Below are 42,181 nucleotides of genomic sequence, written 5' to 3'. Positions count from 1 at the left end.
GCCATGTCGGTAGAAGTCTAATTCGGGACATAGGTTATACGCCTTAAGCTATCGCTAGTTTACTTCTACAGACTGGTTAACCACTACTAAAATACAAAATCAGTAACAGTAACCTTGGCTATGCAAACCTAAGGGAAAGCTTTCGGGACGGCACCCCTCCTTGAAATAAGGCGGGGAAACCGTTATTTTTTATTGAGTTTAAATCTGAACCGTATATCAAATTTCTCCTCCTTTGTTTAAGGAGGAGTACCCTCGAAACGAGGGGGAGGTGGTTATTTTCAAATTCATAATTACTAATTCACAATTCCTAATTATAAAGGACACCCCCACAATCCCCCTGAAGGGGGAAGTTTAGCTTATGAAGCTAAACGTTCTCAGATCTATTTTCAAAGCGTGATTCGTTCCAGATATAGATCGGGATCACAACTCGTCATTAACTAATCACAACTTAAGCAGCCCAGCGACCCGATGCATATAGCCTAGATGCAATCCACGCACCAATTACTAACTCGGCCCACGCAATTGGGAATATGATAAAAGCAGTGCTCCATTCGCCCAATCCTGTATTTACGGTAGCAATCCAAAAAATGCCAAGTGTAGCGAAACTAGTAACAGTTCCTGAAATTAAAATGGCTTTTAAGTTATTACCAAATGCTTTGGCACATAACCAAAACATAAATACCAATACGGCTGTTAAAAGTGTATCCCAAGCAACCCAAATTAAAGCATGACTAGCTTGTGCTTGTTCCAAGCCTATAACTTGAAGCTTGCCTTCAAAAAAAGCAGCAATTCTAGGAAATGCTACTAATGCAGCTCTGGATGTTTCACCTATATGTATCCAAGCACTGGTGATTAATGTGATAATAATAAATTGTTTAAACTTGAAATTGTTTTCCATTTCGATCTTGTTTATAGTTTATCAATGTCTTGTTTATGTATTAGACAAAACCGAGATGCCAAGTGTGACAGTTTTTGATGAAAAATTCAAAAAAACTTAGTTTGGTCTCCCCCACAGTACTCGTAACACATTATAAATCAAAAATAAGCTTGCGTTAAAACATAGCTTTTGAGTATAGGACGATTAACTTATATTTAAGATTTGCCTTATTTCTTTCAAAATAGCCTCTGGAGCAGAGAAATTTGGTGCTTCTCGGTATATGGCTACCGTTCTTTGTATATCGCTAAGTTTATCACTTAAATCAAGCTTTCGATTTGAAATACTTCCATAAGCTAAATTCTTAGGATCCATTCCCTTATTTTCAATTAGAAAATCGATATTCCTCTTGCATCGACAAGGATTATTCGGATTAACTACACCACACTTATGACTTAAAAAGTTTTGAATCTTAGTTTTCGAGCGAGACAGTTTCTTTCTGAAATTTTCAGGCGTCATACCCAACATTTCGGAAGCCTCCACACTATTGAATTCAAGAATCATTCCCAAAATATAAACCAACCTGTCTGATTCATTCAAACACAATAAGAGCCCTTGCGTACAACCAATTCTAATATCTTCCTCTAAAAGAGCTAGTTCTCCCTCATTTTGAGTGTACTTGACCTCATCAGATTGACCCGTATCAATCACATCTGCATATTCGTCGAACGAGATTGCATATGCTTTCGAATTTTTACCCTTCTTGGTCAATAAATAATTTGTGGCAACTCTGTATACCCAGGTTTTAAACTGACTATTGCCTTTAAATGTGCTTAAGTGCGTAATCACTTTTATCAAGATTTCTTGAGTGGCATCACTGGCATCCTCATGAAATAACAACATTTTAAACGAAAGGTTATAGATCAAATCTTGAATTTCAACAACCACTTTTTCGAGAGCTTTCTTGTCTCCCGAATTCGCTTTTTTTACCAATAGCTCTATATTTTCACTCATAATTCCCTTCGGCTGGATATATTTAAAACACACCTTCTATAAAATTAGACAAGGCCAAGATAGCAAGTGTGACATATTTTGTGAAATAAATTTATTCTATTTTTTTATTTAACTGATACGATAAACATCTACAGGACTCATTTAGCACACAATTCCAGTTGAGTGTAGAAACTATTTCAACAATGCTATTGAGTATTCGTTGTAAGTCTTGAGAAATTCCGCTGCCTCAATTGCCAATAAAGTAAACACAGCAACCAATACAAAAAGTAGTTAACAAAGCACTAAAAGTCAAAGCTAAATATTAAGATAAAGAAATAATCAATTGGTAACACAAGCTAACACCCTTATTTCACATAGAAAAACATTAGCAAAGTAACATATATACACAAGTATACTAATTAATAGGTATTAATATAAAACAACTGGATATCATACGGAACGTAATAATACAACATAGGCGTTAACTAAAATACAAGCCCTTTAATTTAGATGTGGATAAGTTGTTAAAAGAAAGAATCATAATTACTGAAAATTTGATTGTATAATGTTTAATTTAGAGATCGAAAAAACAAATACACAACAAAAACAAAAATATAATGAACGAACAAGTACAAAAGAGTTTCAAAGATTTTAATGACAAAATCAGAATCACAGATTTAGATTACGAAGAGGAAAGTAATAAAATACTCCGTGAAAAAAGAGATATTTTATTAAAAGATATTAAATCTTACTTTGATAAAAAAAATGAAGATTTAGATCCTAAAGATCATCTAAAATATAAATGGTTCAATCAGGGGAGTTACGCAATGTATACAGGTGTAAAACCTCTTGAAGATAGTGATTTTGATATTGATGTTGCAATAGTTTTAAATATCAACAAAGACGATTATGAAAACCCAACAATTGTAAAAAAATGGATTTTTGAAGCATTAGACACCAAAGTCAACAGAACTGTCAAATGGAAAAAGCCATGTATTACAGTGCAGTATACAAAAGCAGGTGAAGAAAGATACCACGTCGATTTTGCAATTTATGCAGGCGTAAATGATGATGATAAATATTACTTAGCAAGAGGAAAAGAAACATCAAATACTTCAGAAAAAAGATGGGATGAATCTTCACCCAAAGAATTAAAAAATAAAATAAATAACAAGTTTGATGATGCTGAAGAAAGAAAACAATTCAAAAGAGTTATAAAGTATCTAAAAAGATGGAAAGAGGAAAAATTTAAAGGTGAAAATAGCGGAACTGGAAAACCAACAGGAATTGCTTTAACAGCATTGGCGTATAGTCATTTTAACCCACGCATAAAAGATGTTTTCACTAATGAAATTGAGATAGATGATTTAGATGCTTTATTGTATACAGTAACGCAGATTCTTAACTCAAGTATATGGTCAGAAATTGAAGTTTATTTACCTGTATCTCCTTATAATAACCTTTTCTCAGAAATGACACTTAAGCAAATGGAAAAGTTTAAGGAGAAGCTAACTACTTTGAAAACTAAATTAGAAGAAGCACAGGGAAATATTGATCCTCATGAGGCTACCAAATTAATTAACAAAGTCTTAGGAAGTGATTTTATAGTAATTGAGAAAGAAGCAATTTCTGAGAGATCCTCAAGACCTGCAATAACAAGCTCAGGAGAATCCGCATAAATGAAAACACGTGAAATAGTTGAATGTTTGAACTCAATAGAATCCATTTCATCTGTTGGGAAAATTGACACCTCTATAAAACCCAATAGAAGTGTCAGTTCTCTTTTCAAGTTTGAGATGGTTTTTAAAGATAAAAAAGAGTCATTCTATATTGGATTTAAAGATAATTTTCCACTTGATAAACCAATCATATTTCTTGAAACATACAATCAATTTGGTTTTATACCACATATCGATCCTGATGGGTACGTTTGTTATGCTCATGATGAAGGATTAGTACTTGATTTTAAAAACCCAAAAGGAATTATTGAGGACAGTATTGAATTAGCTACATCAACTTTAATGGATGGAATTTCAGGGAAAAATACAGATGATTTTTTCAATGAATTTGATAATTACTTACTTTCCAACAAATATACAAAACGAGGTTTATCATCATTTGTCGAGATATCCGAAGATGTAAAGATGATAGGTGTTTTTGAGTTAAAAGGCAAAACACTTTTATGTGAGAGTATGAGCAAGCTCAAACGATATAATCTAAAAGGGTTATTAGATTATAATAATGAAACAATCAATAAATTAACTCCCTTTATATTTGCTCATATTGACACACCAATAAAACCACATGAATTTGATAAGAAGTGGTATAGAAATGAGATCATAGATATCATTAATTCAAGTCTATCAATAAAAAATCAGTCAAAATTGAATCAGTTAATGCTCCGTTCTAATACTACAAATATACTGTTGCATTTTCAAGCTCCTAATTTAAGTAGCTGTTTGGTTGGATTCAAAATTAAGATTAAAGGTCTTAGGAAAAGTTCAGAAGCCGTTGCAATAGATGCTTATTATATATCTAGAATTGACTCAAGTTATGTTAGTTTACGCGGTGGTGGATTTGAGAATGTCAATAATAAGAAAGTTCTTTTAATAGGTTGTGGTTCAGTAGGTGGTTTTGTCGCACATAAATTAGTTAAATCTGGGGTCGTTAATATCACTTTAGTTGATGATGATAAGTTTAGTTTGGATAATATTAATAGGCATGTTTTAGGTTTAAATTCAATAGATAAGATAAAAACTGAAGCCTTAAAAACTTTTCTCGAAAATTCTGCTACTAAAACTAAGATTACTGCTATAAATAGTAAAGTTGAAAAAGCAATCGAGGACAAGAAAATTAAAGTTAAAGATTACGATTTAATAATATCAGCAACTGGTAATCCAACCATTAACTTGTGGCTAAATGATTTAATAGTTAATACTTGCAACACACCTCTCATTACTACTTGGGTTGAGCCTTATGGTATTGGTGGTCATAGTATTTTAATAAATAATCAAAAAAAGGATGGCTGTTATCGCTGCTTAATGGATCAAAAAACAAATCATAACACTGCGGCATTTTATGCTGCCAATCAATCATTTATTAAAAGCTTAACGAGTTGTTCAAGTGTATTTACCCCATATGGAGTATTGGATGCAGAGCAGTCTGCTATCGGTTGTGTCAAACTTGCATTATCATATCTATTGGGAAAAGAGAATGACAACCCTATTATATCTTGGAAAGGAGATAGCGAAGCATTTATAAATAATAATTATAATTTATCCAAAAGATATAATTTGAGTAATGAAGAATTGTATAAAGTAAGATATTCTTACAAAAATAAAAGATGTGAAACATGTGCAAAGCTTTGAGGTTTAAATTACCTAACAATAGCATACTCCAAATTAATGGAGACGTAATTAAGGAACTCACAACATTCAAGCAAATAGAACCAAAAAGCACTGAAGCAGGAGGCGTTATATTAGGAAGGATATTAAAGATAACAAATCATTTAATCATCGATGAAATAACAATTCCATTTCAGAGTGACATACGAAAAAGGTTTTATTTTAAAAGAAATAAAAGTTCACACCAAAAAATAGTAGACAAAAGATGGTCCGAATCTGATAAAACTGAAAATTATTTTGGGGAATGGCATACACATGCAGAAGACAATCCTACCCCCTCTGTTGTCGATAAAAATGATTGGAAAAGGCGCATGAAAAATGATAAATTATTTCTGCCCTTTTTAGTTTCGATTATTGTTGGAAGAAAAAGTATTGTTGTTTGGATAACAGATAAAAACGAAAAAATAATTAAACTAAAAAAGATAAATGTTTGAATTAAAATATAAACAATTCGAGTTTAAGTGGCTAAGTGTAAATCTCTACAATAAATTTTGCATAGGCACATTCACACTTGGATCAACTTTAATAGCAGATAGCTTTACATTAAATTGGTGGAATCTATTTGTTTTTAATGTTAATGCAAGCAGTATAGAACTGGCATATAATCAAGTGGATGATTTTAATACCGTAGAATTAGTTTTTGGTCTAACATTCATAGTGCTTTCAATTGTATTCTTTTTGTTAAAGAAAAAGTATGAATTATGGTATAAAACAAAGTATCCACGTAATTTAATAGCTATAAAGCAACAGGGATTACAGGCAACAAGTTTTCCAGATTTCAATAAAAAAACGGCTGGCAAAGATTTTCGTAGTTTTTGTGTTCATCCCATTCTGGTTGATGAGATTGATTTTGATAAAAATAAAAAATACAAAGAAGCACTTGATAATCAAGATCGCATTATTACGAATATTACAAATCTAAAAAATTCTCATATAAATAATGAACTAGCATATTGGGGGATCACAAGAATTCCTTTAGCATTTAGTCTAGGAGTAAAATTAAGTGATACTCAATCCATAAATGTATTTGATTATAATAGAAATAAGCAAGTATGGAATCAATTATCTTATTCATGGCTCAGGAATAAAATTATAAGATCAAAAAAATTCACGATTAAAAAATCAAATATTTATAGAGCTTCCTCTCAGGATTTAATAATATCTGTAAGCACTACATTTAATGTTTCCAAAAGTGAATGCTTAAAAATTGTCCCTGACTATTATAAATTTTATGATCTAAGTTTATCTAATATAGGTAATGGGAAAAGGGATCGTTTCAAAACGATTAGTGAAATAAATATACTTACAGAGCAATTCAGGCAATTGATGGATGAAGTAGCAACAGATCCGCGCATTAAAATAGTTCATTTATTTTATGCAGGACCTAATTCTCTTGCATTTAAATTCGGTACAGTTTACTCTGAATCTATTCATCGAAACGTAATCGTATATAATTATAATGGCAATGATACTCCATGCTTCTCATGGGCATATAATGTAGCTAAAAATAAAATACTCTGTTAACGCAAGCTTGCAGCTCGTGTTCTGAGGATGCAAAAATTAAAAAAAACAAAACCTATGACAAAAAAAGACTTCTTCGTTTTAATCATCAAGTTGTTCGGGCTGTATATGCTTGTTAACTCACTATTTAATTGGATCACTTTCAACTTTTCATTTGCTATAAGAGATCTAGATCTATTCTCAATTGTTTGGATGTTGATCGCAACTCTTATAATGGTGGGGCTATTTGTCTTACTCATATTCAAGTCGAGCAATGTCGTGAATCTCTTAAAATTGGATAAACACTTCGACGACGATCGAATTGATTTGGGCAAGTTCGATCCTAGCAGCATCATAAAACTGGCTCTTATTGTTATTGGTGGCTTGTTGATTATAGATAATATTCCCAATTGTTTAAGTCAAATCTTATTTGCTTTTAAAGTAAACGTACATGGCTTTGGTGCTGAGTCGGGAGATAAGTTCAATTTGATTGTTAGCGGTATTAAGCTCGTGTTTGGTTTCTTAATAATGACCAATTATAGTGGCATAACAAAGCTTCTAAAGCTTAAGGGAAAGACTAATTAACAAACACGATTTTAAGGCTGCGAATCATATATTGGCAGCCTATACCAAACAACGAGCATGAAAAAACAATTTTACAATCAGGAAGGATTCCTTAGCACGCTATTCACTGTCGTTTTAATTTTTGCAATCGCTATAGCGACTGAGTATTTTGATTCCCTTTTTGTTCATGATACAGGTCATATTAAAATTTTTGGAGGTATAGGTGTGGTATTAGCTATTGCCCTATTGTTTAGGCTTAAGTTTGTAAGGTACATACTAAGTATTATCACCCTACTAGCCATTGTTGCAACACTATTTATGCTTTACGGGTCAGGTGGAGAGTTTGTTTATGCTCACTCAGTTCTTCTTGTTTCCTTAAGTTTAATTGCCTACTTCCTTGTCTTCTCAAATTCGGTTCAAAACTATGTGGGAAGAAAATAGCTTACTATTATTTAGCACACACTAACAGAAACTTTAAAACAATGAAGAAACTTTTATTATTTATTGGGACAATAGCCTTACTTGCATCGTCATGCACTAAGAAAGAACAAAGTAATCATACCATTATTAAAGGTAAAATTGACTATGCATGTAATGAGATAAAATTCGAATGGTTTAAGGTTCACTCTGCCGAAATGAACCCCAAAACTTATTTTGCAGCAGTTGACAGTTTAGGAAACTTTGAAGTAAATATTCCAATTCAACAGCTTAGCAAAGGCGTTATGAATATAAATAATCAAAGACAAGATTTGGTTCTAATTCCCAATGATCAATTAGTCATATCTATTTCAAGAGACTCAATTACCTTTTCGGGAAAAGGATCTGCAAAAAACGAATTTCTATTTAATTTATCGAAACATAAAACGAGTTCGAAACTTGACATTATGATGTCGTGGTATACAAAAAAACTTGAATTCAATGATTTCTTTACAATGATAGAAGCGTATGCCAATACACGAGAAATAGAAATTAAAAAATTTAATGCTACTCACAGCTTAGAAAAAGAGTTTGTCGAATATTTTAATATTGAAACCTACCTTGAGTCTGTTGATTTATACGAAAAATCAGCAATTGCTTATTCAAGAAAAAATCACACACCAATAGATTCATTGAAAATACCTTTAGAATTTAAAAAGCAGTATAGCATAAAAGGTCTAATAAATGATAAATATTTAGTTAGTAGCAACTACTTGGATATTATAGGTGATTTGGTGAGAACTGAAGTCAAAAAAATGATGGACAATAATAATTCCCTTAATAAAGATTCCGTATTACTATCAGTCGTTATGGATTCTTTATCAGGAAAGACAAGGGAGCACCTTCTCGTTCAAAAGATATATTACGATTTATCCATTGAAAACAAATATGATTCCCTATTAGTTTCAGCTTTTAATACGATAAAGTCAGACAAAAACTGCATTAATATTGTAGATACAGAATTGACTAATTTCAATCAGAAAAAAGCGATGATTGGAGCTCCTTTGCATGCTGAATTTCTTGAAACTGCGCTAGCAGATACTTCAAATATAAAAACAACCTTGGCTGAAGTTTTAGCCAAAAATAAGGGTAAAGTCATTTATATAGATACATGGAGTTTAAATTGTGGCCCTTGTAGAATGGCTATGCCATTTTCAAAAAAACTGGAAGAAAAATTAAAAGATTACCCAATTTCATTTATTTATTTAACAGTCGATGATTATTCCGACAAATTATGGGATAAAGTTTTTGAAGTTTCCTTAACAAAGAATAATCATTATCGTTTTGAAAAAGGCTTTAGCTCAAAACTGCATAGATTATTTAATATAATTTTAGTACCAACATATATTTTAATTGATAAAGAAGGCAATTTGGTTTCATATAAAGCTGAAAGACCATTTAATAATAAGTGGCAAGAAAATTCTGAGCTAGAAAAGAAACTGATAGATTTAGCATCGTAAAATGGTTACAAAACCGAAGAACAACAATTAATCACACCTGATAAATACAAGAAAGGCTGCCTCTCCTCGATTGGCAGCCTTTCTTGTATTCCTCCCACATCTATCTTAATTACAGCACATTATTTTATTTTAATTGGAATAAAAGGGTTAAATTAAGACTTGGGAATTAGTTTTTCCTAGTTAACTGAACAAGAAAAAATGTATCGCAATATACTTGAAGTCGAGATTATATATGTGGAGACCAGAAACCACCAAAAATAACGGGGCGGCACCGAAAAGCCTGACGAGTAGGAAAATCTAAAAAGCAAAACTATGAATTGGTATTTAGCAGTATTGAAAAAGTATGCCGAATTTAATGGAAGAGCCAGAAGACAAGAATTTTGGATGTTCTTTTTATTTAATCTGATATTTGGATTTGTAGCAGGAATTGTTGACTCTATTCTTGGAACATATCTTGTTGTTTATACAATCTACACATTAGCTGTACTTATACCTTTTATCGCTGTTGGAGTAAGAAGGCTTCACGATACAGGAAAAAGTGGATGGTTGTATTTAATCGTGCTTATTCCTGTTATTGGAGCTATTGCGTTATTAGTTCTATTCGTAATTGATAGTACACCCGGAGAAAATGAATATGGCAAAAACCCCAAAGAACTTATTGCTGAATAATTAAAATACTACCCCCAAATAAAGGGCCAAATTTACAATAATTTTAAAGGCTGCCTCTCCTCGATTGGCAGCCTTTCTTATAATCTGGTTAACTTCCATCATAAACCAAACAAGTAACATACTAGCAAGAACATAATTGAAATAAGAAATTATTTACTATTTTAGTATTTGTTTAAATCTAAAAAAATCGAAATTATGATATTAGGAGTTGCCGAATGGCTAAGTGGAAAACTAGGATGGGATGTAAAACTCATCAGAATAGCATTTGTGGTATCAGCATTATTTTTTGGAACAGGAATAGGACTTTACCTCATTTTATGGGTGGTCAAATTGTTATCAAAATAAGATCTCATAAACTAGAAACTGTAATTTTACAATACAAATAAAAGCTACCTCTCCCCGATTGGTAGCTTTTCTTGTTTCCACGTACGAGGTAATCCAACGAAACTCATAATAGAAACAAGTATCTGCTTTCCAGTAAAAAAATGACTTAGAAGTTAAACTTATAAACGAGAGCTATAACTTGTTAATTAGGCAATAAAAGAATTAATTTCTAAATTAGACTTAGATTAAAGTTTTATAGCTTGAAATACGAATCTAACCCAAAATCAATACCTAAGAAATATGAAAAGACGCCATCCCCTAAAACACATAATTGTGTTTATTGCCCTACTCGCTATAAACATGCCGCTTGTTTTGGGTCAATCATCAGAATTAAATAAAACAAGTAAAGCAAAGCCTATTTTCAAGAATGGAGAAGCTCAAATAGTTAAAGCTTTTAGCGCGCCAGAAAAATGGATAAGGCACGATTTATGGGTTCAAACCGATTTTGATTCCGATATGGATGGCAAAAATGATCGCATGCATGTGGATGTAACGAGACCTTATCAAACCGAAACAGAAGGTCTTAAATTGCCGATTATATATGTATCAAGTCCCTACTTTGCCGGCACAGCGCCAGGTGGTAAAGAGTTTATGTGGGATGTAAAACAAGAACTAGGTGCTACACCTGCAAAACACGCTCATCCTGTTGTTACGCGCACAGGTAAACGACCTATCATTTCGAATTCACATATTGATACTTGGGTGCCTAGAGGCTATATTGTTGTTCACTCCTCATCGCCGGGCACTGGCTTGTCGCAGGGCTCACCAACTGTAGGTGGAAAAAATGAATCCTTAGCTCCCAAGGCAGTTATAGACTGGTTGTGCGGACGCGTTAAAGGCTACACAACACCTTATGGTAACGAAACTGTTGAAGCATATTGGTCTACAGGCAAAGTAGGCATGACAGGTACATCGTATAACGGAACAATCCCTCTGGCAGCTGCAACAACGGGTGTCGATGGCTTGGAGGCTATTATACCTGTTTCGCCAAACACATCCTATTATCACTATTACAGATCGAATGGCTTAGTTAGAAGTCCTGGAGGTTACTTGGGCGAAGATATTGATGTTTTGTACGATGTAATTCACTCTGGTGATGAAGCCAAACGTGCTGCTAATAACGCTCGAGTTAGAGATACGGAAATGTCCAATGGTATGGATCGTATAACGGGCGACTATAACGACTTTTGGGCAGGTAGAGATTACTTAAACCAGATGGGACCTATGAAGGCCGCACTACTTATGTCGCACGGTTTTAACGATTGGAACGTCATGCCTGAGCATAGTTATAGAATATACAAAGCGGCTAAGGAGAAAGGCATTCCCGCACAAATATACTATCATCAGTACGGACATGGTGGACCACCGCCAATGAAGATGATGAACAGGTGGTTTACACACTATTTACATGGCGTTGAGAATGGTGTTGAGAACGATGCTCGTGCATGGATTGTTCGTGAAAATGACAAGGTAGATCAGCCTACTGCTTATGCAGATTATCCTAATCCTGAAGCATCACCAGTTGACTTATACCTAACAGCTGGTAGTCCTGAAAGAGGAAGTCTAAGCATAGAACCTAGCAGCAAGCAAGGCACTGAAACTTTAGTCGATAATTATTCATTTTTGGGTAGTGCCTTAGCTCAGGCAGAAATAACCAATCATCGTTTAATTTATCTTAGTCCTAAACTTACTAAAGATGTTCATATTTCGGGTTTAGCTCGAATTAAAATCAAGCTAGCTTCTAGCAAACCAGCAGCTAATCTATCGGTATGGTTGGTTTCTTTACCATGGAACGAAGGTCGCCGAGTAAAAATCACCGATAATATTATTACTCGTGGTTGGGCCGATCCTCAAAATTACAAATCGCTACGCAAGAGTAAACCCCTAAACCCTGGTAAGTTTTACGAGCTAGAATTCGATCTTCAACCCGATGATCAAATCATTCCTAAAGGTCAACAAATTGCTTTAATGATATTCTCGAGCGATCGTGAATTTACGCTTTGGCCTAAACCAGGAACCGAATTAAGTATCGATTTAGATGCCACAAGCTTATCTCTACCCATTGTAGGAGGAACAGAAGCATTTAAAGAAGCTACCAAATAAAATGTAAAGGCTGCCAATCTCAGATTAGCAGCCTTCTTTATTTTTAAAATTTATCATCAACCTAAGTGAACTAGTTTGTTTTAAGCCAGCCCGTAATACTCATTCGTTGCCGATTACAGGTTAAAACTTCGTGTTCTAGATCTGAGCTTTTAAAAAAAACACAAGAGCCGTTTAGTGGGTTTATAATTTGTTTACCCTTCTCATGAAATATGCACAAATTGCCACCATCCTCTTCCTTCCAATCTGCATTTAAATACATAATCATGGTAAAGGCCCTACTTTTATTATCATGAAATTGATCGAGATGTTTCTTATAAAACGTTCCCTTTTCGTATAGAGCGTAATGAAACTCGTACCCCGTAATTCCGGAATAACAACTTCTATTTAGATAGCTAATAAACTCATCGATCTGATCTAAAAATTGGTTTTCAAATTCATTATTATGACTACGATCTAACCAATAAATTTTATCACCTCTGTTCGATAAATCGGTAGTTAATTTGTTCAAATTTCCAATGCCAGCCTCGGCAAGTTTTTTACTTGTATTTAATAATTTCAGATTATCTCTAAGGTGTGAGGACAAAATATGACTTAAAAACTGCTGACTTAAACCGACATTATTATCAATAAAACTACTGACAATATCTTCGTGCGCTTTTTGCATTCTCGTGGAATAAAACTACGCTTAAAATAAAGGTAGCACTAGCAATGTAGTCTTTATAAAACTATGAATTACACATTATTAGATTTATAAAAATGTATTGACCACAAAAAAAAAGAGTAAATAGGCTGTGAGCTTCTCTATTTTCTTTATTATTCCTAAATTGAGCTAACTAAAAGAAAACGACCAATAAATAAGCTCATATGTATCCTTACCACAACAAAATAAAACAACGCATAAAAAATAACGAATTGGAATCGTACGAGTATGTAGATAGTTATAAAAAGATTAGTCCCTGTTTACTCTTACATTTTAGTACCGAACCCAAAATAAGACCCATTCGGGAACATCGTTTTGAGGAATATGAAAAACTATTTAATGAATTGACCAAGAAATAAATTGTTACATAAAACAGAAAGGCTGCTAATCTGAAATTAGCAGCCTTTCTTTATATTTTAATCTTAACAGCTTGTTTAACAAGCAAAGTCGTTCGTGTAGCAATCTTAAATAAGTGCTATCTCCACTGAGTAAGCGAAAGACCTATACCAAAGGTTGTTTGTTTGTGATTATAGTCAATCAAGCTTTCGCCATAACCATGAAATAATTGAGCATTCAGTTTCAAATTATCCCATATTTGGAAAGCATAATCAACCTGTAAACTTCCCCTATTATTCTCACCCAAACGCATGGAGTGTCGAACGATTAAACTAAGATCGTGCCGACCTTTACCATAGGCAGCCATTAACTCTCCCCGTCCCATATAATTTTCAATACCCGGATTATTATCATCCTCAGCAGACTCGTGTATGCGAAACCAGGGTTTTAATATGAGGCTTAGATTCTCACTTTCCCAGGCTATTTGTGCAACCACCCTATTCCAACTACGAGATGTTGGATCAGAACGTCCGTTACTCTGATGATTAAAACCAATACCTGCAAAAAGACCCTTTAATCCACAGATTTTATAGGGTGTCGGCATAATATACATGATTTCAGGCTCGTAGTTTGTCTCTCTAAATGGACGAGATAATTTATCGTTATACACCTGCCATCGGGATGTTTGTGTATAAGCCATCCAAATATCACCACCCAATTTCGGACCCAGCATATTATTAAAGACCTTTGTCTTGAAACTAAGTTGAAATTTAAGTTCAACCTGATCAAGTGCTATGGCTTCGGTTACCGAATTATTAGGATTCTCACTTTGAGGTTTTTCATTGATATCGTTGGTATAGTTACCCATTAAGATATAAACTGGCCGGTATTGCTTTATCTGAAATAAACCTTTCTGATTTTTTACTGTATCCACAAGCTCCCATTGTTCGAGCAAAGAGATTTGCTGTTTCTTAAATAAATTTTGTGCTACAGAACTTGATACAAAAGCAAAGCTAATAATAAGTAAAAAGTAGATTTTGAGTTTCATCAACGGTATTTTTTAAAGGAAGTCCCATTTTTGTAATAGGTAAGCTTATGCTGAAATAAAAAGCTGCCAATCACCGATTAGCAGCCTTTATCTATATTCTATAACAAAATAATATTACTTTACAGCAATTGTTTCAATTTCGACCAAAGCACCCATAGGTAAATCTTTTACTGCAAAAGCAGCACGTGCAGGGCAATCTTCTTTATAGCAATTTCCATATACTTCGTTCATTACAGCAAAACTAGACATATCACTTAACAAACAGGTTGATTTAACCACATCTTTAAACGTATAACCTGCTTCTTCAAGAATATAACCAATGTTTTTCATTACCTGCTCAGTTTGCTCTCTCACACCACCTTCAACAAATTTACCTGTTGCTACGTCAACTGGAATTTGGCCTGATATATATAATGTTCCATTAGCTTCTACAGCTTGTGAATAGGGTCCAATCGCTTTGGGTGCTTTCTCTGAGTTTATAAAACGTTTCATCTTATCTATTTTTATGTAATTGTTAATCGTTGAAAATTCCAGTAGATATCAATAGCCAAATATACTTAGCCGATAACTTTAAACCTTCACACACAAAAATATAAAAAATAGATTTCATTCTTCACAATAAACTAATTTATGATGCTGATGCATTATTTTTTATTAATCATCTGTCGCTCCTCTGGAGCTTTAAAATACACACACAATTATTCGGCTACCATTCCTACCATAATATCGTTCCTAACGGAACGGAAAAAAAGTTAAGCTCCTACAGATGTGTCATCTACGGATACAGAGTTAAGGATTTTCAATCCCTTATTTTAAAGAAAAGCTCAGAGAGCTGACAGTATGGTAGAACCAAAATATGATCCAAATTAAAATCCTGTAGGGATGACACATAAACTAATAAAAAGACACACAATCTATTGATTATTAGTGATTTTAAAAACACATTCCCAATTCTTCTGATACCTTACTGATATTCATACAGAACTCAAGAAGATAAAAAAACAGAAGTCCATATTCGAAAAAGTTCGTAGAGCTGACAGTATGGTAACAATATTATAATACCCAAAAAAACAAAGTCCTGGAGGGACGACAGATATATTATTACAAAACACACAATCTACTCATTACTAATACTTTTTTTAATACAATCCATAAACTTTATCATTCTAACAGAACTATTAGCTATAAAACTTTTGTAAATTGTAGAATAGAAGAAAAACTCAAAACAAATATCATGGCAAATACCTACACCCAAATTAATATTCATGCCATTTTTTCGGTAAAAGGCAGGGGAAATATTATTACTAAGCACTTTGCCGACAGATTGTATCAATATATCGCAGGAATAATAAATAGTACAAATAATTATTCTTTAGCAGTAAATGGTCACAAGGATCATATTCATGTTTTTTTCGAACTAAACCCAGCTAACTCATTATCAGATATTATTCGTGATATTAAAGCAAATTCATCAAAATGGATCAACGAAAATAAATTGGTATTAGGTCATTTTAACTGGCAAGAAGGTTATGGCGCTTTTTCTTATTCCCGTTCACAAAGAGATACTGTAATTAAATATATTAGGAATCAAGAAAAGCACCATGCAACGAAAGCTTTTAAAGAAGAGTATTTGGAATTATTAAAGAAATTTGAAATTCCATTTGACGATCATTATATTTTTGAATTTTATGATTGAGTATCGCTCCTATGGAGCTTTTAAAAAATATAAAATAAACGTATCTACCATACTGGCGTTCCTACGGAACTAAAATCTCATAACAGTTTCTAGCTTAACAATATGACTAGGAAACTAAACAATCAAAAACCAAAACACATATAAAAAAAAGCTCAGAGAGCTGGCAGTATGGTAGAACTACCATATAATACAAATTATAAATCCCGAAGGGATGACAGACACATTAATATAGTATGCAATATTTTATCTTTCAAATCAGATTTAAAGAAAAAAAGCTAAAAAAATGGAACACTATTTAAACCATCTCATCGAAGATTTACATCAAATAACAAACAATATAAATAATTCGGACAGAACTGAAGATGAATCAATAAACGACGACGAATCATTTTACAAACATATTGAAGCTGTTGAAAACTATTTACATGGTGATCAAATTTCCATTTCTGAAATCACTGGAATTTTGCCGGAACAATTACCTCCTCCAGAAAGACTTTCAGAAAGACAAAAGACACAACTTGCTGCAGAATTAGAAGATTTTCTAGAATATTTCCATTTTGCCTTGGATTTTCCCCAAAACTATCCAAATCATTTGCGCTATCAATTCATAAAAAAATTTTGGATGGAAAAACATCCCGACATACAATTTGGCACTACTCACATTGAATTTTGTAATTACGAAAAAGAAAACTGCCCTTTTCCTGGCTATTGTACTTCTTGCGATGAAATTGATGATGAAAACGAGGACATGGGATCATTTAAAGATTAGATGCAGATGAATTACCATTTTAAAAATGTTTAATTTAAACACTTATCACGCAAAAATATATAACCATCAAATATTAAAAAAAATTGTAATTTCATTTGTCGATCATTATATTTTTGATTGAGTGTCGCTCCTCTGGAGCTTTAAAATATATACACAATTTTTCTGCTACCATACTATCGTTCCTACGGAACTAAGAGAAATGGAAATAGAAACAATTATTTGGGAAAACCCGAAGAGCTGACAGTATGATAAATTTACAATCGCCTCAATTCTCAATAAGGGATTAAAAATCCCAAACTCAAAACCTGCAGATTATAAATCCGCAGGAGCAAATTATCATTCTTACTTAAATTCGCCCATTTCAGGACACCTCTCTCCCAACCGAAATATAATCTAGAAGTAGACTTAACTCGCTACCACACGATTGTATCGTGTGGTTAATAATACCAAGTCATCCAATTATTGTCCAACCCTATAAACCTAAAAAGAAAGGCTGTAGGATAAAAGTACATCTCCAAACACAGCATTTGTTTCATTCTCATAACCCAATCGGAAGCCTAAATTTAAAGGAATTGGCAAACGCAAAACATGCATATCGGCTGTAAATTCAAGTCCTATTGAAGTAATTCTATTGTCAAAATTGTAAAGGTTTTCTTCAAAAGTATACTCACCTTTTTCCATACCATAGTCGATAAAAGCACCCATCTTAACTCGCTTAATGTAGGCTAAACCACCCAAATTCCAATCAGGGTAAGCCAAAGGCATGCGGTAATCTAAACTTGTAGTCGCACAATCTAAACCCAAGAGATTAGAAACTCCTCTTGGTGATTTTATGGCATTTCCAAAACTAGTATTCAATTTGGAACGATTCTGATAACCCGCATAAACACTTATACCATGATGCTTTGCAAAACCAGGTAAATTGAATTGACCAATTCCAGACCACACCTCACCTACCGTATTATTTTTTGTAGGACTATAACGATAATCAAATTGTAGATATTGTGCCCATCTCGATTGCAAATCTCGTTGTGAACTCTTTATTGAATGACTGAAATACACCTGATATTCTAACTCTTTAAACGTTCTATCAGTAAAACCAAGTTTACTTGCACTCAAAGTCTGAGTAGAACTAGAAATATTAGCGTGATAACCTGTCCATTTATAAATATTATAAGAGAATTTTGGTTTCAATACGGTTGCATGTTTACCCGATGAAAGATTAAAAGGCAATGATATTGAATTCTTCCATTCCAACTGATTCCATTCTAAATCATTCAAAACTCCAATGACTGTATCATCTTCTCTACTTCTAATTTGGGAATTAAAGTTTCTAGAATTCTTACCATACTCCAACTTTGAATTAAAAATGGGAAAGAAACGCTCGTAGGATAAATTTAAATAAAATTGGCCCTTATCATAACCCTCCTCTTTTTTATACCCAACTGTAGTAAAAAATGTATTCAAAAGATTCTGGCTTGATGCTGATATTCCAATATCAATATTCTCTTCGTCAGGAGACACAAAAAGTGGTGCCCAAGAATGAAATTGAAAGGTATGTGCCAATCGTGAGTAAGGCTTAACTTGCCATTGATCCAACTTACTTGTATCTGCCTGCATCTTCTCTCCCAGTTGATTAGATAATTGCTCAGCCAATTTGAACTCAGCTTGTTCTCCATCTTGTCTTTTCCATAAACCAGAAGCTAAATCAAGATTAATTGGTACATAGCCATCAGCTGAATAATCTGAATAATATAGCGTATTCTTAGATTGATAATAGAAAGGATCTTTAGCGCCAAATCGAGAAGAAGTTAGCTGAGAAATTTGACCATTCTCCCACTCATAGGCAAAGATATTATTGATTCCGGTATGCGATGAAGTAAAAAACACATAATCATCACTCACATATGGCTGAGAAATATTTGTTTTATCAGCAGCATATAAAAGCGTTCTACTTTCTGTTTCTAGGTCTAGTTCAAGCAAGCTTTTTTCTCCATTGGCCTGACTAATCACAACAATAGATTTATCATTTTTAGCCCATTGCGGTGTCATAAAAAACTCACCTTTTTTCGCTGCAATTCGTTTTATAATCGAAGCCGTTTCTGTATCCAAAATTAGGAGTGTACTTTCCCCATCAGAGTCAACTTCAACACTTAAAATCTGTTTCCCATCTTCAGAAAAAACGGGTGCAAAACAGTTATGCGCTAACTTATACTTTCTTTTTGTTTGAGTCTGCATATCGTAAGTAACAATAATAGCCTTATCGCCATGTTCCCAACGTAAGTCAGCTTGATATTCTGACCACAACAGCTTATTATTCTTATAATCGAACCCTGTTCCGTAATCGTATCCTGGAACAAAAATCTCTTTTTCAACACCATTCTCATCAAGCTCAACAAAACTCATGGCATCAGCCAACCCCTCCTTCATCAACAATAAGCCCTTATTAGCAATATGCGGATAATTATAATTTGTATAAATAGCTTTCTCTTTAACTAAAGACTTAGCCTGCGTCCTCTTATTATTAGTATCTTGATTCTTCCAATCCCACTTTAACTCCGACATCACATCAGCGTAAAACGTTAATTTTCCATTTCTATGCTTGTTTAACTTTTCTACTTCATTCCAATCAACTCGCTCAATTCTATAGTTCGTATTTAAGTATGCATTTTGCTTTTCCTTCAGCTCATTAAAAAGAACACTTCTTTTGTCCTTCATCCCATTTTTTAAACCCGTTGACATGCAATTTATATTCAAAGGAGAGCCACCAATCTTATTCAATGTATTATCCCAAAACTTATCACCGTAGTGAACGCGTGATTTCCCAACTAAATAATAACCAAGCGTATATTTATTGGGTACAAAGTCTTTATATGAACCCATAGCAGCTTTATCGTACGAATAAGCACCCTTTTGAAGCAGCTGAGCCTTTAATTCTTGTTCAAACTCAGCACTTCGCCCTCTACCCGATTCACCTAAAGCCGTTTCGGTACAAACAGCATCACCTTCCATAAACCATGATGGTAAATATAAACCTGCAATCAATGCTGTTGCCTGCTGACCTAAAATCACATTTAATATTCGAGTTAAACCACGCTCTAGCTTATCCATTTGCAAAACATGTCGATACTCATGACTAACCAAATGATCTAACCAAGCTTGTGTATCGTCGTCCTGAGGAGGCGTAGCATACAATTCGATTCGCTTAGGAGCCCAAGCCACCATCCCATTTGATGTAGCCGATTGGGTATGCAAAATCACCGAAAATTTCTTTGGGGAATGATTTAAATCCTTACCTCCTTTTTCCTTCAAATCATGAAATAAAGCTGCCACATACCTTGCCTTAGCTTCATAAGTAGCGGGGAATACAATTCGAAAATCAGCTGTATTAATCTGCTTCCACTTTATATTTGAAGGATCTTGACCAGTACTATAATATTGAGAATAAGAAACTGACGATAAGATCATCAGGCATATAAAAGAGAGAACGCTTTTCATCTGTAAATCAATAATTTTATTAGGATGTGTAAGATACTTGCTTTTATTTAAACTACAATGCATTCACACATCAGTCATTGCATTTGTAATGCTCAAAATTAACATTTCATTAAGATAAAATTTAAAAACAATACTATAAGTTTGTATCATTAACAATAAGACTATAAATTACTAACAATATAAATTTTTAATTGCATATTACTGTTTCCTTTAAGTTTACTTACAACTAAACCGAAATCAATATGCTAAAAGCCATCCTGCAAAGGGTGGCTTTATTTTTTTTACCTATTATCTCTCCTTAAAATAAGTTGACGCAAGTATTAATTAGTTATGCGTGCAATTTGGCATCAAAATTGCTTATCATTTTACCTCTTTCAATATTAAATAATATATAAAAAGATGTTAACTTGATGGATGCATCAAAAAATAAGGATAAACTAAAATACACAAACATGAAAAAATTAATACTTATAGGATTTGCTACATTTTTGGCACTATCCTCTTTTGCTCAAAATGGAACAAAGAATTTTATCGATCAAAACTATATTGAACTCACTGGCACATCGGAAATAGAAATTGTTCCTGATGAAATCTATTTAAATATCAACTTACGTGAAAAGGATACCAAGAATAAAGAAAGTATCTCACAACTCGAAAATAAAATGTTTAAAGCCTTAAAAAAGATAGGTATTGATCTTGAGAAGCAGGTGAAAGTTCTTGATTTTACCAGTAACTTTCAAAGCTATTGGTTAAAGAAAAAAGATGTGATGAAATCTAAGTCATTCCAAGTTCTTGTACACGACACGAAGACACTTTCGAATCTATTTTCAACATTAGAAAAGGTGGATATCTCAAATATCAATATTGTAAAGGTGGATCATTCAAAAATGGAAGAATTCAAAAAAGAAGTAAAAATTAAAGCCATCAAAAACGCAAAAGAAAATGCAGAAATACTTGCCGAAGCTATTGGTCAGGAAGCTGGAAGAGCCATTTATATCGGTCAAGGCTATTCAAATAATTATGATACCCGACCAAGAGCTAAAAATATGATGATAAGAGGTACAGTAAGCATGGCTATGGAAGAAGAAGCACCAGATCTAGAATTTCAAAAAATCAAATTAGAGCACAAAATCATGGTTCGATTCGAATTGAAATAAAAAATATAGTTAAATAAACATATTTCTTTATAATTATATAAGAATATTTAAAAAACGATAGTTGGTATTCAACTATCGTTTTTTATTTTTGTGGCACCATAAGGCTTATCAATACGACACATGAAGAAGATCATATCCTATATAACAACACCAATATTTTATTTTCTATTTTTATTGACACTAGTCATTTTTCACCCTATCCAGGTCATTTGTAAAACACTCTTTGGTTATCAAGCTCATAAGGTATCAGTCGATATTCTAAATTACATATTAATGCACTTAGTATGGGTTATTGGATTTAGAACTAAATTCACTAACAAAGCTAAATTGCCTACTAATCGTCCAATTATTGTCGTTTCCAATCATCAAGGAGCATACGACATCCCTCCTATTGCTTGGTTGTTCAGAAAACACCATCCTAAATTTATATCTAAAATTGAGTTGGCTAAAAACATACCAAGTGTTTCTTATAATCTTCGTCATTCTGGCGCTGCCTTAATTATGAGAAAAAATAGAACTCAAGCTTTCGGCGAAATTCGTAAATTAGGAAAGCTTATTGCTGAGAAGAACTATTGTGCTTGTGTTTTCGCAGAAGGGACTCGCAGCAAAACAGGAAAACTAAGAAAATTCAAATCTGGTGGTTTAGCAACCTTATTAGAAGAAGCTCCAAATTCTCTTGTCGTTCCTTTCGTAATTGATGGAAATTATAAAATTGAGAGCAAAGGCCTCTTTCCTCTTTCATTTGGAGAAAAAGGACGTTATTCCATATTAGAAGCTATAGAACCTAAGGGTTACACAGCTGAAGAATTATGCTTAAAGATCGAAAATTTAATACAAAAAGAGCTTAATCAAAATAAATAGATGTCAGGTAAAACAGCGTTAGTTATTGAAGGTGGTGCCATGCGTGGCATATTCTCTGCTGGAATTACGGATCAATTCCTTGAAGAAGATTTCAATCCATTTGACATGGTCATTGGTGTTTCTGCAGGTTCGATAAATGCTGCAGCTTGGCTTGCCGAATACAAGGGAAGAAATCTAGAAGTCTACACAAATTACTCGCTTCAACCAGGATATATTAGTTTCAAAAACTTCCTAAAAGGTCATCATTTTATCGATCTCGATTGGCTTTGGAAAGTAACCGAGAAAGAACTTCCTATTAATACGGATATTCTATTTAAAAAGAATATTGATTTTGAAATTGGGTTCACTAGCAATGCCAATGGTGAAGCATTCTTTCTGAATCCTAATGCAGAGAATATAAGCCATTACTTAAAAGCATCGTGCACAATTCCATTCTTCTATCGTAATTATCTAGAAATTGAAGGACAAGTTGTTTCCGATGGTGGTGTAGCCGCTCCAATTCCTGTTGAAAGAGCTTACGAAAAAGGTGCAGATAAAATTATGGTACTTCGATCTCGTCCAGAATCGTATAGGATGAGTCATAATTTAGGTTTTAAAATTGCCAAGCTTGTTTTCTCTAAACACAAGGGATTAGCAAAAGCAATAGAAAATCGGCACGAAGTTTATAATAAGTCAATCGATTTTATTCACAATCCTCCCCAAGGCGTTAAAGTTATAGAGGTATGTCCTCCAGAACATTTCAAAACGGGTCGATTTACCCAAGATTATAAAACACTTATTGATGATTATAAAATTGGGAAAGAGATGGGTAAACTTGCTATCGAAAAATTCAAAAAGACTTGTCTGATAAAATAAAACCACATGGCATAAAAAAAGCCTTCCAAATGGAAGGCTTTTTTCAATATTCTTAAAAGCTGATTAAAATCTTTTTTCTTTGATTCTAGCTTTTTTACCAGTAAGTTCACGTAAATAGTAAATTCTAGCTCTACGAACACGACCTCTTTTGTTTACTTCGATTTTGTCGATAAGAGGAGAATATAAAGGAATAATTCTTTCTACTCCAACATTACCAGACATTTTACGGATAGTAAAAGTTTTAGTTGTGCCAGTACCTTTAACTTGGATAACAACCCCTTTAAAAATCTGAATTCTTTCTTTGTTTCCCTCTTTAATTTTGTAAGAAACACTAATTGTGTCTCCTGCTCCAAAAGCAGGAATTTCTACGCCTGTAGCAAATGCTTGCTCAGCAACTTTAATTAAATCCATCGTAATGATTTTTTTTAAGATTCACGAACGCAATATAAACATATAACTGTCTTGATGCCAGAGATTACGCACGAATTCGTCGCAAATGTAAGGATTATTTTCTAATCTACAAGGAGAATCTTAAAGCAAAAACATAAAAAAAGTCCGAATATGTATTCGGACTTAAATATGATTAAAAAGAAACGCTATTGTAAAACTTCTTTCTTAGTATTTGAAAAGTATTTCATAAACTGAGCTCTTTCATAAATTGCCGAATCAGCAAGCTGTCCATAGTTCAATTTTCCTCTAAACTCATCAACGGTTTTGTATTCTTTTTTCGCCATCCATTTTGTGATATCTGCTAACACATCACTAACTCTATCAAATCCATTTTCGTAAATTGTAGAACAAAGTTGAACCGTTTTAGCACCAGCTAGTAATTGTTTAATAGCCGCTTCACCATCGTGAATACCTGTAGATGCAGCAATGTCTATACCTTTAATTTTATCGCTAAGTATTCCTACAAATCTCAATGACTTACGAATATCTGAAGGAGAACTTAATACCTCTGCTGAAGTCATTTCCATCTTCTCGATATCGATATCTGGCTCATAAAAACGATTAAACAGAACTAAAGCATCCGCTCCATCAGCATTTAAACGATTAGCCACTGCCATTAGATTAGTGAAATAAATTCCCAATTTCATTGCAACAGGAATATTAACTTCCTTTTTCACAGCCTTAAGAACATCGAAATAAAGTTGTTCATATACTTCAGACGATTTATTTTTATCGTTAGGTACGATAAAAACATTTAGCTCAATTGCATCAGCACCAGCTTGCTCTATTTCTTTAGCAAATGAAGTCCAATCTTTAGATGAGACACAGTTTATACTCGCAATAATTGGAATAGAAACCGATTTTTTAACTTCACGAATTAGTTCAAGATATTTCGAAACTGTATTTCCTTTAACGTAATTCACAATATAATCTTCAGCTTCAGGATAACCTGAATTCTTAGGATCAGATGAAATTAAATGAGACGCTTCATTTGTAATTTGTTCCTCGAAAAGAGATTTCAAAACGACAGCGCCAGCACCTTTCTCTTCTAATATTTTAATTTTGCGAACTGAGTTGGTTAAACCAGAACTGCTAACAACAACGGGGTTTTTTAGAGTCAACCCCATATATTTGGTCTCAAGATTTATCATGCTAGTATTATTTTTTTTTGATTGAAACAAATATAATTAATTCAAGTAATCAATTAACATTTTTACAGATTTATTACTTCTTTATAGACAAATAAATTCCTATTATTTAGAAAACAGCTTTACTTTTGAACATATTGTCTTTCGCCAAAAATAGAACTACCTACTCGAATTATAGTACTACCCTCTTCAATAGCTATCTGATAATCACCAGACATACCCATAGAAAGCTCAGTAAAATCAGCTTTATTTTTAAAACATTCTGCTTTCAACCTATCAAAATTAGCCTTAAGCTGCTTAAATTCTGAACGAACTTGATTGTGATCGTCAGTAAATGTTGCCATCCCCATTACCCCAACAATATTAACTCCTTCAAGATGTTTAAACTCATCAGAACGCAGCATTTCCATTGCTTCGGCTAAGTCATAACCAAACTTACTTTCTTCTTTAGCAATATGAAATTGCAATAAACAATTAATAACGCGATTGTGTTTTTTGGCTTGCTTGCTGATTTCTGTTAATAGTTTAATACTATCAACAGCATGGATAAGATGAACAAACTCGGCAATATACTTGACTTTGTTGGTTTGAAGATGTCCTATAAAATGCCATTCGATATCTTTAGCTAATGTTTCAGACTTTTCTTTTAGCTCTTGAGGCTTGTTCTCTCCAAAAATTCTATAACCACCATCATAAGCTTCAATAATAGCTTCTTTGGGTTTGGTCTTAGAAACCGCTACAAGCTTAACGTTTTCAGGAATACTTTTTAATATTTGATCTATATTTTGTAAAATACTCATCTTTTATATTTTAAAATCTTCCTCAAAATTACAATTTTAGATAGAATATCGAAATTTCGTAATCAATTATTAAAATATCATTTACTTATAAATGGATAAAATCAGGAAATTACTTCGTTCCATCTGATAAAATGAAACCAACACCATGAACATTCTCAATTTTAATTGAAGGATCTGGTTTAAGATGTTTACGGAGTTTTGTGATAAAGACATCAAGACTACGCCCCATAAAGTAATCATTTTCGCCCCATACTTTTACTAATATCTCTTCTCGTTTTACCAGCGAATTTCGACTATTACATAGTAATATTAAAACATCAGCCTCTTTCTTGGTAATACGAGAAACAACACCTTCCATGGAAAGTTCAAGATTAGAATGATCAAATTTAAATTTACCAAGTTCACATTGGCAATCTGCGGCTTCTGGAGCTTTATAAGAGCGTTTTAACACAGCATTAATTCTGCGTATAAACTCATCTTCATCAAAGGGTTTGGTTATATAATCATCACCTCCTAGGTCAAAGCCATTTAGTTTATCTTCCTTAAGCGATTTTGCCGTTAAAAAAATAATAGGCACTTCATTATTCTTCTTTCTAATCTTTTTAGCCAAAGTAAAACCATCCATCAATGGCATCATCACATCTAAAATACATAAATCAAAACGACCAGACACATATGTAGAAAAACCTTCAATACCATCCTTTGCTAGGACAACATCAAAATTTTCCATTCCAAGGAAATCTTTTATTAACATACCCAAACTAGGGTCATCTTCTACAAGGAGAATTTTAGGTGATTTTTCGAGACTCATATTTTTAACTTAAAGGTAACAATACCGTAAATGTACTACCAATATTCTTTTTACTCCTAACTTTTATGCTTCCTTTATGTGCATCAATAATCAATTTACAGTAAGATAAACCAATTCCAAAGCCTTTTACATTATGAATATCACCTGTGTGAGCTCTATAATAACGATCAAAAATATGATTTTGTTCATCCCTTGTCATGCCAATACCTTGATCACTAATAGAAATACATAATTCTTTATTTTTCGTTTGTGTCTCAATCTTAATTTTAGGACTATCTATAGAATATTTAATAGCGTTATCAATCAAGTTATTAAAAACATGTTGTATCAACTCATCGTCAAGCTTAACTGTATCCTCAATGGCATCAAGTTTAAATTCAATACTACCCTTTTTCTCTTTCAGTTGAATATCTAAACTATTGGCACAATCTGACAATAAAGTATGAAGCGAAACTTCATTAGCATTCAATTTTAATTCTCCCCGTTCAATGCAAGCTAACTTTAACAATTGATCAACCTGCTTTCTCAATCTGTTATTTTCATTGAGAATGATATCGGAATAATGACTCACGTTTTTAGGATTAGACAATACTTTTTCTCTTTTAAGCATGCCGCAAGCAAGTGAAATACTTGCCATTGGGGTCTTAAATTCATGAGCAATATTGTTCACTAAATCGGTTGTTCTACCTAATATTTTTTTATCTCTTAAGAGAGACAAGACCGTAATTCCAAACAATGAAAATAAAATAATAATAGCAACCAAAGAAGCAAGGAACATGATTCCCATACTATCTAATAAGTTTTTCTCACGATTGTCGAAATAAACATTCAACATGGCTTTATCATCACTCAAAGCCTTTTGCATACTATAATAAAAACATTGGCACTTGGCTTGTTTATCAGCACGTGATAAAACTTCTATTGTATATTTTGAATCAATTTGGTGCTGTTTAAACTTATCATCAATAATTAAGTTTAAACGCTTAATCTCAGATTTCATTCTAGCACTATCTGTTTTTGATTTGAGTTTTTTCATAGATTCACTCAATTCATAGCAGGATCGTTGATCCTTCATAAATTCACTTACCGATTCATGTAATGCAATACCCACCAAATGTCTAAACTGTTGTTCGTTTAATTTGCGTGCTTGATTAATCCACTGAACTTGAATCATTAAAAGAACGACTAAGACAAAAATGGATACGCCAATAAATATTTGTGATTTATACCGAGACATATATATAATAAAAGTTTTATTAAAACTGATTAACAATATAAAAAAGAAGATAAACAGTCGTTAATTTTAAGGACTCGTAAAACACTCCCATTCAACTAAATTAGTAACCAAAAGTAAGGTTTTTTTGTTAGAAGCTTAGGCCATTAACATTTCATTAACAGAAGACTAAAACGTCTTTTATTACATTTGAGCAAAGAATTTAATTAGAAACATATTTTTTAAAAACCTTAATTCTATAATTATGAAAAAATTAGTATTCGGACTTCTGTTTGTTTTCTCAATGAGTTTAGTGAGTGTTGCAGCAAATAACATAATCAATGCTGGCACTGATATCACTTTAAGTCAGGAACAAGATCAGAAAAAAGCTGATAAAAAAGCATGTGACAAGGCAGATAAAAAAGACTGTAAAAAAGATTGTAAAAAAGCCTGTTGTTCAAAAGCTGATAAAAAGGCATGTGACAAAGCAGACAAGAAAGCTTGTTGCTCAAAAACTGCAAAAAAATCATGTGACAAAGCTGACAAGAAAGCTTGTTGTTCAAAAACAGATAAAAAAGATTGCAGTAAAGCAGACAAAAAAGCTTGTTCAAAAGACTGTAAAAAAGAATGTTGTAAAAAATAGATTTACACACAACGACATACTTTAAAAGTGCTTTTCAATTAGATTAGCACTTTTTTTATATGACAAAACGTAATAGAATTACAAAAACAAGTAATATGTTTCTATCTATTCTCTTAATAATTGACTTAAGAGTACTTTTTCTTCAAATTATTACGTGAAAATCTAAATCAGCTTTAAAGATTTTATTTTACTTTTATTCTCTAAAATAGAGAATATCTTAAGAATAATTTCAAATAAGAATTAATACGATTCTTTTACAATTTCATTATTCTAAAAAGATAATAGCTATGAGATTTAATTTATTAATAATTGGATTACTCCTATCAGGAATAGTTCACGCAAATCAATCAAAAAAAATGAATCAGAAAAATAAAGAACTTGCAACACTAGGTACAGGTTGCTTTTGGTGTACCGAAGCTATATTTCAAGAATTAGAAGGTGTAGCAAAAGTTGAATCTGGTTACATGGGTGGCCAAACAGAAAATCCAACCTACAAAGATATTTGTACTGGATTAACAGGACACGCTGAAGTATGTCAAATTACGTTTGATCCCGAAGTCATTAGTTTTGCTAGTCTACTTGAAGTCTTTTGGCAAGTACATAATCCTACAACCCTAAATAAACAGGGAGCCGATGTTGGAACTCAATATCGTTCTGTTATATTTTATAATAACGAAGAACAAAAGAAAATTGCCAACGAATTATTAATCAAACTTGATAAATCTGAAGCCTACAGCGATCCGATTGTTACCGAAATAAGTGAAGCTGAAAAATTCTACAAGGCTGAAAATTACCATCAGGATTATTATGATCTAAACAAAAGTCAACCTTATTGTAATTTAGTCATCAAACCTAAACAAGACAAATTCAAAAAGGTTTTTAAGGATAGATTAAAGAAATAAGTAAATAAAATTGTAATTTACAGTATGCGTTACGTTTCGGTTGTTTAAAGTAAAATATATCACCATTTTGCTACTTATAGGGTTTGAAGTTAAGTATATAACACTCAAATGAATATTAAAATGAACAAATTTATCACAATAATTGGTCTACTCTTATTCTTTTCCTTATCAATAAATGGACAAAATGTAGAACGATATAAAGAACATCACGATAAGGGACGTTTATTAATTCTAGAAGGAAAATATAAGGAAGCGATTAGCCAGTTAGATACTGCCATTAACAACATGCCTTATTATGCCCGAATATTTCAAGATCGAGGTTATGCTTACATGCAAATCAAAAAGTACCAGCAAGCTATCCTCGATTTTGATCACGTTCTAGAAAAACAACCTTACTTAAACGAGGTAAAATTACAAAGAGCTATGGCTTTATTTCATCTTAATTATTTAGATGATGCCGAAAAAGACCTTATTACAATTATAAAATCGAGACCTGAGGGAAATGATGAAGCTGAATATTACCTTGAAAACATTAACAAAGAAAAGGAACTAATACGCTTTAAAGAACAAGAGAAAATTAATGATTTAAAATACCGTGTAGAAACACGCAGACTAGAGAGAGCAAGACACAGAGAAGATGTTATTTGGAATACGGTTGTTCCTTTGGCTTTTTGGACTTCTGTATTTTTAACTTGGTAAGCTAAAAACACAGCTAAATACAAAATGTATATCTAATCTTAAGTATTAATAATACTTAAGATTTTCTTAAATATAACGTCCCTCAACACAATTATGCTTTTACTTAATAAGGCAATTCCCTCCTATTTTATTTTTTGAACGTCAAATAAACAATTAATATAAACACGAACTATATCTCACTAATAATTAACATATAACAAAATAATAATGTTATAAAACAAGCCCTAAATCATTAATTGAACATAGGAAAAACAGCTCATATTGGTTTTATTGTAAGCATCTACTTTTTTACATTGCCGCGTAAAAAAATTAAAACCATGAATAAACTTTCTTATGAGCAGGGATGCTCAGAACATCCTTTATTAGGAGAAACAATAATAGAAAACTTAAAAAGAACGGTTAAATTATTTGGTAATAATGATGCCTTAATCGTTCCTTACCAAAATTATAAAGCAAATTATTATGAATTTTGGCAACAGATTGAAGAAGTAGCTAAAGGGTTATTAGCTTATGGTATAAATAAAGGAGATCGTGTTGGTATCTGGTCACCTAATCGTTACGAATGGGTTATTACACAATTTGCAACAGCACGAATAGGTGCTATTCTTGTAAATGTTAACCCTGCGTACAAAGCAACTGAATTAAAATTTGCTCTCCAACAATCAGAAATTAGTTTGTTGATTATGTCAGAGTTCTTCCGTAAAACCAACTATCTAGAAATTATAGCAGAAGTTAAAGATTCTTGTATTCATCTTAAAGATATAGTCGTAATAGATAGAGATTGGTTAAATCTAATTGAGGCAGGAAAGAAAATTACGACAGAACAACTTGAAACAATTGAAAACAGTTTACAGATCCATGATCCGATAAACATCCAGTACACTTCAGGCACCACAGGTTTTCCCAAAGGTGCAACTCTTACCCATAACAACATTCTTAACAACGGCTATTTTATTGGTGAACGTTTAAAATACACCGAAAATGATAGAGTTTGTATTCCAGTACCTTTTTACCACTGTTTTGGTATGGTGTTAGGTAATTTAGCCTGTATTACTCATGGTTCTGCTATGATTATTCCAGGGGAAGCTTTCGATGCAGAAACGGTATTACAAACTGTTCAAAATGAAAAATGCACTTCTCTTTACGGCGTTCCTTTAATGTTTATTGCAGAATTAGAACATCCAAATTTTCATAAATATGATATGTCTAGTTTAAGAACTGGTATTATGGCAGGTGCATCGTGTCCAGAAAAAGCAATGCTAGAGGTTCAACATAAAATGAATATGACTCAGGTTGCCATCTGTTATGGTATGACTGAAACGGCACCCGTATCAACACAAACTTTTGTAAACGACGAACTCGATAAAAGAGTGAAAACGGTAGGTCGAGTTCATCCTCACCTTGAAATTAAAATTATAAATCCAGAAACGGGCGAAATTGTACAACGAGGCGAAACTGGAGAGTTTTGTACCCGTGGATACTCTGTTATGCTTAAATATTGGAACAATCCAGAAGCTACAAAAGTCGTTATTGATGAAACAGGATGGATGCATTCTGGTGATTTGGGGACTATGGATGCAGATGGATATGTTAGTATAACTGGACGTATAAAAGACATGATTATTAGAGGCGGGGAAAATATATCTCCGTTCGAAATAGAAGAATTTCTAAACACTCACAAAAGCATTAGTGATGTTTCGGTTATTGGTGTACCCGATTATAAATATGGAGAAGTCGTTATGGCTTGGGTTAAATTGAAGGATACTAACACGACTGAAGAAGAACTCCGTGAGTATTGCAAAGGAAAGATTGCAAGTTATAAAATTCCTAAATACTTTAAATTTACCAACGACTTTCCGAGTACTGTAACTGGCAAGATTCGAAAAGTGGAGATGAGAGAAATTTCAACTAAAGAATTAGAATTAGTCAACTAATAAACAAAACACCTTATTCTATTTTTATATAGAAGCAAAAAAAGCTCCACTATTAAGTGGAGCTTTTAATATATAAACTAGATATTACTCTGGAATTCTCAATGTTCTTTTGGGTTTCTCACGAGTAAGTGTATCCATCGTTTTTTGATCTAACTTAGATACCTTTGGTTCTGGTTGTTTAATGTCTAAACTTTCTTGTTCAGACAACCACTCTATATTGTACAACGCTTTAAGAATTCTTTCTTCTTTCTGTTCAACAGACATACTATCAAAGGCAGCACGACGTTCTGCCGCTTCTTTTTGCTTTTGTTCTTCAATTTCTGCTTGCTCATTATAGAAAGCTTCAGCTTTAGCATTTTTAAGATAAGGCAAAGCTACAGTTGGAAATAATTCCAACAATAACATTTCCTTTTCATTCTGAGCTAGCTTAACACCACCAAATTCTTCTAGAACTGGATTTTCTGGCGCTTTGTATTTAGATACATCATAACCGGTAGCCTCAGTCTGTCCACAAATCTTTTGACGGAATTTTGGATCAATATCAATTGGTGTTTCACCATATTCACCTTTCACAAGATTGGCAAACTGATTATTAACATTGGTATATGGTGCTTTACCACTATTTACATCCAAAACGTAATTCACAGCCTGTACACCAATAATTTGTGATGATGGTGTCACCAATGGAGGACAACCAGCAGCCAAACGAACCTCTGGTACTTTTTTAAGAACAGTTGGCAATAGATCTTCAAGACCCAAACCTTTTAACTGAGCTAACATATTAGTATACATACCACCTGGAATCTCAGCTGCTTTTACTTGCTCATTTGCTGCAGGGAAATTGAACCATACATCAATTGCATTACAAACCTCTAATAGTTCTGCTTCCTTATCAGCCTTGGCCAATACAATTGCCTTGTCGAAAAGAGCATCAATTTCTGCTGGTAGATAATCCGCTGTGATATCAAATTCACGTGGGAACATCTTGTACGAATCAAATTCTGCAATTCTTTCGCGAATACCCTTTAATTCAGCATTAATTTTCACTACTGATTCTAAATCAACACCTGTATCTAAACCTAATTTATCTGCAAAGATTTGAATCAGTTCAAATGCAGGAGCAGCAGGACCACCAGCAAAGTTAAGCATATTGGTATCAACAATATCAGCACCACTAATAATGGCCATTAATACAGCTCCTAAACCATAACCTGGCGTACAATGTGTATGAAAATCAATAGGTACTTTAACCTCATTCTTTAAACGCGTAATAATTTTACCTGAAAGTGATGGAGGAATTAAACCTGCCATATCTTTTACAGTAATCATATCGGCACCTAAAGATTCCATTTTCTTAGCCTTATTTAAGAAATAATCGACATCGAAAATCTTTTTAGGTACTTTCTTACCAGAGAATAAAGCCTTAATACGCTGCTTACGAGTGAATTTTGGATCCACAGTATAACATACTGCACAATCAGCGATTCCGCCAGCTTCCTTAATATATTTAATGGTGGTTTTCATGTTATTCACGTCATTAAGACAGTCGAAAATACGCATGATACCTAAACCACTTTTTACGGCATTTTTATTGAATCCTTCGATTACCGTTTCTGGATATGGGCTATAACCAAATAGGTTACGTCCACGAGAAAGAGCTGTTAAATATGAAACATCACCAATCTCTTTTTTTATAGACTCTAAACGATACCAAGGATCTTCGTTAAGATAACGCATCACAGAATCAGGAATGGCTCCACCCCAAACTTCCATTGCATAGAAATTTGCTGTTTTATAGAAAGGTAATACTTTCTCAATTTCTGCCTGAGGAACACGAGTTGCAAATAAAGACTGCTGACCATCACGAAGCGTTAAGTCACGAATCTTTAATTTACCAGTACGTTTAATTTTAGCTCTATCAGCTGCAATAGCTTTTTTATTTGTATTACGCTTAGCTTCAAATTCAGATTTACGTTTACCTTCTAAGTAACCTTTAGCAACAAGAGGGAAAAGTTCAAGCAACATATATTCCTTATCGTCCTTAGCTAACTTAACATCACCAAACTGCGATAAAGCTGGATTTTCAGGAGATTTATATTTACTCACATCATAATCTTCTCTCACTGGATTTCCCGTAATTCTCTTACGAAATTCTGGTGCAATCTCAATAGGTGTATTTCCATACTCTCCTTTTATAAGATTAAAGAATTGGTTGTTTACATTCGTGTAAAATGGGCGACCTGAATTTTCATCAAGCACACAATTTACAGCCTGTACACCAATAATTTGAGAAGAAGGTGTTACTAATGGAGGACAACCAGCATCTAAACGCACAACTGGCACAACCTCTAATACTCTCTCGAGTAATTTTTCCAAACCTAAAGCTTTCAACTGGTTTAGCATGTTGGTATACATACCACCAGGAATCTCAGCTTTCTTAACCATTTCGTTGGCAGCAGGAAAGTTGAAATATTTTTCAATAGCGTGACAAGCTGTTAAAAGCTCATCTTCTTTTTCTTCATTCGCATATTTAATTGCATCATCGAACAATTGATCGATATCAGCAGGTAACTTATCTTTTGTAATATCAAATTCAATTGGGAATTGCTTGTAGCTATCAACTTCAGCCAAAGCACCTTTTCGAATTTCTTTTAGAATTTTATTGATTTGAACAATTATTTTTGCATCTCCATCTAATTCAACGCCCATTTTTTGACAGAAAATATAGATCAATTCGTAAGCAGGAGCCGCAGTACCACCAGCAAAATTCATGATGTTTGTATCAATGATATCTGCACCATTTATAATCGCTGTTAAGGCCGAAGCCAAACCGTAACCAGGGGTTGAATGTGAATGGAAATCAACAGGGACACTTAATTCTTCCTTAAAACGACGAATAATCTGCCCTGCACGCAAAGGAGAAGCCAAACCAGCCATATCTTTTAAGGTAACCATATCAGCACCTGCGGCTTCAAGATTCTTCGCCATATTTACGAAATACTCAACATCAAAAATTTGATCAGGAAGATTTTTAATCGTTAATCTATCACGATCTTCTTTTTTCTCTGGGAATTTTGAATCAACAGTATAACAAACAGCACAATCAGCAATACCACCAGCAGCTTTCACATATTTGATGGTTGATTTCATATTCTCGATATCGTTCAAACAATCGAAAATACGCATAATACCAAGTCCAGACTTTACAGATTGAGTATTAAACTTTTCAATCACCGTTTCAGGATAAGGACTATATCCAAAAAGATTACGACCTCGCGATAAAGCAGTAAGCTTTGAAGCATCACCAATCACCTTTTTGATTGATTCAAGACGATACCATGGATCCTCATTTAAATAACGCATCACAGAATCAGGCACCGCTCCACCCCACACTTCTAGAGCGTAAAAGCCTGCCTTTTTATATAAAGATAAAACTTTCTCAATTTCTGCTTGAGGCATTCTAGTTGCAAAAAGCGATTGTTGTCCATCTCTTAAAGTAAGATCTCTAACTAATAATTTTCGATTTTTAATCATATCTCAAAACTTGATTATGAACGCAATAAAAAATGCTGCGTTGTGTTGTTTTATATCCGTAATACTATTCAAAAAGCACTTCCCATTTGAAGTCGAACTCAAATTTAGGAATAATTTCCCATTGAAGAAATAATTCAACATTAAAGACTTCATGTTATACAATATCTACATAGAACTATATATATCCCTTTTATTCTCAAAGATTTCCATCCTTAATTAATACAAAATTGTATAATCGATTTAAACTTGCAAATCAACACACAATATTAGCAATTAAACAAGGTACACATCCATAAAACTGTGTATTATTCAAAAAAAATAACATCCAGCACATTCTGCTTTTGATACTTTTAGGAGATAAGCTTTTTTGTCATCTATTTTTACTTGAATATATACATAAAATTAAAGCAAAACATGATCTCTCATCCTCTTTTTTAAGAAAAATACAATTAGATAAAATGTAAATCATTGCTTATTTTGTAGATTAAATATGTATCGATCTCTTCAATATGAATTCTCAGTTAAAAAACAATCAATATAAAAAATTTTGCACCTATGGTTTCTTAAAAAATCTTAGGTTTTTCGATGCCTTTCTAATTCTATTTCTTATAGATAAAAATATGAGTTATACTCAAATTGGAATATTGTATGCATCGAGAGAGATTATCACTAATTTATTCGAAATTCCATCTGGTTTAATTGCTGATATCTATGGTCGAAAAAAGATACTTGCAACGGCACTTCTTATATTCTCTATTTCATTCTTAATTTTCTGGATGTCTAGTAACTTTTGGCTCTTTCTCTTTGCTTTTATCATATTCGGGCTAGCAGATGCCTTTCGATCAGGATCGCACAAGGGTATGATGATGGATTATTTAGAACTAAATAATTGGGCAGCGTATAAGTCGGAATACTATGGTCATACCCGTTCATGGTCGCAAAGAGGTTCGGCTATTTCAGCTCTTATTGCTGGTATTCTTATTTTTATTGATGGCAACTATCAAAATATCTTTATTTACTCTGCTATTCCATATATTATCAACTTCTGTCTTATACTAAGCTATCCATCTGCAATAGATCGATCAGAAAAAAAGAGCAAGCAAAATTCATTAAAAAACAGTACAAAAGCTTTATTCCAAATACTAAAACAGAAAGCTGTTCTTAAATTAGTCAGCACATCAGCATTTCACACAGCTTATCTCAAAGCCCTAAAGGATTATATTCAAGCTATAATGCTTGCCATTGCCTTGCTTCTTCCAAGTATAACAGGTGTTGATATAGATCGACAAAATGGTATCGTAATTGGTGTCCTTTATTTCATCATCTATCTGCTAACAGCATATGCTTCGCAATATTCCTCAACAATTCTGAAAAAGGCACCCAAAAATCTGACTAAAAAGACTCTACTTTTAGGATTATCATTTGGTTTAAGCTGTGGCGTTTTCTTCATATACGAGAGCTGGGTTTGGGCTTTTATTTCATTCACGCTTATATTTATTATCGAGAATATTAGAAAACCAATACTAAGCGCTTTTGTGGCTGATAAAGTTCCCAACGAACTACTTACCTCTGTTTATTCAGCTCAATCGCAACTTCGAACGCTATTCTCAGCAATTATTGCCTTTGCTTTCGGTTTACTTGCCGATATTTGGGGAATTGGAGTTGCTTTAGTAATTGTTTCAGGCCTCATGCTAATTCTCTCAATATCTCTATCATTTAACAAAGTGCTTTACAATAAAAAACAAGAGTAATTAACTACTTTTACGGTAAACATTATTCGATACAAAATGGATTTTAAAACAATTCTACAAGAAGTATACGCTGAAATATTGCGAACAAAAAGCAAGGGTCAACCTGCATCATATATACCTGAATTAGCAAATATAAATCCTGATAAATTTGGCATTCACTTTTGTTCTGCACAGGGTAATCATTATGGATTGGGAGATCATCAGGAAAAATTTTCTTGCCAAAGTATCATGAAAGTCATCACGTTGTGCCTTGCGATTAAAACTGAAGGCGAAGAAATTTGGAAACGTATTGGCGTTGAACCATCTGGAACACCATTTAATTCGTTAGTCCAATTGGAGTACGAACATGGCATACCTCGTAACCCATTCATCAACGCTGGAGCTCTTGTCGTTTGCGACATTCTACTCAATCAATTAGATAAACCCAAAGAGCAGTTTATTGAATTTGTTAGACGCTTAGCCCTCAATTCAAACATTCAGTATAACAACAAAGTATCAGCATCAGAAAAAGCACATGGCTACAGAAACGCTGCGCTTATTAACATGATGAAATCCTTTGGAAATATTGAAAACCCAATAGAAGAGGTTCTAGATTTCTATTACAGCATTTGTTCCATTGAAATGACTTGTGAAGAATTGGCACAAACTTTTCAATTGTTTGCAAACAATGGCTGCATACCTTCAACCAAAGAACGAGTAGTTACAACCAGTCAATCGAAACGAATAAATGCCATTATGCAATGCTGTGGTTTTTATGATGAAGCTGGCGAATTTTCGTTTAAAGTTGGACTACCTGGCAAATCAGGCGTTGGAGGTGGCATTGTTGCTGTCTGTCCGGGAAAATATACGGTTGCCGTTTGGAGCCCAAGATTAAACAAAAAGTGAAACTCCTCTAAGGGCATTCAAGCTCTTGAAATGCTAACAACTAAATCAGAATTGTCTATATTTTAAATTCAAAACTCAAAGCATAAAAAAGCCGCAAATCAAACATCTGACGTGCGGCTTTCTTTTTTCCTTTATTCTATTCTTTATACCTCAACCTCGTCTAGCTCTATATCTGAAGATTCAAATAATTTATCTAGCACTTCTTTTACTGTTCCCTTATCAGGATTAATATCAAAAATATGTGAAGCCTTAAGGAAAGTAACTTCTTTTTCTCTTCTAATTTTCTCTTCACCACCGCCAGTGATGTTTAACATGATGCATGCATCCTTATCAAGGTTTCCAGCTTTTGCTTCCCTAATTAAAGTTGCAACTGCAACCGCTGCAGCAGGATGAATGTCATTCCCCTCTGTTTCGAGGAATATTTTACCAGCTTCAAGCGTTTCTTGGTTAGTGGCAGATAAAACATCACCACCAGCATCTTTCAAAGCATCGTACAATCCACCTACAATTGGGTAAGGAGGCTTGCGATTGGAAAGAACTTTTGCATCAATATCTTCAACTTGCTTGCGAGCCAATACATCCTCTAAGGGTAACATGGCACGTGAATCTGCTTTCCAAGCATTATATATTGGCAAAAATGGCGCATTTTGAGAAACCATTAGTTTCATCTTATTATCACCATAACGACCATCTTCAATAAATCTTAAATTAGCTTCCCAAGCAGCAATCGCACCAGTTCCACTACCTATTGCTTGAAAATAATAATCAGGAATTTGACCTATTTCGTTTACTGCAGAAAGTACAGTAGTTCCCATTCCATCGCGACGAGCAATATTCTTTGCTCCACCTTCGGGAAGAAAACCATCAAGTTCACAAGCAATATTGGAAAGATGAATGGCATCGAAATAATCACTTCCCGATTTGGTTGCAATCACACGAACATTATCCTTAATTGGCTCATCGAACCAAAGTGCAGATAAATTATCTTCTGGAATAGTAAGTAACAATGGAATATTATTGTCAGAGCACACACGAGCAAAAGCTCTAGCCGTATTACCAGCAGAAGCAACTACCAAAACCTGATCAGTTGAATTCAAACGACCACATACAGTATAAGCCTCAGTCTCTTTAAACGAGCATGTACGAAAGTTGGCGCCTTTCTCAGGCCAGTAGCCACTAAAAGTGATATGCAAATTATTTAAACCTAAATATTTTGCTAAACCTTCACTTTTATAAGTAGCAGGAGCCGAAGAACCTTCTAATATTTTATGAATTGGCAACCAATCAGCGAATCTGTAAATTCCGAAAGACTTGTCTTTAACCTCCAATTGTTTCTTTTCATAGATTGCTCTAATTAAAGATGGATCGCTTTCTCCTGGCGCATCCAAAGTCCACCCCTCATCATCAAATCGTTTACCTGATTTTACTGATTCAAGTCTATATTGGGTAGCTTGAAATTCTTTTGTCATGCTAAAAGTTATTTGATTTTTAAAAATCTAAAATTAGCAATTGATTGTTAGATAACAATAAGTCTTCGCATATTCTATCAAATGAATTTATAAAAAGCCTATTTTTCATTGAATTACCTTGTTTAGAGCTTAAAATTCGATCAGATACAAAAATTTATGATTCAATTAACAATTATTGACGTTTTCAAAGCCATTAATTAGGTATTTTGAATTCAATATTTTGTAATTTTCGCTTTTAAAATTTACATATACAGTTGAAACATGAAATTTTTATACCGATCTCTCATTCTTTTTTCACTTATTGTCTTAGTCAACCTAAACGGCTATTCTCAAAACTTAAAAATTGACATTAAACTCGATAATATTAGTGACAGTACCGCCTATCTGGCACACTACCTAGATGGAAGGATATTTGCTGATGATACAACCCAACTTGTTAATGGTGTTGGTTTATTTGAAAAAGACACCTTATTAAATCAAGGTATTTATGTTGTTTATCTACCATCAAAAATATATTTTGATCTTTTGATCGGGAATGATCAAGAATTTTCTATTTACTCAGATTCTAAAGAATTAGTCGATAAACTTAAAATATCGGGATCTAAGGAGAGTGAAGCTTTCGCTGATTTTCAAAAATTTATGAAAGCAGAAACAGAGAATAGTAGAAAACTTCAAGCTCAATATAAGGATAAAGCCAACGATGAAAAAGCCATGGCTGAATACAAAGAACTCTTTAAAAAAGCAGATCTCGAAGTTAAAGCTTATATCAAATCATTAAACGAAAAGTTTCCTGCACCTAGTTTTGTTTCTGCATTTGCCAACTTCACCATTTCTCCAGAAGCTCCAGATTTTAACAAATCAATTGCCGATGATTTTCCTGACAGAGATAAGGAAATAAAACTCAGAAGTTACCTATGGACTAAAGACAACTACTTATCGAATTTAGATCCTGCAGATGATAGATACCTACGTACACCTTTATTAAAAAACAAGCTTTCTTTTTTCTTCGAAAAGATCTTGATTCAACAACGCGATTCTATTGTAAAGGAATCTATCAAGTTAATTGAGCAAGCACGGTCTAACAAAACGTGTTTTCAATATTACACGCAATATGCCCTTAATTATGCCATTAAATCTAAAATTATGGGTGTAGATGGTGCCTTTGTCGATTTAGCTAAACGTTACTATTTAAGTGGACAAGCCACTTGGGCAGATTCAACGCTTATGGCTAATATTAAAGAGAGAGTCATTAAACTTCAGTATAATTTACTTGGTATGAAAGCTCAAGATTTAGCTTTAGAAACCAATGATGGTGAATTCATAAAACTTCACGAAATAGATGCCAACTACACTATTCTATATTTCTTTGAGACTGATTGTGGTCATTGTAAAAAAACAACACCACGTTTGCAACCTGAAATATTAGATGCTTACAAGGATTTAGGTATTAAAATTGTGGCTATTTATACTCAGCAAGATAAAGTCGCATGGCAAAAATATATCGATGATAACAAACTTTTCGATTTGGTTAATTGCTACGATCCCAATTATCGTACTAATTTTAGAATATACTACGATATTTATTCAACCCCTACGATTTATCTTCTCGATAAGGACAAGAATATTATAGCAAAACGCTTAGATATTGAAAATCTTAAAGGTTTCTTAGATCATGAGAAAAAACTAAAAGCTGAAAAATCATAAGTCGTTTTAGATTAAAACACAAAGGGCGCTTCTAAAATATAAGTATTCGTCATTCTGATTCCGATAATCATCGGAATGTTTCAGAATCTCAAAATCAATATGTATCAGATTCTATATCCATCGGGATTACGAGCTCACTACGAGCAAATAATTCCGATATATATCAGAACATGATAACGTTCAATTATTAACTATCACATTTTTGGATGTTTTTTCCGACTCTCTTCTCAACTAAAGCCTACCAATTTAATCAATGGATTTTCAACACATTCTTCAACTCATAGTACATTATAGCTTACATTTTTTAGCTCCTGGAGCTATCGCTTGGTTCTTCTTCCGAACGCAATGGAAAAAGGCTTGGCTCATAATGCTTGCAACAATGTTGGTCGATTTAGATCATTTACTGGCAACCCCCATATTCGAAGCTGGTAGATGCAGTATCGGTTTTCATCCACTCCACTCCTATTATGCCATTGCCATCTACTTTATCATGGCCTTTTTCCCTAAACTACGAATTGTAGCCATCGGCTTACTCTTCCACATGTTTACCGATTTTCAAGATTGTTTGTGGTCAAGTTTTCTGAACCAATAAAAAGTAGCATCCTTGAGGGTCTCACTATTCTTGTGAGGCTCTCAATATAAAGCTTTAGTCAGAGCCTGACACTTACAGCTTCCAGATAGTCAGAACCTGACAAGTAGATTTTATTAAGTTGGTAAATAAAATCAATCTACAACTTTATCTTTCCTGAATTCAAGTTGCAAATGCAACTTTTTGATTATTTACAACATAATTATATTTTTCATTTGGAGTCAAGTAATTTAGACGCTTTCTCGGCCTATTATTTAGTTTATCTTGAACCCATTGTACTTTTTCATTTGTTATTCCATCA

General features: G+C 33.3%; 36 protein-coding genes. 23 read left to right on the top strand and 13 right to left on the bottom strand.

Annotated elements, in window-relative coordinates; genetic code table 11:
- Positions 1–448: 448 nt before the first annotated feature.
- Together EMN46_RS16785 and EMN46_RS16780 are read right to left on the bottom strand one after the other, a co-directional pair.
- Entirely contained in the window at positions 449–898 is a 450-nt protein-coding gene (locus EMN46_RS16785) for a hypothetical protein (RefSeq protein WP_154201977.1), read from the bottom strand.
- A gap of 183 nt (positions 899–1,081) precedes the next feature.
- A complete protein-coding gene (locus tag EMN46_RS16780) occupies positions 1,082–1,888 on the bottom strand; it encodes an RNA polymerase sigma factor (protein WP_154201976.1) in 807 nt (268 codons plus the stop codon).
- Between the two features lie 596 nt (positions 1,889–2,484).
- Here EMN46_RS16780 and EMN46_RS16775 point away from each other — a divergent pair.
- The 10 genes from EMN46_RS16775 (at position 2,485) to EMN46_RS16730 (ending at position 12,428) form a co-directional block, all read left to right on the top strand.
- Positions 2,485–3,546 carry a nucleotidyltransferase gene (locus tag EMN46_RS16775; protein ID WP_154201975.1) on the top strand — a complete coding sequence of 354 codons (1,062 nt, stop codon included), beginning with the start codon at positions 2,485–2,487 and terminating at the stop codon, positions 3,544–3,546.
- Positions 3,547–3,663: 117 nt separating this feature from the next.
- On the top strand, positions 3,664–5,235 hold the full coding sequence (locus EMN46_RS16770; RefSeq protein WP_195715298.1) for a ThiF family adenylyltransferase: 1,572 nt from the start codon (positions 3,664–3,666) through the stop codon (positions 5,233–5,235).
- Positions 5,220–5,705 carry a Mov34/MPN/PAD-1 family protein gene (locus EMN46_RS16765; RefSeq protein ID WP_154201973.1) on the top strand — a complete coding sequence of 162 codons (486 nt, stop codon included), beginning with the start codon at positions 5,220–5,222 and terminating at the stop codon, positions 5,703–5,705. The genes EMN46_RS16770 and EMN46_RS16765 overlap by 16 nt, the downstream gene beginning before the upstream one ends.
- Positions 5,698–6,795 (top strand): SAVED domain-containing protein, encoded by a 1,098-nt coding sequence (locus tag EMN46_RS16760; RefSeq protein WP_154201972.1) that lies wholly within the window; start codon positions 5,698–5,700, stop codon positions 6,793–6,795. Before EMN46_RS16765 ends, EMN46_RS16760 begins: the two co-directional genes overlap by 8 nt.
- A gap of 54 nt (positions 6,796–6,849) precedes the next feature.
- Positions 6,850–7,356 (top strand): hypothetical protein, encoded by a 507-nt coding sequence (locus EMN46_RS16755; RefSeq protein WP_154201971.1) that lies wholly within the window; start codon positions 6,850–6,852, stop codon positions 7,354–7,356.
- 57 nt (positions 7,357–7,413) lie between these two features.
- Positions 7,414–7,776: a hypothetical protein gene (locus EMN46_RS16750; protein ID WP_154201970.1), complete on the top strand. Its 363-nt coding sequence runs from the start codon at positions 7,414–7,416 to the stop codon at positions 7,774–7,776.
- A 41-nt stretch (positions 7,777–7,817) separates the two neighbouring features.
- Entirely contained in the window at positions 7,818–9,272 is a 1,455-nt protein-coding gene (locus EMN46_RS16745; RefSeq protein ID WP_154201969.1) for a TlpA disulfide reductase family protein, read from the top strand.
- Positions 9,273–9,584: 312 nt separating this feature from the next.
- Entirely contained in the window at positions 9,585–9,941 is a 357-nt protein-coding gene (locus tag EMN46_RS16740; protein WP_154201968.1) for a DUF805 domain-containing protein, read from the top strand.
- A 195-nt stretch (positions 9,942–10,136) separates the two neighbouring features.
- Positions 10,137–10,286: a PspC domain-containing protein gene (locus EMN46_RS16735; RefSeq protein WP_154201967.1), complete on the top strand. Its 150-nt coding sequence runs from the start codon at positions 10,137–10,139 to the stop codon at positions 10,284–10,286.
- Between the two features lie 279 nt (positions 10,287–10,565).
- The gene (locus tag EMN46_RS16730) at positions 10,566–12,428 is read left to right on the top strand and encodes a Xaa-Pro dipeptidyl-peptidase (protein WP_154201966.1); all 1,863 of its coding nucleotides are present in this window, start codon (positions 10,566–10,568) and stop codon (positions 12,426–12,428) included.
- Between the two features lie 70 nt (positions 12,429–12,498).
- On the opposite strand, the gene EMN46_RS16725 is transcribed toward EMN46_RS16730, so the two are convergent.
- The 3 genes from EMN46_RS16725 to EMN46_RS16715 all read right to left on the bottom strand — a co-directional run bounded on the left by EMN46_RS16725 (position 12,499) and on the right by EMN46_RS16715 (position 15,004).
- Positions 12,499–13,092, bottom strand: coding sequence for a 2OG-Fe(II) oxygenase (locus EMN46_RS16725; protein WP_154201965.1), 594 nt, complete (start codon positions 13,090–13,092; stop codon positions 12,499–12,501).
- A 511-nt stretch (positions 13,093–13,603) separates the two neighbouring features.
- A complete protein-coding gene (locus EMN46_RS16720) occupies positions 13,604–14,512 on the bottom strand; it encodes a phospholipase A (protein WP_154201964.1) in 909 nt (302 codons plus the stop codon).
- 114 nt (positions 14,513–14,626) lie between these two features.
- On the bottom strand, positions 14,627–15,004 hold the full coding sequence (locus EMN46_RS16715) for a RidA family protein (protein WP_154201963.1): 378 nt from the start codon (positions 15,002–15,004) through the stop codon (positions 14,627–14,629).
- Between the two features lie 742 nt (positions 15,005–15,746).
- On the opposite strand from EMN46_RS16715, the gene tnpA reads away from it, so the two are divergent.
- Together tnpA and EMN46_RS16705 are read left to right on the top strand one after the other, a co-directional pair.
- Positions 15,747–16,208 (top strand): IS200/IS605 family transposase, encoded by a 462-nt coding sequence (tnpA, locus tag EMN46_RS16710; RefSeq protein WP_154201962.1) that lies wholly within the window; start codon positions 15,747–15,749, stop codon positions 16,206–16,208.
- A 283-nt stretch (positions 16,209–16,491) separates the two neighbouring features.
- A complete protein-coding gene (locus EMN46_RS16705) occupies positions 16,492–16,977 on the top strand; it encodes a hypothetical protein (protein ID WP_154201961.1) in 486 nt (161 codons plus the stop codon).
- Between the two features lie 480 nt (positions 16,978–17,457).
- On the opposite strand, the gene EMN46_RS16700 is transcribed toward EMN46_RS16705, so the two are convergent.
- Positions 17,458–20,475 carry a hypothetical protein gene (locus EMN46_RS16700; protein ID WP_154201960.1) on the bottom strand — a complete coding sequence of 1,006 codons (3,018 nt, stop codon included), beginning with the start codon at positions 20,473–20,475 and terminating at the stop codon, positions 17,458–17,460.
- A gap of 452 nt (positions 20,476–20,927) precedes the next feature.
- Between EMN46_RS16700 and EMN46_RS16695 the strand changes: the two genes are divergently transcribed.
- The 3 genes from EMN46_RS16695 to EMN46_RS16685 all read left to right on the top strand — a co-directional run bounded on the left by EMN46_RS16695 (position 20,928) and on the right by EMN46_RS16685 (position 23,348).
- Entirely contained in the window at positions 20,928–21,632 is a 705-nt protein-coding gene (locus EMN46_RS16695) for an SIMPL domain-containing protein (RefSeq protein WP_195715297.1), read from the top strand.
- 273 nt (positions 21,633–21,905) lie between these two features.
- Positions 21,906–22,493, top strand: a complete 588-nt coding sequence (locus EMN46_RS16690; protein ID WP_229130404.1) for a 1-acyl-sn-glycerol-3-phosphate acyltransferase — start codon at positions 21,906–21,908, stop codon at positions 22,491–22,493.
- Positions 22,494–23,348: a patatin family protein gene (locus EMN46_RS16685; RefSeq protein ID WP_154201957.1), complete on the top strand. Its 855-nt coding sequence runs from the start codon at positions 22,494–22,496 to the stop codon at positions 23,346–23,348.
- Positions 23,349–23,411: 63 nt separating this feature from the next.
- On the opposite strand, the gene rplS is transcribed toward EMN46_RS16685, so the two are convergent.
- The 5 genes from rplS to EMN46_RS16660 form a co-directional block, all read right to left on the bottom strand.
- Entirely contained in the window at positions 23,412–23,759 is a 348-nt protein-coding gene (gene rplS, locus EMN46_RS16680; protein ID WP_154201956.1) for a 50S ribosomal protein L19, read from the bottom strand.
- Between the two features lie 185 nt (positions 23,760–23,944).
- A complete protein-coding gene (locus EMN46_RS16675; RefSeq protein ID WP_154201955.1) occupies positions 23,945–24,949 on the bottom strand; it encodes a dihydroorotate dehydrogenase-like protein in 1,005 nt (334 codons plus the stop codon).
- 119 nt (positions 24,950–25,068) lie between these two features.
- Entirely contained in the window at positions 25,069–25,746 is a 678-nt protein-coding gene (locus EMN46_RS16670) for a YggS family pyridoxal phosphate-dependent enzyme (protein WP_154201954.1), read from the bottom strand.
- Between the two features lie 109 nt (positions 25,747–25,855).
- The gene (locus EMN46_RS16665) at positions 25,856–26,557 is read right to left on the bottom strand and encodes a response regulator transcription factor (RefSeq protein ID WP_154201953.1); all 702 of its coding nucleotides are present in this window, start codon (positions 26,555–26,557) and stop codon (positions 25,856–25,858) included.
- Between the two features lie 4 nt (positions 26,558–26,561).
- Entirely contained in the window at positions 26,562–27,794 is a 1,233-nt protein-coding gene (locus EMN46_RS16660; RefSeq protein ID WP_154201952.1) for a sensor histidine kinase KdpD, read from the bottom strand.
- A 241-nt stretch (positions 27,795–28,035) separates the two neighbouring features.
- On the opposite strand from EMN46_RS16660, the gene EMN46_RS16655 reads away from it, so the two are divergent.
- From EMN46_RS16655 to EMN46_RS16640, 4 genes are all read left to right on the top strand, one after another.
- Entirely contained in the window at positions 28,036–28,413 is a 378-nt protein-coding gene (locus EMN46_RS16655) for a hypothetical protein (protein ID WP_154201951.1), read from the top strand.
- A 287-nt stretch (positions 28,414–28,700) separates the two neighbouring features.
- Positions 28,701–29,315 carry a peptide-methionine (S)-S-oxide reductase MsrA gene (gene msrA / locus EMN46_RS16650; RefSeq protein WP_154201950.1) on the top strand — a complete coding sequence of 205 codons (615 nt, stop codon included), beginning with the start codon at positions 28,701–28,703 and terminating at the stop codon, positions 29,313–29,315.
- A 120-nt stretch (positions 29,316–29,435) separates the two neighbouring features.
- On the top strand, positions 29,436–30,014 hold the full coding sequence (locus tag EMN46_RS16645) for a hypothetical protein (RefSeq protein ID WP_195715296.1): 579 nt from the start codon (positions 29,436–29,438) through the stop codon (positions 30,012–30,014).
- A gap of 317 nt (positions 30,015–30,331) precedes the next feature.
- Positions 30,332–31,948 carry an AMP-binding protein gene (locus EMN46_RS16640; RefSeq protein WP_154201948.1) on the top strand — a complete coding sequence of 539 codons (1,617 nt, stop codon included), beginning with the start codon at positions 30,332–30,334 and terminating at the stop codon, positions 31,946–31,948.
- Positions 31,949–32,032: 84 nt separating this feature from the next.
- Here the strand turns inward: EMN46_RS16640 and EMN46_RS20050 are convergent, their stop codons facing one another.
- A complete protein-coding gene (locus EMN46_RS20050) occupies positions 32,033–35,482 on the bottom strand; it encodes a hypothetical protein (RefSeq protein ID WP_229130403.1) in 3,450 nt (1,149 codons plus the stop codon).
- Between the two features lie 509 nt (positions 35,483–35,991).
- Between EMN46_RS20050 and EMN46_RS16630 the strand changes: the two genes are divergently transcribed.
- Both EMN46_RS16630 and EMN46_RS16625 read left to right on the top strand, forming a co-directional pair.
- Positions 35,992–37,233 carry an MFS transporter gene (locus EMN46_RS16630; protein WP_154201947.1) on the top strand — a complete coding sequence of 414 codons (1,242 nt, stop codon included), beginning with the start codon at positions 35,992–35,994 and terminating at the stop codon, positions 37,231–37,233.
- Positions 37,234–37,269: 36 nt separating this feature from the next.
- Positions 37,270–38,118, top strand: coding sequence for a glutaminase (locus EMN46_RS16625; protein ID WP_229130402.1), 849 nt, complete (start codon positions 37,270–37,272; stop codon positions 38,116–38,118).
- Between the two features lie 143 nt (positions 38,119–38,261).
- Here EMN46_RS16625 and EMN46_RS16620 read toward each other — a convergent pair whose 3' ends face one another.
- Entirely contained in the window at positions 38,262–39,587 is a 1,326-nt protein-coding gene (locus EMN46_RS16620) for a cysteate synthase (protein WP_154201946.1), read from the bottom strand.
- Between the two features lie 261 nt (positions 39,588–39,848).
- Between EMN46_RS16620 and EMN46_RS16615 the strand changes: the two genes are divergently transcribed.
- Together EMN46_RS16615 and EMN46_RS16610 are read left to right on the top strand one after the other, a co-directional pair.
- The gene (locus EMN46_RS16615) at positions 39,849–41,291 is read left to right on the top strand and encodes a TlpA disulfide reductase family protein (RefSeq protein ID WP_154201945.1); all 1,443 of its coding nucleotides are present in this window, start codon (positions 39,849–39,851) and stop codon (positions 41,289–41,291) included.
- 253 nt (positions 41,292–41,544) lie between these two features.
- A complete protein-coding gene (locus EMN46_RS16610; RefSeq protein ID WP_154201944.1) occupies positions 41,545–41,883 on the top strand; it encodes a DUF6122 family protein in 339 nt (112 codons plus the stop codon).
- Positions 41,884–42,181: the final 298 nt, after the last annotated feature.

The organism is Ancylomarina sp. 16SWW S1-10-2 (assembly GCF_009669305.1).
GTDB lineage: Bacteria > Bacteroidota > Bacteroidia > Bacteroidales > Marinifilaceae > Ancylomarina.
This window is presented reverse-complemented; position numbering and strand designations above follow the sequence as displayed.

Excerpts from the sequence above, each read along its gene's own strand:
- EMN46_RS16675 (WP_154201955.1), bottom strand. The coding sequence starts at position 24,949 with ATGATAAATCTTGAGACCAAATATATGGGGTTGACTCTAAAAAACCCC.
- EMN46_RS16745 (WP_154201969.1), top strand. The coding sequence starts at position 7,818 with ATGAAGAAACTTTTATTATTTATTGGGACAATAGCCTTACTTGCATCG.
- EMN46_RS16725 (WP_154201965.1), bottom strand. The coding sequence starts at position 13,092 with ATGCAAAAAGCGCACGAAGATATTGTCAGTAGTTTTATTGATAATAAT.
- EMN46_RS16730 (WP_154201966.1), top strand. The coding sequence starts at position 10,566 with ATGAAAAGACGCCATCCCCTAAAACACATAATTGTGTTTATTGCCCTA.
- EMN46_RS16665 (WP_154201953.1), bottom strand. The coding sequence starts at position 26,557 with ATGAGTCTCGAAAAATCACCTAAAATTCTCCTTGTAGAAGATGACCCT.
- EMN46_RS16755 (WP_154201971.1), top strand. The coding sequence starts at position 6,850 with ATGACAAAAAAAGACTTCTTCGTTTTAATCATCAAGTTGTTCGGGCTG.
- EMN46_RS16775 (WP_154201975.1), top strand. The coding sequence starts at position 2,485 with ATGAACGAACAAGTACAAAAGAGTTTCAAAGATTTTAATGACAAAATC.
- EMN46_RS16740 (WP_154201968.1), top strand. The coding sequence starts at position 9,585 with ATGAATTGGTATTTAGCAGTATTGAAAAAGTATGCCGAATTTAATGGA.
- EMN46_RS16780 (WP_154201976.1), bottom strand. The coding sequence starts at position 1,888 with ATGAGTGAAAATATAGAGCTATTGGTAAAAAAAGCGAATTCGGGAGAC.
- EMN46_RS16630 (WP_154201947.1), top strand. The coding sequence starts at position 35,992 with ATGAATTCTCAGTTAAAAAACAATCAATATAAAAAATTTTGCACCTAT.
- EMN46_RS16735 (WP_154201967.1), top strand. The coding sequence starts at position 10,137 with ATGATATTAGGAGTTGCCGAATGGCTAAGTGGAAAACTAGGATGGGAT.
- rplS (WP_154201956.1), bottom strand. The coding sequence starts at position 23,759 with ATGGATTTAATTAAAGTTGCTGAGCAAGCATTTGCTACAGGCGTAGAA.
- EMN46_RS16770 (WP_195715298.1), top strand. The coding sequence starts at position 3,664 with ATGGTTTTTAAAGATAAAAAAGAGTCATTCTATATTGGATTTAAAGAT.
- EMN46_RS16655 (WP_154201951.1), top strand. The coding sequence starts at position 28,036 with ATGAAAAAATTAGTATTCGGACTTCTGTTTGTTTTCTCAATGAGTTTA.
- EMN46_RS16750 (WP_154201970.1), top strand. The coding sequence starts at position 7,414 with ATGAAAAAACAATTTTACAATCAGGAAGGATTCCTTAGCACGCTATTC.
- EMN46_RS16720 (WP_154201964.1), bottom strand. The coding sequence starts at position 14,512 with ATGAAACTCAAAATCTACTTTTTACTTATTATTAGCTTTGCTTTTGTA.
- EMN46_RS16660 (WP_154201952.1), bottom strand. The coding sequence starts at position 27,794 with ATGTCTCGGTATAAATCACAAATATTTATTGGCGTATCCATTTTTGTC.
- EMN46_RS16625 (WP_229130402.1), top strand. The coding sequence starts at position 37,270 with ATGGATTTTAAAACAATTCTACAAGAAGTATACGCTGAAATATTGCGA.
- msrA (WP_154201950.1), top strand. The coding sequence starts at position 28,701 with ATGAGATTTAATTTATTAATAATTGGATTACTCCTATCAGGAATAGTT.
- EMN46_RS16705 (WP_154201961.1), top strand. The coding sequence starts at position 16,492 with ATGGAACACTATTTAAACCATCTCATCGAAGATTTACATCAAATAACA.
- EMN46_RS16695 (WP_195715297.1), top strand. The coding sequence starts at position 20,928 with ATGAAAAAATTAATACTTATAGGATTTGCTACATTTTTGGCACTATCC.
- EMN46_RS16690 (WP_229130404.1), top strand. The coding sequence starts at position 21,906 with ATGCACTTAGTATGGGTTATTGGATTTAGAACTAAATTCACTAACAAA.
- EMN46_RS16640 (WP_154201948.1), top strand. The coding sequence starts at position 30,332 with ATGAATAAACTTTCTTATGAGCAGGGATGCTCAGAACATCCTTTATTA.
- EMN46_RS16610 (WP_154201944.1), top strand. The coding sequence starts at position 41,545 with ATGGATTTTCAACACATTCTTCAACTCATAGTACATTATAGCTTACAT.
- tnpA (WP_154201962.1), top strand. The coding sequence starts at position 15,747 with ATGGCAAATACCTACACCCAAATTAATATTCATGCCATTTTTTCGGTA.
- EMN46_RS20050 (WP_229130403.1), bottom strand. The coding sequence starts at position 35,482 with ATGATTAAAAATCGAAAATTATTAGTTAGAGATCTTACTTTAAGAGAT.
- EMN46_RS16645 (WP_195715296.1), top strand. The coding sequence starts at position 29,436 with ATGAACAAATTTATCACAATAATTGGTCTACTCTTATTCTTTTCCTTA.
- EMN46_RS16785 (WP_154201977.1), bottom strand. The coding sequence starts at position 898 with ATGGAAAACAATTTCAAGTTTAAACAATTTATTATTATCACATTAATC.
- EMN46_RS16615 (WP_154201945.1), top strand. The coding sequence starts at position 39,849 with ATGAAATTTTTATACCGATCTCTCATTCTTTTTTCACTTATTGTCTTA.
- EMN46_RS16670 (WP_154201954.1), bottom strand. The coding sequence starts at position 25,746 with ATGAGTATTTTACAAAATATAGATCAAATATTAAAAAGTATTCCTGAA.
- EMN46_RS16765 (WP_154201973.1), top strand. The coding sequence starts at position 5,220 with ATGTGCAAAGCTTTGAGGTTTAAATTACCTAACAATAGCATACTCCAA.
- EMN46_RS16700 (WP_154201960.1), bottom strand. The coding sequence starts at position 20,475 with ATGAAAAGCGTTCTCTCTTTTATATGCCTGATGATCTTATCGTCAGTT.
- EMN46_RS16760 (WP_154201972.1), top strand. The coding sequence starts at position 5,698 with ATGTTTGAATTAAAATATAAACAATTCGAGTTTAAGTGGCTAAGTGTA.
- EMN46_RS16715 (WP_154201963.1), bottom strand. The coding sequence starts at position 15,004 with ATGAAACGTTTTATAAACTCAGAGAAAGCACCCAAAGCGATTGGACCC.
- EMN46_RS16620 (WP_154201946.1), bottom strand. The coding sequence starts at position 39,587 with ATGACAAAAGAATTTCAAGCTACCCAATATAGACTTGAATCAGTAAAA.
- EMN46_RS16685 (WP_154201957.1), top strand. The coding sequence starts at position 22,494 with ATGTCAGGTAAAACAGCGTTAGTTATTGAAGGTGGTGCCATGCGTGGC.